This is a genomic window from Curtobacterium sp. ABR8 (assembly GCF_057812125.1).
Window position 1 is genome coordinate 1,238,764 of record NZ_CM173818.1, and the last position, 56,452, is coordinate 1,295,215.

Annotated in this window: 49 protein-coding genes, 2 tRNA genes and 1 riboswitch (2 of these 52 running past the window's edge); of the genes, 30 read left to right on the forward strand and 21 right to left on the reverse strand. The window is 71.6% G+C overall.

Annotated elements, in window-relative coordinates:
• The 8 genes from ACXKZB_RS06020 to ACXKZB_RS06055 form a co-directional block, all read left to right on the forward strand.
• Window positions 1–47: the final stretch of an ABC transporter permease gene (locus ACXKZB_RS06020; protein WP_456795722.1), read on the forward strand. It extends 766 nt beyond the left edge of the window; only the last 47 of its 813 coding nucleotides appear in the window; the start codon falls outside the window, past its left edge; it ends in the stop codon at window positions 45–47.
• Between the two features lie 50 nt (window positions 48–97).
• Window positions 98–1,204, forward strand: coding sequence for an ABC transporter ATP-binding protein (locus ACXKZB_RS06025; RefSeq protein ID WP_488825167.1), 1,107 nt, complete (start codon window positions 98–100; stop codon window positions 1,202–1,204).
• Entirely contained in the window at window positions 1,201–2,850 is a 1,650-nt protein-coding gene (locus tag ACXKZB_RS06030; protein ID WP_488825168.1) for an inositol monophosphatase family protein, read from the forward strand. The genes ACXKZB_RS06025 and ACXKZB_RS06030 overlap by 4 nt, the downstream gene beginning before the upstream one ends.
• Window positions 2,851–3,285: 435 nt before the next feature.
• On the forward strand, window positions 3,286–4,113 hold the full coding sequence (locus ACXKZB_RS06035) for a hypothetical protein (protein ID WP_488825169.1): 828 nt from the start codon (window positions 3,286–3,288) through the stop codon (window positions 4,111–4,113).
• Between the two features lie 58 nt (window positions 4,114–4,171).
• Window positions 4,172–5,173 carry an ATP-binding cassette domain-containing protein gene (locus ACXKZB_RS06040; RefSeq protein WP_488825171.1) on the forward strand — a complete coding sequence of 334 codons (1,002 nt, stop codon included), beginning with the start codon at window positions 4,172–4,174 and terminating at the stop codon, window positions 5,171–5,173.
• Window positions 5,170–6,018: an ABC transporter permease gene (locus tag ACXKZB_RS06045; RefSeq protein ID WP_123313395.1), complete on the forward strand. Its 849-nt coding sequence runs from the start codon at window positions 5,170–5,172 to the stop codon at window positions 6,016–6,018. Before ACXKZB_RS06040 ends, ACXKZB_RS06045 begins: the two co-directional genes overlap by 4 nt.
• A gap of 148 nt (window positions 6,019–6,166) precedes the next feature.
• Entirely contained in the window at window positions 6,167–8,068 is a 1,902-nt protein-coding gene (locus ACXKZB_RS06050; RefSeq protein WP_488825865.1) for an APC family permease, read from the forward strand.
• Complete coding sequence (locus ACXKZB_RS06055) at window positions 8,065–9,033, forward strand: DMT family transporter (protein WP_488825172.1); 969 nt, start codon at window positions 8,065–8,067, stop codon at window positions 9,031–9,033. Before ACXKZB_RS06050 ends, ACXKZB_RS06055 begins: the two co-directional genes overlap by 4 nt.
• 60 nt (window positions 9,034–9,093) lie before the next feature.
• On the opposite strand, the gene ACXKZB_RS06060 is transcribed toward ACXKZB_RS06055, so the two are convergent.
• Window positions 9,094–10,776 carry a long-chain-fatty-acid--CoA ligase gene (locus ACXKZB_RS06060; protein ID WP_488825174.1) on the reverse strand — a complete coding sequence of 561 codons (1,683 nt, stop codon included), beginning with the start codon at window positions 10,774–10,776 and terminating at the stop codon, window positions 9,094–9,096.
• A 106-nt stretch (window positions 10,777–10,882) separates the two neighbouring features.
• Here ACXKZB_RS06060 and ACXKZB_RS06065 point away from each other — a divergent pair, with 106 nt between their 5' ends.
• Window positions 10,883–11,806, forward strand: a complete 924-nt coding sequence (locus ACXKZB_RS06065; protein ID WP_123673206.1) for an oxygenase MpaB family protein — start codon at window positions 10,883–10,885, stop codon at window positions 11,804–11,806.
• Between the two features lie 95 nt (window positions 11,807–11,901).
• Here ACXKZB_RS06065 and ACXKZB_RS06070 read toward each other — a convergent pair whose 3' ends face one another.
• From ACXKZB_RS06070 to ACXKZB_RS06085, 4 genes are all read right to left on the reverse strand, one after another.
• A complete protein-coding gene (locus tag ACXKZB_RS06070) occupies window positions 11,902–12,933 on the reverse strand; it encodes an aldo/keto reductase (RefSeq protein WP_488825175.1) in 1,032 nt (343 codons plus the stop codon).
• Window positions 12,930–13,496 carry a TIGR03086 family metal-binding protein gene (locus ACXKZB_RS06075; protein WP_123313401.1) on the reverse strand — a complete coding sequence of 189 codons (567 nt, stop codon included), beginning with the start codon at window positions 13,494–13,496 and terminating at the stop codon, window positions 12,930–12,932. Before ACXKZB_RS06075 ends, ACXKZB_RS06070 begins: the two co-directional genes overlap by 4 nt.
• Before the next feature lie 622 nt (window positions 13,497–14,118).
• A complete protein-coding gene (locus tag ACXKZB_RS06080; RefSeq protein WP_354030912.1) occupies window positions 14,119–14,679 on the reverse strand; it encodes a YceI family protein in 561 nt (186 codons plus the stop codon).
• 109 nt (window positions 14,680–14,788) lie between these two features.
• A complete protein-coding gene (locus tag ACXKZB_RS06085; RefSeq protein WP_488825177.1) occupies window positions 14,789–15,721 on the reverse strand; it encodes a hypothetical protein in 933 nt (310 codons plus the stop codon).
• Between the two features lie 485 nt (window positions 15,722–16,206).
• Between ACXKZB_RS06085 and ACXKZB_RS06090 the strand changes: the two genes are divergently transcribed.
• From ACXKZB_RS06090 to ACXKZB_RS06125, 8 genes are all read left to right on the forward strand, one after another.
• A complete protein-coding gene (locus tag ACXKZB_RS06090; protein WP_488825178.1) occupies window positions 16,207–17,211 on the forward strand; it encodes an aldo/keto reductase family protein in 1,005 nt (334 codons plus the stop codon).
• Between the two features lie 293 nt (window positions 17,212–17,504).
• Window positions 17,505–17,975 (forward strand): GtrA family protein, encoded by a 471-nt coding sequence (locus tag ACXKZB_RS06095; protein WP_488825179.1) that lies wholly within the window; start codon window positions 17,505–17,507, stop codon window positions 17,973–17,975.
• A complete protein-coding gene (locus tag ACXKZB_RS06100; RefSeq protein ID WP_488825181.1) occupies window positions 17,972–19,552 on the forward strand; it encodes a glycosyltransferase in 1,581 nt (526 codons plus the stop codon). Before ACXKZB_RS06095 ends, ACXKZB_RS06100 begins: the two co-directional genes overlap by 4 nt.
• Window positions 19,549–21,537, forward strand: coding sequence for an ArnT family glycosyltransferase (locus ACXKZB_RS06105; protein WP_488825182.1), 1,989 nt, complete (start codon window positions 19,549–19,551; stop codon window positions 21,535–21,537). Before ACXKZB_RS06100 ends, ACXKZB_RS06105 begins: the two co-directional genes overlap by 4 nt.
• A 329-nt stretch (window positions 21,538–21,866) precedes the next feature.
• Complete coding sequence (locus ACXKZB_RS06110; RefSeq protein ID WP_488825184.1) at window positions 21,867–22,691, forward strand: DUF4397 domain-containing protein; 825 nt, start codon at window positions 21,867–21,869, stop codon at window positions 22,689–22,691.
• A gap of 101 nt (window positions 22,692–22,792) precedes the next feature.
• Window positions 22,793–23,947 carry a family 8 glycosyl hydrolase gene (locus ACXKZB_RS06115; RefSeq protein ID WP_488825185.1) on the forward strand — a complete coding sequence of 385 codons (1,155 nt, stop codon included), beginning with the start codon at window positions 22,793–22,795 and terminating at the stop codon, window positions 23,945–23,947.
• Window positions 23,944–24,642, forward strand: a complete 699-nt coding sequence (locus ACXKZB_RS06120; RefSeq protein ID WP_488825186.1) for a class F sortase — start codon at window positions 23,944–23,946, stop codon at window positions 24,640–24,642. The genes ACXKZB_RS06115 and ACXKZB_RS06120 overlap by 4 nt, the downstream gene beginning before the upstream one ends.
• Window positions 24,643–24,686: 44 nt before the next feature.
• Entirely contained in the window at window positions 24,687–25,481 is a 795-nt protein-coding gene (locus ACXKZB_RS06125; protein WP_222660123.1) for a polyprenol monophosphomannose synthase, read from the forward strand.
• A 122-nt stretch (window positions 25,482–25,603) separates the two neighbouring features.
• Here the strand turns inward: ACXKZB_RS06125 and treZ are convergent, their stop codons facing one another.
• From treZ to glgX, 3 genes are read right to left on the reverse strand one after another with little or no spacing between them, the layout of a single operon-like run.
• On the reverse strand, window positions 25,604–27,358 hold the full coding sequence (treZ, locus tag ACXKZB_RS06130; RefSeq protein ID WP_488825188.1) for a malto-oligosyltrehalose trehalohydrolase: 1,755 nt from the start codon (window positions 27,356–27,358) through the stop codon (window positions 25,604–25,606).
• Window positions 27,355–29,859: a malto-oligosyltrehalose synthase gene (gene treY / locus ACXKZB_RS06135; RefSeq protein WP_488825190.1), complete on the reverse strand. Its 2,505-nt coding sequence runs from the start codon at window positions 29,857–29,859 to the stop codon at window positions 27,355–27,357. Before treY ends, treZ begins: the two co-directional genes overlap by 4 nt.
• Window positions 29,856–32,090, reverse strand: a complete 2,235-nt coding sequence (gene glgX, locus ACXKZB_RS06140) for a glycogen debranching protein GlgX (protein ID WP_123313412.1) — start codon at window positions 32,088–32,090, stop codon at window positions 29,856–29,858. The genes treY and glgX overlap by 4 nt, the downstream gene beginning before the upstream one ends.
• 129 nt (window positions 32,091–32,219) lie before the next feature.
• On the opposite strand from glgX, the gene ACXKZB_RS06145 reads away from it, so the two are divergent.
• From ACXKZB_RS06145 to ACXKZB_RS06160, 4 genes are all read left to right on the forward strand, one after another.
• Window positions 32,220–32,540 (forward strand): hypothetical protein, encoded by a 321-nt coding sequence (locus ACXKZB_RS06145; protein ID WP_222660132.1) that lies wholly within the window; start codon window positions 32,220–32,222, stop codon window positions 32,538–32,540.
• A 98-nt stretch (window positions 32,541–32,638) separates the two neighbouring features.
• Window positions 32,639–32,750: riboswitch (TPP riboswitch) on the forward strand.
• Entirely contained in the window at window positions 32,746–33,384 is a 639-nt protein-coding gene (locus ACXKZB_RS06150; RefSeq protein ID WP_488825192.1) for an ECF transporter S component, read from the forward strand. (Overlaps the previous riboswitch by 5 nt.)
• Before the next feature lie 2 nt (window positions 33,385–33,386).
• Window positions 33,387–35,906 (forward strand): ATP-binding cassette domain-containing protein, encoded by a 2,520-nt coding sequence (locus ACXKZB_RS06155; RefSeq protein WP_488825193.1) that lies wholly within the window; start codon window positions 33,387–33,389, stop codon window positions 35,904–35,906.
• Complete coding sequence (locus ACXKZB_RS06160) at window positions 35,899–36,450, forward strand: nucleoside/nucleotide kinase family protein (RefSeq protein ID WP_488825194.1); 552 nt, start codon at window positions 35,899–35,901, stop codon at window positions 36,448–36,450. The genes ACXKZB_RS06155 and ACXKZB_RS06160 overlap by 8 nt, the downstream gene beginning before the upstream one ends.
• Here ACXKZB_RS06160 and ACXKZB_RS06165 read toward each other — a convergent pair.
• On the reverse strand, window positions 36,398–37,825 hold the full coding sequence (locus tag ACXKZB_RS06165) for an MFS transporter (RefSeq protein WP_488825196.1): 1,428 nt from the start codon (window positions 37,823–37,825) through the stop codon (window positions 36,398–36,400). The two genes, ACXKZB_RS06160 and ACXKZB_RS06165, sit on opposite strands and share 53 nt — an antisense overlap.
• A gap of 102 nt (window positions 37,826–37,927) precedes the next feature.
• Here ACXKZB_RS06165 and ACXKZB_RS06170 point away from each other — a divergent pair, with 102 nt between their 5' ends.
• Together ACXKZB_RS06170 and ACXKZB_RS06175 are read left to right on the forward strand one after the other, a co-directional pair.
• Window positions 37,928–39,364 carry an LLM class flavin-dependent oxidoreductase gene (locus ACXKZB_RS06170; protein ID WP_488825197.1) on the forward strand — a complete coding sequence of 479 codons (1,437 nt, stop codon included), beginning with the start codon at window positions 37,928–37,930 and terminating at the stop codon, window positions 39,362–39,364.
• Window positions 39,361–40,626 (forward strand): acyl-CoA dehydrogenase family protein, encoded by a 1,266-nt coding sequence (locus tag ACXKZB_RS06175; RefSeq protein ID WP_488825198.1) that lies wholly within the window; start codon window positions 39,361–39,363, stop codon window positions 40,624–40,626. Before ACXKZB_RS06170 ends, ACXKZB_RS06175 begins: the two co-directional genes overlap by 4 nt.
• A 10-nt stretch (window positions 40,627–40,636) precedes the next feature.
• Here ACXKZB_RS06175 and ACXKZB_RS06180 read toward each other — a convergent pair whose 3' ends face one another.
• The 6 genes from ACXKZB_RS06180 to ACXKZB_RS06205 all read right to left on the reverse strand — a co-directional run bounded on the left by ACXKZB_RS06180 (window position 40,637) and on the right by ACXKZB_RS06205 (window position 46,381).
• Window positions 40,637–40,981, reverse strand: coding sequence for a metallopeptidase family protein (locus ACXKZB_RS06180; protein ID WP_262140114.1), 345 nt, complete (start codon window positions 40,979–40,981; stop codon window positions 40,637–40,639).
• Window positions 40,981–43,089, reverse strand: a complete 2,109-nt coding sequence (locus ACXKZB_RS06185) for an acyltransferase family protein (RefSeq protein ID WP_488825200.1) — start codon at window positions 43,087–43,089, stop codon at window positions 40,981–40,983. The genes ACXKZB_RS06180 and ACXKZB_RS06185 overlap by 1 nt, the downstream gene beginning before the upstream one ends.
• Window positions 43,090–43,207: 118 nt before the next feature.
• A tRNA-His gene (locus ACXKZB_RS06190) sits at window positions 43,208–43,283 on the reverse strand.
• A 75-nt stretch (window positions 43,284–43,358) separates the two neighbouring features.
• Window positions 43,359–43,997, reverse strand: a complete 639-nt coding sequence (orn, locus tag ACXKZB_RS06195; protein ID WP_205464185.1) for an oligoribonuclease — start codon at window positions 43,995–43,997, stop codon at window positions 43,359–43,361.
• Window positions 43,998–44,666: 669 nt separating this feature from the next.
• Window positions 44,667–45,908 (reverse strand): MFS transporter, encoded by a 1,242-nt coding sequence (locus ACXKZB_RS06200; protein ID WP_123313420.1) that lies wholly within the window; start codon window positions 45,906–45,908, stop codon window positions 44,667–44,669.
• Entirely contained in the window at window positions 45,905–46,381 is a 477-nt protein-coding gene (locus ACXKZB_RS06205) for a MarR family winged helix-turn-helix transcriptional regulator (protein ID WP_488825201.1), read from the reverse strand. Before ACXKZB_RS06205 ends, ACXKZB_RS06200 begins: the two co-directional genes overlap by 4 nt.
• A gap of 71 nt (window positions 46,382–46,452) precedes the next feature.
• On the opposite strand from ACXKZB_RS06205, the gene ACXKZB_RS06210 reads away from it, so the two are divergent.
• The gene (locus ACXKZB_RS06210) at window positions 46,453–46,743 is read left to right on the forward strand and encodes an oligoribonuclease (RefSeq protein ID WP_123313422.1); all 291 of its coding nucleotides are present in this window, start codon (window positions 46,453–46,455) and stop codon (window positions 46,741–46,743) included.
• A 29-nt stretch (window positions 46,744–46,772) separates the two neighbouring features.
• Complete coding sequence (locus ACXKZB_RS06215; RefSeq protein ID WP_123313641.1) at window positions 46,773–47,033, forward strand: thioredoxin family protein; 261 nt, start codon at window positions 46,773–46,775, stop codon at window positions 47,031–47,033.
• Here the strand turns inward: ACXKZB_RS06215 and ACXKZB_RS06220 are convergent.
• From ACXKZB_RS06220 to ACXKZB_RS06230, 3 genes are read right to left on the reverse strand one after another with little or no spacing between them, the layout of a single operon-like run.
• On the reverse strand, window positions 46,977–48,503 hold the full coding sequence (locus ACXKZB_RS06220; RefSeq protein ID WP_488825202.1) for a DUF6716 putative glycosyltransferase: 1,527 nt from the start codon (window positions 48,501–48,503) through the stop codon (window positions 46,977–46,979). The two genes, ACXKZB_RS06215 and ACXKZB_RS06220, sit on opposite strands and share 57 nt — an antisense overlap.
• Entirely contained in the window at window positions 48,500–49,372 is an 873-nt protein-coding gene (locus ACXKZB_RS06225; protein ID WP_488825203.1) for an N-acetylneuraminate synthase family protein, read from the reverse strand. The genes ACXKZB_RS06220 and ACXKZB_RS06225 overlap by 4 nt, the downstream gene beginning before the upstream one ends.
• The gene (locus ACXKZB_RS06230) at window positions 49,369–50,148 is read right to left on the reverse strand and encodes an acylneuraminate cytidylyltransferase family protein (RefSeq protein WP_488825205.1); all 780 of its coding nucleotides are present in this window, start codon (window positions 50,146–50,148) and stop codon (window positions 49,369–49,371) included. Before ACXKZB_RS06230 ends, ACXKZB_RS06225 begins: the two co-directional genes overlap by 4 nt.
• A 112-nt stretch (window positions 50,149–50,260) precedes the next feature.
• Between ACXKZB_RS06230 and ACXKZB_RS06235 the strand changes: the two genes are divergently transcribed.
• A tRNA-Arg gene (locus tag ACXKZB_RS06235) sits at window positions 50,261–50,333 on the forward strand.
• Window positions 50,334–50,408: 75 nt separating this feature from the next.
• Here the strand turns inward: ACXKZB_RS06235 and ACXKZB_RS06240 are convergent.
• Together ACXKZB_RS06240 and ACXKZB_RS06245 are read right to left on the reverse strand one after the other, a co-directional pair.
• Window positions 50,409–51,737, reverse strand: coding sequence for a hypothetical protein (locus ACXKZB_RS06240; RefSeq protein WP_488825206.1), 1,329 nt, complete (start codon window positions 51,735–51,737; stop codon window positions 50,409–50,411).
• 89 nt (window positions 51,738–51,826) lie between these two features.
• Window positions 51,827–52,093: a hypothetical protein gene (locus ACXKZB_RS06245; protein WP_123313427.1), complete on the reverse strand. Its 267-nt coding sequence runs from the start codon at window positions 52,091–52,093 to the stop codon at window positions 51,827–51,829.
• Window positions 52,094–52,267: 174 nt separating this feature from the next.
• Between ACXKZB_RS06245 and msrA the strand changes: the two genes are divergently transcribed.
• From msrA to ACXKZB_RS06260, 3 genes are all read left to right on the forward strand, one after another.
• On the forward strand, window positions 52,268–52,795 hold the full coding sequence (msrA, locus tag ACXKZB_RS06250; protein WP_488825207.1) for a peptide-methionine (S)-S-oxide reductase MsrA: 528 nt from the start codon (window positions 52,268–52,270) through the stop codon (window positions 52,793–52,795).
• A 37-nt stretch (window positions 52,796–52,832) separates the two neighbouring features.
• On the forward strand, window positions 52,833–53,036 hold the full coding sequence (locus ACXKZB_RS06255; RefSeq protein WP_111086793.1) for a methyltransferase: 204 nt from the start codon (window positions 52,833–52,835) through the stop codon (window positions 53,034–53,036).
• Between the two features lie 123 nt (window positions 53,037–53,159).
• The gene (locus ACXKZB_RS06260; RefSeq protein WP_488825209.1) at window positions 53,160–53,855 is read left to right on the forward strand and encodes a single-stranded DNA-binding protein; all 696 of its coding nucleotides are present in this window, start codon (window positions 53,160–53,162) and stop codon (window positions 53,853–53,855) included.
• A 23-nt stretch (window positions 53,856–53,878) separates the two neighbouring features.
• On the opposite strand, the gene ACXKZB_RS06265 is transcribed toward ACXKZB_RS06260, so the two are convergent.
• Window positions 53,879–54,604: a hypothetical protein gene (locus ACXKZB_RS06265; protein WP_488825210.1), complete on the reverse strand. Its 726-nt coding sequence runs from the start codon at window positions 54,602–54,604 to the stop codon at window positions 53,879–53,881.
• Between the two features lie 190 nt (window positions 54,605–54,794).
• Between ACXKZB_RS06265 and ettA the strand changes: the two genes are divergently transcribed.
• Window positions 54,795–56,452, forward strand: partial view of an energy-dependent translational throttle protein EttA gene (ettA, locus tag ACXKZB_RS06270; RefSeq protein ID WP_488825211.1) — the 5' portion only. Its footprint extends 28 nt past the window's final position; only the first 1,658 of its 1,686 coding nucleotides appear in the window; the start codon lies at window positions 54,795–54,797; the stop codon falls past the right edge of the window.

Sequence of the window (56,452 nt, forward strand, 5' to 3'; positions counted from 1 at the left end):
AGCACATCATGGGCGGCCGCCTCGCGGACGGCTTCCAGATCCGGTGAAGCGACAGACCCCGGTGAAGCGACAGACCCCGGTGAAGCGACAGACCCCGATGACCCACACCAGCACGAAAGGCGACCAGATGACGGACCAGGCGCTCGTCGCGGAACGCGCACCGGGCCTCCCGGTCGACGGCAGCACGACCGACCGCAGCCGCACCGGCGGACTCACCGTCCGCGGGCTGCGCAAGACACTCGGCGGACGCGACGTGGTCGCGGGCATCGACCTCGACGTCGCGAAGGGCGAGCTCGTCTCGCTGCTCGGACCGTCCGGGTGCGGCAAGACGACCACGCTCCGCATGGTCGCCGGGTTCCTGCCCGCCGACGGCGGCGTCGTGTCGATGGGGGACCGCGACGTCACGTCGGCCGGCCCCGAGCGCCGACCGAGCGCGATGGTGTTCCAGAACTACGCGCTGTGGCCGCACATGACGGTGACGCAGAACGTCGCGTTCCCGCTGCGGACCCGACGGGTCCCGAAGCGGCAGGTGGCGGACCGGGTGCGGGACGCACTCGAACTCGTCGGCCTGAGCCACCACGCCGGCTCGAAGCCGACCGCGATCTCGGGCGGTGAGCAGCAGCGTGTCGCCCTGGCCCGGGCGATCGTGCAGGAGCCCGACGTCCTGCTCCTCGACGAGCCGCTGTCCAACCTCGACGCGAAGCTCCGCGTGAGCGTCCGCGACGAGATCCGCCGCATCCAGCAGCGCCTCGGCATCACGACCGTGATCGTCACGCACGACCAGGACGAAGCGCTCAGCATCTCCGACCGGATCGCCGTCATGCACGACGGACGCATCGAGCAGATCGCGACGCCGACCGAGCTGTACGCCCGCCCCGCCACCGGGTTCGTCGCGTCGTTCATCGGGTCGACGAGCGTCGTCTCCGGTCGGTTCCTCGCCGGCACGTCCGTCAGCCCGACCGCGGCCGACACCGTGCTGATCCGCCCCGAGCAAGTCGTCCTCACCGACGACGCACCGATCCGCGCCACCGTCGCCCGTGTCCTCATGCGCGGCCACTTCGCCGAGGTCGTGCTCACCACCGACGGTGCCGAGCTCCGCGCCTTCGTCACCGGAGCGCCCCCGGCGGTCGGCACCGAGACCGGGGTCCGGCTCGGTGCGGTGCTCGTCTACCGCGACGGTGCACTGCTCGAGGGCACCCGATGAGCGGCGCCGTGCCGGTCACCGACCGCGCCGTCCCCGCCGCGTCGGCAGCAGCGTCCGCTCCTGCGTCCGCCGCGCCGGCCGCCGGTCACGGGCCGGTCCCGTCCGACCCGACCGGGAGGCCCGGCTTGCGTCCGCCACGGCTGGTCGCCCACCGCGGTGCGCCGCGCGTCCGGCGGGAGAACACCCTGCCCGCCATCGCGGTCGCCGAGGCGCTCGGCGCCGAGGTCATCGAGGTGGACGTCCGTCGCACGGCCGACGACGTCGCCGTCCTGCTGCACGACGAGACCCTCGGGCGGATGTGGGGCGACGCCCGACGGGTGTCCGACGTCGCCTGGTGCGACGTCGCTCGGCTCGGCAACGGGCTCGACCGGATCCCGCGGCTCGACGCCGCGCTCGAACGGCTCGACGGCTGCCGCTCGGTGCTGCTGGTCGACCTGACCGACGCCGAGGACGCCCTGGTCGCTGCCCGCACCGTCGCGGGTTCCACCGCGTCCACCAGCGTGGCGTGGTGCGGTGCGCCGGCCGCCATGGCCGCGGTCCGTTCGGTCCTGCCCGACGCCGACGTGTGGCTCGCGTGGGAGTCGCTCGACCCGCCCGCCCCGGCCGACCTCGCGGCCCTGACCCCGTCGACCCTGAACCTCGACATCGCGTTCCTCACACCGCGGACGATCGAGGTCGCGCACGCCCTCGGGCTGCGGGTCGCCGTCTGGACCGTCGACGAGGCCGAACCGGCGCTGTGGGCGGCACGGCTCGGCGTCGACTCGATCACCACGAACGACGTCGGCGCGATCGGCGCGGCGCTGTCCTCGGCGGAGCGGGACGGCTGGCCGGAACGGGACCGCGAGCCGACCGAGACCGAGGTCGCCTCGCGCGCCCAGGCCCTGGCGCACCGCATCGCGCACGAGGTCATCGCGTTCACCCGCGAACACCCCGTCAGCGAGGTGCGGACCAAGGCGAACCCGGCCGACCTCGTCACCGACGTGGACCGCCTGGTCGAGCAGCACGTCCGCTCCCGCGTGCGGATGGTGTTCCCGACGCACGGGTTCACCGGCGAGGAGTACGGCGACGCGCCCGGTGACCGGCACCGCTGGTACCTGGACCCCGTCGACGGCACCACGAACCTGGCGAACGGGGTGCCGTGGACGTCGATGTCGCTCTGCCTGACCCGCGGAGGACGCCCGCTCGTCGGGGTCGTGGCCGACCCGTGGCGGGGCGAGGTCCTCGAGGCGCGGCGCGGGCGCGGTGCGACCCTGCGCGACCGGCCGCTGCGGCTGGACGACACCCCACGCCCGCTCGCCGGGGCGGTCGTCGGCACCGAACTCGACGGGCACCGGCCGTGGCCCGGGTTCGGGGTGTTCCTCGACGCCCTGGCCGACCGGTCGTGCACGCTGCGGGTGCAGGGCTCCGGCACGCTGACCATCGCGCAGGTCGCGGCTGGCCGGGGGATCGGCGGGTGCGTGTCGGCGTTCAACCCGGTCGACCACGGGGCCGCCGTGCTGCTCGTGCACGAGGCCGGCGGGATCGTGCTGACGCGCTCCGGCCCGGTCGAGGGCTTCCCGCCCGTGGGCGAGCCGTTCCTGGTGGCGCACCCCGGAGCGGCGGACGAGCTGCACGCGGTGTGGACGGCGGCGCTCGCCGCGGGGTGAGCCGGCGCGGCCGGCGCGGCCGGGCACGGCCGGCGCACGGTGCGGGGTCTGCGTTCTGGTGCGGGATTGGCCGCTGGGTGCGGTGCTGTAGGCGCGCACGGTGCTGCCAACCCGGCACGGGTCGTGCAGGTGCGCACGGTGCGGACTGGAGGCGCGGGTCGGGTCGGGTACGGGCCTCCCGTCGAGTGGGTGGTGCGCACGGTGCGGGGTTGGCGATCTGGCGCGGGGTTGGCTGCCGGGTGCGGTGCTGCAAGCGCGCACGGGGCTGGGAACCGCGCACGGGGTGCGCAGGTGCGCACGGTGCGGACTGAAGGCGCGGGGCGGCGCTCGGCTGACTCTGAGCGGGCGCTCAGTCAGTGGCCGACCCCGCTCCATAGGGTGGCAGTCCACGGCCGGTCCGACCGGATCGACCGTGCACCCGAAGGAGCATCGACCATGGGATTCCTCGACCGCCTGCTCGGACGTCCGGACCGCGACCGCACCGGTGGCGCGCAGCAGTACGACGCGCAGCAGAACCAGTGGGGGCAGCCGCAGCAGCAGGGCTACCGGTACGGCCAGCAGTCGTACCACCAGCCCGCTCCGACGGGGACGCCGGCCGGGCAGCAGCCGGGCGGGCAGTACGGCGTGCCGCAGTGGGGTGGTGCACCCGCACAGCAGCAGCAGCAGCAGGGGGCGACGACCGACGACGAGCGCGCGGTGGAGCGGTACCGCTACCTGCTCCGCACGGCACCGCCGGAGCGCATCGAAGAGGTGCACGCCGAGGCGTTCGCGAAGCTGACCGACGAGCAGCGCCGCATGGTCTACGACGAGTTCACCCGCACGGCACCTCCCGGCGAGGCCCCTCGTGGCGACGACCCCCGTTCGCTCGCGCAGTCGGCGACACGGTCCGAGATCCGCCAGCCGGGCTTCATGGAGCGGTCGCTCGGCGGTGTCGGCGGGGGCGCGGGACGCTTCGGTGGCCAGCGCGGCGGGCCGTCGTTCGGCAGCATGATCGGTGCCTCGATCCTCGGCACGGTGGCCGGCTACGTCATCGGTTCGGCGATCATGAGCGCCTTCCTGCCGGACCCGGGATCGTTCGATGGCGGTACTGACGCTGCGGGTGACGGCGGTTCAGAGGACACTGGTGCTGAATCCGGCGATGCCGGTGCGTCCGACGGTGGCGCGTCCGACGGCGGCGGGTTCGAGAGTGCGGGCTGGGGCGACAGCGGATCCGACTTCGGCGGTGGCTTCAGCGACTTCGGTGGCGGTGACTTCGACGTCTGAGTGACGTCCGTCGCTCCACCGGGCCCCGGGTACCCACCGTGTCCGACGAAGGAGCGACATGGCCATCATCGAAGCCTCCGGGCTGACCAAGACGTACAAGTCGAAGTCCGGGCCGGTGCACGCACTGGCCGGACTCGATCTGTCGGTGCCGCAGGGCACGGTGAAGGCACTGCTCGGGCCGAACGGGTCGGGCAAGACCACGACCGTCAAGGTCCTCACCACCCTCATCACGCCCGACTCCGGCACGGCGTCGATCGACGGCATCGACGTGATCGCCGACCCGCAGGCGACCCGGCGGTCGATCGGCGTGTCCGGGCAGTACGCCGCGGTCGACGAGAACCTGACCGGGTTCGAGAACCTCGAGATGATCGGACGGCTCTACCACCTGGGCCGGAAGACGTCCCGCGAGCGCGCTCGGGAGCTGATCGACGTGTTCGACCTCTCCGAAGCCGGGGACCGGCCGGTGAAGGGCTTCTCCGGTGGCATGCGGCGACGCATCGACCTCGCCGGCGCGCTCGTGATGAACCCGCGCGTGCTGTTCCTCGACGAGCCGACCACGGGCCTCGACCCCCGCAGTCGGCTCGCGCTCTGGGGGATCATCGAGAACCTGGTCGCCGAGGGCGCGACCGTCCTGCTCACCACCCAGTACCTGGAAGAGGCCGACCGGCTCGCCGACGACATCGCGGTGATCGACGACGGCCGGGTCATCGCCGAGGGCACCGCCGACCACCTCAAGGCGCAGGTCGGCGGGCACCGGGTCGTCGTGACCCTGGTGGACGGGACCGACGGCGACGCCGTGACGACCGTCCTGCGCCGCTACGGCGTCGGCGACGTCGAGGTGTCGGGCGACGGCCGCACCCACGCAATCGCGGTCGAGGCCGGGCCCGCCGCCCTGCAACGGGTGCTCGCCGACCTCGGTGACGCCGGCATCGAGCTCCACGACGCGGGCATGCGGCGACCGACCCTCGACGACGTGTTCCTGCGGCTCACCGGCCACGCCGCGACGGAGGACGAGGCCGACGGAGCAGCCGCCACCAAGCAGAAGGAGACGGCCCGATGACCGCCACGACCATCGCGCCGGGTCGGCAACTGCCCGTCGTCGTCACCTCGCCGATCGCCATCTGGTTCGAGGACGGCTGGACCGTCACCAAACGGAACCTCATCAAGCTCAAGCGGTCGCCGGACATGCTCGTGTTCGCGGTGCTGCAGCCGATCATGTTCGTCCTGCTGTTCAGCCAGGTCTACGGCGGCGCGATCGCGGTCGAGGGCACCGACTACACGCAGTTCCTGATGGCCGGGATCTTCGCCCAGACCGTCGTGTTCGGGGCCACGTTCTCGGGTTCGGCGATGGCGCAGGACCTGAAGGAGGGCCTGATCGACCGGTTCCGCACGCTGCCGATGTCGGCGTCCGCGGTGCTCGTCGGCCGGACCAACTCCGACCTCGTGCTCAACTCGATCTCGATGGCGATCATGATGCTCACCGGGCTGGCCGTCGGGTGGCGGGTGAACTCGTCGCCGCTCGAGTTCCTGGCCGGCATCGCCCTGCTGCTGCTGTTCAGCTACGCGTTCAGCTGGGTGATGGCGCTGCTCGGCATGAGCGTCAAGACGCCGGAGGTCATCAACAACGCCTCGTTCATGATCCTGTTCCCGCTGACGTTCATCTCGAACGCCTTCGTGCCGAGCGACACGCTGCCGCTGGTGCTGCGGGTGTTCGCGGAGTGGAACCCGGTGTCGTCGCTCGTGCAGGCGGCCCGCGAGCTGTTCGGCAACGTCGGGTCCGCGCCGGTGCCGGACATCTGGACGATGCAGCACCCGATCGTGACGGTGCTGATCGGGATCGCCGTGATGCTCGTCGTGTTCGTGCCGTGGGCGGTCAACAAGTACACGAGGATCAGCGCGAAGTAGCAGTCGTCCACAGGGGCCGTCCGGGTGCACGCGTGCGTCGCCCGGACGGCTTAGCATCGTCCACGTGACCGCGACAGACGCCGAGCGGGCCGCCCAGCGCGACGCCACGGAGCCACCCCTCGACCGCAGCACCCGACTGCGCCGCTGGATGCTGCAGGGCGCCCACCAGGGGGCGTCCCACCAGGGCCCGCACCAGGTCGAGGTCGAGAAGACCCACCCGTGGTGGCGGGTCATGTGCCTGACCGGTGTCGACTACTTCTCGACCCTCGGGTACCAGCCGGCGATCGCGGCGCTCGCCGCCGGCCTGCTGTCGCCGATCGCCACCATCGTGCTCGTGCTCGTCACGCTGCTCGGGGCGCTGCCCGTCTACCGCCGGGTCGCGAGTGACAGCTTCCGTGGTGCCGGATCGATCATGATGCTCGAGAAGCTCCTGCCGTGGTGGGCCGGCAAGCTCCTGGTGCTCGTGCTGCTCGGGTTCGCCGTCACCGACTTCATGATCACGATGACGCTGTCGGCGGCGGACGCCACGGCGCACATCGCCGAGAACCCGTACACGCCGCACTGGTTCACCGAGATCCCCGTCCCGCTCACCCTCGCGCTGCTGCTGTTGCTCGGCGTGGTGTTCCTCCGCGGGTTCAAGGAGGCGATCGGCATCGCCGTCGGACTCGTCGCGGTGTTCCTCGCGCTCAACGCCGTCGTCGTGGTGGTCTCGCTCTGGCACGTGTTCGAGCACCCGATGGTCGCCAGTGACTGGTGGTCCGGGCTCACGGCGCAGCACAGCAACCCCCTCGTCATGGTCGGCATCGCGCTCGTCGTGTTCCCGAAGCTCGCCCTCGGCCTGTCCGGGTTCGAGACCGGCGTCGCGGTGATGCCGCAGGTTCGCGGCGACGCGTCCGACGACACGAGTGCTCGGCCCGAGGGGCGGATCCGCGGCACGAAGCGGCTCCTGACCGTCGCGGCCGTCATCATGAGCTCGTTCCTGATCACCTCGTCGATCGCCACGACGTTCCTCATCCCGCAGCACGAGTTCCAGCCGGGCGGCGGTGCGAACGGCCGCGCCCTGGCCTTCCTGGCGCACCAGTACCTCGGCGGGGTGTTCGGGTCGATCTACGACTTCTCGACCGTCGCGATCCTGTGGTTCGCCGGCGCGAGCGCGATGGCCGGCCTGCTCAACCTGGTGCCGCGGTTCCTGCCCCGGTACGGCATGGCTCCGCAGTGGGCGCGCGCGACCCGGCCGCTCGTCATCATCTTCACGCTCATCGCCTTCCTGATCACGATCGTCTTCCGGGCGAACGTCGACGCGCAGGGCGGGGCGTACGCCACCGGCGTGCTCGTCCTGATCACGAGCGCCGCGGTCGCCGTCACCCTCTCGGCCCGCCGCAGGCAGCAGAAGAAGCGAACCATCGCGTTCGGCGTCATCTCGGTCGTGTTCGTCTACACGACGGTCGCGAACGTCATCGAGCGGCCGGACGGCGTCCGGATCGCAGCGATCTTCATCATCGCCATCGTCGTGGTGTCGCTCGTCTCGCGGGTGCGCCGCTCGTTCGAGCTCCGTGCGTCGTCGATCGAGCTGGACGCCACCGCCCGGCAGTTCGTCGAGGCCGACGCCGACCAGTTCAGCGCGGTGTGCATCATCGCGAACGAGCCGGGTGCCGGCACCGCCGAGGCGTACCGGGCGAAGGGGCGCGAAGAGCGGCGGGACTCCGGCATCCCGGCGCGCGTGCCGACGATGTTCCTCGAGGTCCTGCCCGCCGACTCGTCGGACTTCGAAGAGGACCTGCTGGTCGAGGGGCACGTCGTGCACGGGCACCGTGTGCTCCGGGTCCGGTCCGGCAACGTGCCGAACACCATCGCGTCGACCCTGCTCGCGATCCGCGACACCGCCGGGGTCGTCCCGAGCATCTACTTCGAGTGGAACGAGGGCAGCCCGATCCGGAACGCCCTGCGCTTCGTGTTCACCGGCGTCGGCGACGTCGCACCCGTCACGCGCGAGGTCCTGCGCGAAGCCGAGCCGGACGTGCACCGCCGCCCCTCCATCCACGTCTCGTGACGGCGTCCGCGGGCACCCGTCGTGTCCCGGCGCCCGCCGGCGGGCTCGCGGCGGTCGTCGTCGCCGCGGTGGTCTGGGGGACCACGGGCACCGCGACGCACTTCGCCCCGGGCGTCCCCGCCTTCGTCTTCGGCGCCGTCACCTTCGGGATCGGTGGCCTCGTGCTCGCCGCCGTCGCCGGCCGCGGCACGGTCCGTGCCGTCGTCGAACGCCGCACCCGGGGGTGGGCTCTGCTCGGCGCGACCGCGCTCGTCCTGTACGCGGTGGCGTTCTACGCCGCGCTCGCCGACGCGGGCGTCGCCCTCGGCACCACCATCGCCATCGGGTCGTCACCCGTGTTCGCGGGGCTCGTCGAATGGGCAGCGGACCGCAGGCCTGTCACCCGCAGGTGGGTCGTCGCCACGCTCGTGAGCGTGGCCGGCATGGTCGTCGTGACCCTGGCGCGATCCGAGCACGACGGTGGCGGTGGCGCGCTCGCGCTCGGGATCGCCGGTGCGCTGCTCGCCGGGCTCACCTACGCGCTGTACTCGTGGGCGGTCGCGCGGGGATTGCACGCGGCGGCCGGGGCGGTGTCGGTGCCGGGCGGCCCCGGCGTCGAGGCCGTCGCGGCGGGGCTGCCGAACGGCCGCGGGCTCGTCGGCGCCGTGTTCGGCATCGCCGCCGTGCCGCTCGTCGTGCTCGTCGTCGTCGCCGGGGCACCGTTCCTCGGCGACGGCGGCAACTGGCCGGTGTTCCTGTACCTGGCCCTGGTGCCGACGGTCCTCGGCCACTCGCTGTACGCCGTGGGGTTGCGGGCGGTCGGGGCCTCGGTCGCGACGCTGGTGTCGTTGCTCGAACCCGTGGTGGCCGCGGTGCTCGCCGTGCTCGTCGTCGGGGAGCACCTCGGCGCGCCAGGGTGGGTCGGCATCGCGCTCGTGGTGGCCGGGCTCGCCGTGCTGGCACTGCCGGCGCGACGCGGGCGCTGACGCACGTCGTGTCGCGGCGGTCGCTGCCGCACGTCGGGTCGCGGCGGTCGCCGACGCGCGTCAGTCGTCGGCGAGGATCTGGTCCCGCACCTTCCGCCGCAGCACCTTGCCGATCATCGAGCGCGGCAGGTCCTCGACCACGACGACACGGCGTGGCACCTTGTACGCCGCCAGCTGCTCGCGCGCCCACGTCCGGAGGGCCGCGGCGTCGAACGACGACGGGTCCTTCGGCACGACGGCGGCCACGACCTGCTCGTTGCCGCCCTGCGTGATGCCGACGACCGCGACCTCCTTGACGCTCGGGTGCTTCAGCAGGGCGTCCTCGACCTCGGACGGCGACACGTTGAAGCCACCCGTGATGATGAGCTCCTTGAGGCGGTCGACGATCCGGACGTAGCCGTCCGCGCCGATCGCCACGATGTCACCGGTGCGGAACCAGCCGTCGGGCGTGAAGACCTCGTCGGTGGCCTCGGCCTTGCCCCAGTAGCCGCGGAACACCTGCGGGCCACGGACCTGCAGTTCGCCGGGCTCGTCGACGCCGAGCACCGTGCCGTCGTCGGGGTCGACCACGCGGGCCTCGGTGGAGGACAACGGCAGACCGATCGACCCGAGGCGGCGCTCCGGGGACACCGGGTTCGCCATCAGCACGGGGGAGCACTCGGACAGCCCGTAGCCCTCGACCAGGTACCCGCCGGTCCGCGCTTCCCACGGTTCGACGATGTCCTGCGACAGCGGCATGGCGCCCGAGATGCCGATCTCGATGCCCTCGAGCGACACCTTCGCCGAGTCGGCCGCGTGCTGCAGCCGCGCGTAGATCGGCGGGACGGCCGGCAGGAACGTCGGCGGGTGCTTCTTGATCGCGGTGAGCACGAGTGCCGGGTCGAACGTCGGGAACAGCACGAGCCGCGAGGCCATGCTCATCGCGAAGGTCAGGCACAGCGTCAGGCCGTAGGCGTGGAACATCGGCAGCACCGCGTACACGACGTTGTCACCGCGTCGGATCTGCGGCACCCAGGCGCGGGCCTGCGCGGCGTTGGCCAGCAGGTTCCGGTGCGTCAGGACGGCGCCCTTCGGCGTGCCGGTCGTCCCGGACGTGTACTGGATCAGGGCGATGTCGTCGGTGGACGGCCGCGGGTGCCGCTTCGACAGCTTGCGGGTGCCGACCAGGTCGTCCCACTTGGTCGTGCCGCGCACCGCGGTGGTGAGCTTCGCGCGGGACTCGCGGGCCTTCGCCACCGGCAGCGCCAGGGCGAGCCGGGTGCTGCGGGGCATCGCGCGGGTCAGGTCGACCGACACGATCGCGTCGACCTTCACGTCGGCCGGGAAGTCCTGCAGTGTCGCGACGGACTTGTCCCAGGCGATCGCGACCTTGGCGCCGTGGTCCTCGAACTGGTGGCGGAGCTCGCGCGGTGTGTACAGCGGGTTGTGCTCGACCACGATCGCGCCGAGGCGCAGGACCGCGTAGAACGCCACGATGTGCTGCGGGCAGTTCGGCAGCACGATCGCCACCCGGTCGCCGGCACCGACGCCGAGCTTGCGGAGGCCGTTCGCCGCGCGGAGGACCTGCTCCTGCAGGTCCGCGTAGCTGGTGGTCCGCTTGAAGAACTCGAGCGCGACCTTGCCCGGGAACCGTCGTGCCGATTCCTCGACCAGGTCGATCAGGGAACCGTGCTGTTCTTCGATGTCGTGCGGGACCCCCGGGGCGTACGAGGCAAGCCAGGGACGAGGCGTGTCGATGCTCACGCGTCCCAACCTAGCGGGCCGCCCCCGCGCCCGCTGGGAGACGTCGGCCACGACCGGGGTGCACGACGCCGGGCGCGCTCCCAGGGGACGGACGGACGATGACGCCATGCCCTCCGTCTCCGATGCCTTCCGCTCCCGCCTCAACGACACGTTCACCGGTGGGGCGACGAGCAAGCCGGAGTGGATCGACGAACTCGAGGACGGGACCGACGCGGGCTTCTTCGGCCCGGGCTCCGCGACGTGGGCGGTGCACGGCGGCAAGCAGACGATCGTCGCCGGCGTCCGCGCGCTCCTCGTCCAGGCGCTGCACCCGGGTGCCCTCGCCGGAGTCGCCGACCACTCCCGCTACCGCGAGGACCCGTTCGGCCGACTCGCCGGCACCATCCGGTGGATCTACACGGTCTCGCACGGCGACACCGCGACCGCCCGCGGTGCGAGCGAGTGGGTGCTGCGCCTGCACGAGCGGGTGCGCGGCCAGTACGTCGACGGCCACGGCATCGCACGCGACTACGCGGCGAACGACCCCGACCTGGCCCGCTGGGTGCACCTCGCCTTCACCGACGCGTTCCTCCGGGCCGCGCAGCGCTGGGGCGGCCCGATCCCCGGCGGTGCCGACGCCTACGTCCGCGAGTGGGCGACCGCCGGCCGGCTCATGCGCGTCGAGGACGCCCCCGAGTCCGAGGCGGAGCTCCGCGCCCAGATGGACGGGTACCTCGACCGCGGCGAGCTCGCCGTCACCGCGCGCACCCGCGACGTCGTGAAGTTCATCAAGAACCCACCGCTCGCGCTCATGCTGCGACCCGGCTACCAGGCCCTGTTCCAGGGCGCCGTCTCGACGCTCGACCCCCGCCACCGGTCGATGCTCGGCCTGCGAGCACCCGCGATCGGACCCGTCGAACTGCCCGTCGGCCGGGCGACCGGACTCGTGCTCGACGGCATCGGCGGCGTGCTCGGCAACCAGACGGGCACCGAGCGCGCTGCGCTCGTGCGCATCGCGCGCCTCGAGCGCGAGCGCGGCGCCGTCGCCTGACACGACGGCGTGTCACGTGTCGTGGACGTGACCGGAGACGGACGGGAGGCCCGTGACCAGCTGGTCACGGGCCTCCCGTCCGCCTGGTGGGGGCGTCAGAAACCGGACGGCACCCGGGGCGTGTACGCGGACTCGAGTCGCGTCACCTCGTCGTCGGTCAGCGTGATCGCGGCGGCCGCGACCGCGTCGTCGATGTGGTGCTCCTTCGTCGCACCGACGATCGGCGCGCTCACCGCGGGCTTGCCCGCGACCCACGCCAGCGCGATCTGCGCCATGCTCACGCCGCGGTCGCGCGCGATGGACTCGACGGCTCCCACGATCGCGCGGTTCGCGTCCTCGTCCTGCCGGTAGAGCGTCTTGCCGAACTCGTCGGTGCTCGCGCGCGACCCGGAGCCGTCGGCGTCCCACGGGCGGGTGACCTTGCCGCGGGCGAGCGGGCTCCACGGGATCACGCCCACGCCGGTCGCGTGCGCGAACGGGTGCATCTCGCGCTCCTCCTCGCGCTCGAGCAGGTTGTACTGGTCCTGCATGGCGACGAACTTCGTCCAACCGTGCAGCTCGGCGGCGTGCTGCATCTGCGCGAACTGCCACGTCCACATGCTGCTCGCGCCGAGGTACCGGGCCTTGCCGGCCTTCACGACGTCGTGCAGGGCCTCCATCGTCTCCTCGACCGGCGTGACCGGGTCGAAACGATGGATCTGGTACAGGTCGACGTAGTCCGTGCCGAGCCGGGTCAGCGAGGCGTCGATCTCGTGCATGATCGCGGCGCGGGACAGCCCGGCGCCGTTCCGACCCGGACGCATCCGGTTGAAGACCTTCGTGAAGACCTGGACGTCCTCGCGCGGAGCGAGCTCCTTGAGGAGCGTGCCCGTGATCTCCTCGCTCGAGCCGTCGGAGTACACGTTCGCCGTGTCGAAGGTGGTGATGCCGGCGTCGAACGCGCGACGCACGAAGGGGCGGGCCTCGTCGATGCCGACGCTCCACGCGTGCGAGCCGCGGTCGGGGGCGCCGTAGGACATCATGCCGAGGACCACGGTGCTGATCTCGAGGCCAGAGGCGCCGAGGCGGGTGGTCTCCGCGGGTGCTGCGTTGCTCGGTGCTGCGTTGCTCGGTGCTGCGTTGGTCATGCGCTCACCTTGGCATCGCGGCCTGTGACGGCGAGCAGGCGGACCTGGAGCGGGGCGTCCTCGTCGACGTCGACCGGGGCGGCGTACAGACCGGTGGCGGCGAGGTCCTCGATCTGCGGCTCGAAGTACTCCCACACCGCCTGCACGAGCTCGTCCGGCAGCGACTCGTCCGTGCCGGTCGCCCGCGCCAGGTCCCACGTGTGGATCGTGATGTCGCTGGTCTGCTCGGTGAGGTACTGGCCAGCCGGCACGACATCGGTGCTGAGGTGCACGGGAGTGTCCTGCGGGGCGTTCCGCCAGGCATCGGTCGCGGCGGTCGCGAAGCGCTGCCACTCGGACACGAGGTCGTCGCCGATGGCCTCGAGGTCGGCTTCGGCCTGCGCGTAGTCGCATCCGGTGAGGAGCTTCGGGATCCATCGCTGCTCGTCGACCACGTGGGTGACGAGGTCACGGGTGGTCCACTCGGAGTCGGGCGTGGCGGCGTCCCAGTCCGTCACGGCGGCGACGCGGCGGCCGAACTCGGCTGCCGCGAGGGCCTGCATCGCGATCCAGTCGGTGGCCATGGTGGTGCTCCTGTTCGTCGGGCTGGCGTGCGGTGCTTGGTGCGTGTGTGCTGTCGCGGGTGCGTGTGCGTGTGTGCTGTCGCGGGTGCGTGTTTGTGGTGCGTGGTGCGCGGTGCGTGTCGCGTCGTGCGTGGTGTGCTAACTCCTGGGGCTCGGTGCGGATTCCCGCGCGTGCGGGGCGTACCCGTTCCCGCTGCCCAACGCTACGCCGCCGCCGGCTCCCGGGCGTCGCGCGCACGGGGCGTCGCCCGCTCGCCTGCTGCCGAGCGGGCGAAATGCCGGCGTCGTGCCCGTGCCTGCTGCCGAGCGGGCGAAATGCCGGCGTCGTGCCCGTGCCCACCGGGCGTTTGCGCCCGCTCACGCGAGGGAGAGCGCCCGGTACCCGACGTGCGCGCTGCACCCGACGTGCGCGCTGCACCCGACATGAGCGCTGACCGGCGACGACTGGGCGAGCGGGCGAAATGCCCGGGCTGAGCTCGAACGAAGGCGGGTATTTCGCCCGTTCGCGGTGGGACGCGGTGGGGACGACGAACGCCCCGACTCCGTGGGGAGCCGGGGCGTGTGTCTCGGGTTCGGGTCGTGCTGTTCGGTGCCCTCAGTCAGGCAACGAGGCCGAGGGGACTCAGGCCGCCTGGAGGACGAACTGGACGTCGAGGTTGATCGTCACGTCGTTGCCGAGCGTGAAGCCGCCGGCCTCGAGCGCTGCGTTCCAGTTCACACCGAACTCGGTGCGGTCGATCTTGGTGGTCGCCTCGGCGCCGAACTTGACCTGGCCGTAGCCGTCGGTCGTGAAGCCACCGAGCTCGGCCTTGAGGACGACCGGCTTGGTGACGCCACGCAGCGTCAGGTCGCCGGCGATGTGCAGGTCGTCGCCCTTGGCCTCGATGCCCGTCGAGCGGAAGGTGAGCTGCGGGTGCTCTTCGGTGAGGAAGAAGTCGCTCGTCTTGAGGTGCTGGTCGCGCTGCTCCTGGCCGGTGTTGATCGACGCGACGTCGATGTTCGCCTCGACGGTCGACTCGAGGGGGTTCTCGGCGGTGACGACGGTGGCGTCGAAGGTCTCGAACTTGCCCTTGACCTTGCTGATGGCGAGGTGGCGGACCGAGAAGGTGACCTCGGAGTGGGTGGGGTCGATCTTCCAGGTGCCGGTCTGGTAGCCGGGGATGGTCGTGGCGGTGAGCGTCATGGTGGTCCTTCTTCCGAACGAGAGTCTGTGGTGCGACGCGATCCATGCGCCTGCATCAACCTGATACTACGCCAGTGTGCACCCTTTTGGTTGAAGCGTCAACCATTGTTCACCGAAGTGTCGCAAGGCGGTGGTCGTGCGGGGCCCGGTACCCGACGTCCAGGAGGCGGCGTACGCGCTGCACGAAGCGATCGATCCCGCGGCCGACGTCGTCCGCGGTGGCGCGGACCAACCACCAATCGACGTCCTTCAAGCGCTCGCCACGGGTGAGGTCCTTCCGGAAGGTGGCCGGATCGGTGCGGTGCAGATCGCTCTCGTACTCGATCGCCACCCGAGCAGCGGGGTAGGCCAGGTCAACGCATGCGATCCATCTGCCGTCCACGACCACGTCGTGGTTCAGGGCGGGCTCCGGGAGTCCGCGGCGCACGAGCGCCAGCCGGGCCCTGGTCTCGCCCGGCGAACGTGAGCCGGGCCTGATCTCGGCGAGCGCGCGGCGGAGCTTGACGACGCCCCGGAGTCCGCGCCGCCGACTGACTGCCTGGACGAGTTCGTCGGCCGTCGCCCACCCGAGCCACCCGACGAGGGCGTCACCGGCGATGATCAGTTCGTCGAGCGTCAACATCGTGCCGAGGGCGACGAAGGTGTCCGCGGGGATGGTCAGCCGCACACCCCGATTCCGGGTCGCGCGGACCCTGCCGTGGTGGGCGCGGTGTCCGACGGCCCCACGGACTCGAAGCGCCTGGTCGACCCCGATCGTCGTGACGTGGAGCCGTGGTGTGCCCTCGAACCGGCGGGGGAGCGGGATACCGAGGATCGCGGCGGCAGTGACGTGGCTGAACACCTGGTCGGGGCGGAGTCGGGGAGCCAGTGCTCGGGCGCGTTCGTCGACCGTTCGCGGCGGAACCGCTGAGCGGATGCCGTGGAACGGGCGAACGAGGTCACGCGCATCGAGGCGGCCGCGGGACACCCCTCGGTGCAGTGCGTCACGGACGCGGAACGAGGCGTCCCGCAGCGCCAACGGGAGTCGGCGTCTGGCGGTCATCTCCACATCGTGCAGCCGAGCGGGCGCGGCTGAGGTGGGTCGTGCCTCCTGTGTGGACGGCCCGCGGTGCTGGTGCCCTTGTGGAGGAGTCGCGCCGCTGCCCGAGCGGGCGGAACACCAGGGTCCTGCTGCGTGGCGACCGCGGCATTTCGCCCGCTCGCGGGGGGGGGGGGGCACCGGCGCGAACCGCCGCGCTGCCCGCCGCCGGTCGGCGGAGCGGTCGTGACCGGGGGGCGTCACGATGTCGGCCCTCGGGGAGGGTGCCGCGGCCACCAGACCGGCGATGACGCGAGCGGGCGGATTGCCAGGGTGTCGCGGCCGGGCACCCCGGCATTTCGCCCGCTCGCGGAGATGGCCGCATGCGCGCGCCGCCCCGGACGCCGGACGCCGCCCGCGCGCCGCCCCGCACGCCGGGCGCGCGACCGCGCCCGGCAGGCACTCGCGGGGCCCCTCAGGTGTCGGCGGCCTCCAGTAGCGTCGGAGCCATGGAATTCAGGTACCTGGGCAACTCCGGACTCAAGATCTCCGAGATCACCTACGGCAACTGGCTGACGCACGGCTCGCAGGTCGAGAACGACGTCGCCTCCCAGTGCGTGCGGGCAGCGCTCGACGCCGGCATCACCACCTTCGACACCGCGGACACGTACGCCAACACCGCAGCCGAGACCGTCCTCGGCGAAGCACTCAAGGGCGAGCGGCGTGCGGGTCTCGAGGTCTTCACCAAGGTCTACTGGCCCACCGGCCCCAAGCAGCACAACGACGTCGGACTCTCCCGCAAGCACATCCTCGAGTCGATCGACGGCTCGCTGACCCGCCTGCAGACCGACTACGTCGACCTCTACCAGGCGCACCGGTACGACCACGAGACGCCGCTCGAAGAGACCATGCAGGCCTTCGCGGACGTCGTCCGCCAGGGCAAGGCGCTCTACATCGGGGTCAGCGAGTGGAACGCCGAGCAGATCCGCGCCGGCGCCGCGCTCGCGAAGGAGCTCGGGTTCCAGCTCATCTCGAACCAGCCGCAGTACTCGATGCTGTGGCGGGTCATCGAGGGTGAGGTCGTCCCCGCCTCGAAGCAGCTCGGCCTGTCGCAGATCGTCTGGTCGCCCATCGCGCAGGGCGTGCTGACCGGCAAGTACAAGCCGGGTCAGCCGCTGCCCGAGGGCTCGCGCGCCACGGACGAGAAGGGCGGTGCGGACATGATCAAGCGGTTCATGCGCGACGAGGTCCTCGAGGCCGTGCAGCGCCTGCAGCCCGTCGCCGACCAGGCCGGCCTCACCCTCGCGCAGCTCGCGATCGCGTGGACGCTGCAGAACGACAACGTCGCCAGCGCCATCGTCGGTGCCTCGCGTCCGGAGCAGGTCACGGACAACGTCAAGGCAGCGGGCGTCACGCTCGACGCCGACGCGCTCGCAGCCATCGACGATGCCCTGGGTGACCTCCCGGAGCGCGACGCGGCCAAGACCGTGTCCCCGGCGCAGCGTCCCGCCTGAGACGCGACCCACCATCGGACGGGAGGCCCGTGGCGACGCCGCCACGGGCCTCCCGTCCGTCGTGGACCCAGCCCACTACACGACGTACGGTGATCCTGCCGGTCCCAGTCCGCGGAACGCGCCTGACGGCGCGTCTGCGTGCCCCGTGTGAACAGCACGTGTCGTGGAACTGGCAGAGGCCTGGGTAAGCCTGTACCCCACCCAAACCGCAGTCCCGTTACCCCCGAATCGGGGGCATGACCCGAACTGATACCCCCGTTCTGGTGTCACCCGACACCGGTACGGTGCCGACCGTGCGACCCGGCACGGTCCGGCGCCTGCTCGCCACCGCGAGGCAACTCGCGTCGTTTGGCACGATCGGTGCCGTCTGCTTCGTCATCGACCTGGGGCTCTACAACCTGCTGCGCGCCACCGTCATGCCCGACGGTCCCATCGCCGCGAAGATCGTGTCGGCCGTCGTGTCGACCGCCGTGGCGTGGATCGGCAACCGCTTCATCACGTTCCGCGCCGAGCGCCAGACCGGCCGCCGCGAGACCGTGCGCGAGGGGCTGCTCTTCGCTGCCACGAACCTGGTCGGGCTCGGCATCGCCGCGGCCTGCCTGTTCGTCTCGCACTACGTCCTCGGGTTCACCTCGACCCTCGCCGACAACGTCGCCGGCAACGGCGTCGGCCTCGTGCTCGGAACCGCCTTCCGGTTCGCCGCGTACAAGGCCCTCGTCTTCCGTTCCACCGATGCTCGTCGCACGAAGGGGTTCGCCGCATGACCATCTCCGCCACGCTGCTGACGGCCGCAGGGCCGCTGCTCCAGCCGAACGAGGGGACCGCTCCGTCGAGCGTCCCGAACCGTGGGACCACCGATGTCCCGACCGGAGGCTCCGGCGCCGTCCAGCAGGCCGCATGGTCGCTGGGCGAGTGGATCGGCTACTCCGCCCTCATCGCCATCTCCGTGCTCCTGACGATCGTCGCGCTCACCACGTTGTGGTGGATGCTGCACGCCTGGCGCTCGCGGGACGCACTGAAGTCGACGAGCTTCAGCCAGACCCCGCGCCCGGCCGCGCACCGCTTCACCCTGCTGGTGCCCGGGCGGCACGAGCAGGAGGTCATGGGCCAGACGCTCGACATGCTCGCGAAGCAGGACCACCCGGACTTCGAGATCATCGCGATCGTCGGCGAGGACGACCCGGAGACGGACGCCGTCGTGCGCGCCGCCGCCGCGCGCCACCCCGAGCTGATCCGCGTGGTCGTCGACGACACGCTGCCGAAGAACAAGCCGAAGGCGATGAACCTGGCGCTCCAGTACGCGACCGGTGACGTCGTCGGCGTGTTCGACGCCGAGGACGAGGTCTACCCGCACCTGCTGACCCTGGTGGACTCGCGGTTCCAGGAGACCGGCGCCGACGTGGTGCAGGGCGGCGTGCAGCTGATGAACTTCAGGTCCAGCTGGTGGTCGCTCCGGAACGTCCTGGAGTACTACTTCTGGTTCCGTTCGCGCCTGCACTTCCACGCCGGCTCGAAGTTCATCCCGCTCGGCGGGAACACCGTCTTCGTGACGAAGGAACGCCTCGACTGGTCGAACGGCTGGGACGCGCACTGCCTCGCCGAGGACTGCGAACTCGGCGTCCGTCTGTCCGCCGACGGCGCGAAGGTCGTGGTCGCCTACAGCCCCGAGGCCGTCACCCGCGAGGAGACCCCGCCGACCTTCGCCTCCCTGCTCAAGCAGCGGACGCGCTGGAACCAGGGCTTCCTGCAGGTGCTCGGCAAGGGGGAGTGGAAGAAGCTGCCCTCGTTCCGCCAGCGCTTCTTCGCGCGCTACATGCTGACCATGCCGTTCATCCAGGCGGCCACCGGTCTGCTCATCCCGCTGAGCGTCCTGATGATCCTGTTCGTCAAGGTGCCGACGGCGATCGCGCTGGTGTCGTTCATCCCGGTGGCACCGACGCTCATGCTGCTGGCCGTCGAGGTCGTGGGCCTCAACGAGTTCGGTCGCATCTACAAGGAGAAGGTCCGCTTCCGGGACTACGTGAAGCTCGTGCTCGGTCTCGTGCCGTACCAGGTCTTCCTCGCCGCAGCGGCCGTCCGAGCCGTCGTCCGCCACGCCAAGGGGCAGAACGGCTGGGAGAAGACGGAGCACACGGGCCAGCACCGGAACGCCGAGCAGCCGGCCGAGGTCGTCGGCTTCGCGTCGGACCTGAGCAACGCCGGCGTCACGGACGGTTCGTCGGCCGCGGCGGGCTCCGCCGCTGGTTCCGCATCCGCCGGATCCGCATCCGCCGGATCCGCATCCGCCGGTTCCGCTTCCGAACGTGAGCTCGCCGGCACGACCACCGGAGGGACCCGATGAGCGCCAGCATCACCAACACCACCGGCATCCCGATCCGCGGCGCCGTCGCCGGGGACCACACCGGCATCAGCGCCTGGTTCCGCCGACACGCTGCGAGCCTGACCTGGCTGCTGCCGGTCGTCGCGATCACCGTCATCGTGCAGGCCTGGAACATGTCCGGCACCCCGCAGCGGATCGACGACGAGGGCACGTACACCGCGCAGGCCTGGGCGATCATGCACCTCGGCGAGATCACGCACTACACCTACTGGTACGACCACCCGCCGCTCGGCTGGATCCAGATCGCTGGCTACACCGGTCTGACCGGAGCGTTCGCGCGCTACCCGTTCGCCGTCGAGGCCGGCCGCGAGGCGATGGTCTTCTTCTCCGCCGTCTCGAGCATCCTGCTGTTCGTCCTGGCCCGCCGCCTCGGTGCCGGCCGGACCACCGCAGCCGCAGCCGGTCTCGTCTTCGCGCTGTCGCCGCTCGCCCTGCAGTACCACCGCACGGTCTACATCGACAACGTCGCGACGCCGTGGCTGCTCGCCGCGTTCGTCCTCGTGCTCAGCCGTCGCCAGCAGCTCGCCGGATTCGCCGGAGCAGCTGCGTGCCTCGGCATCGCGGTGCTCTCCAAGGAGACGTACCTGCTCGCCCTGCCGTTCCTCATCTGGATGGCGGTCCGCCGTGCCGACAGGAGCACCCGCCGGTACACGCTGAGCGTCGCCGGGGCCGTCCTCGTCATCATCGGCGGCGGGTACCTGCTGCTCGCCGCGGTCAAGGGCGAGTTGTTGCCGAGCAGCGGTCGGGTCAGCCTGTTCGAGGGCATCACCTACCAGCTCGGCTCGCGCTCGGCATCGGGTTCGCTGTTCGACCCGGGCAGCCTGGCCAACGCCGCCGCGTCGCAGTGGTGGGCGCTCGACCCGGTGTTCATCGTGCTCGGCTCGGCTGCAGCGGTCGTGGGGCTCTTCCTGCGCCGGGTCCGTCCGATCGCCGCGATGCTCGTCTTCCTGCTCGCGATGATGTTCCGCCCGAACGGGTACCTGCCGGTGCCGTACGTCATCATGCTCATCCCGTTCGCCGCCCTGCTGGTCGCGTACACGGCCGAGCGTGCCGTCCTGTCGATCGCCGGTCGGGTCCGTACCCGTACCCGCCTCGGCACCGGGACCCGTCGTGGTCTCGGCATCACCTGGGCCGTCACCACCGCGGTCGCACTCGTCGTGGCGGTGCCGCTCTGGGGAACACAGCTGCGCGGCTTCGTCCTGGGCAACCTCGACCTGCCGATGCAGCAGGCCGAGCAGTGGGTCGGGGACAACGTCCCGAAGTCCTCCCGACTGCTGGTGGACGACGCCATGTGGGTCGACCTCGTCGAGGACGGCTTCGCCCGGAACAACGTGGTCTGGTACTACAAGCTCGACACCGACGGAGCCGTGGAGCGCCAGTCGCCCAACGGGTGGAAGGACTCGGACTACGTCATCACGACGGACTCCATGCGGACCGGCGGCAACTCGTCGTCCGACGTCCGCCAGGCGATCGAGAACTCGACGGCCGTCGCGACCTTCGGCTCCGGCGACCAGCAGGTCGAGGTCCGACGCATCCACGCCGAGGGATCGACGGCCGCGCAGACCGCGATCACCCGGGCCAGCGACCTGCGGAAGACCATGGGCACCGAGCTGGCGTCGAACCCGGCGCTCCGGGCCGACGACGGCACCAAGTCGCAGTTCCGCGCGGGTCAGGTCGACTCGCGGGCGATGATCGCGCTCGGCCAGGTGCTCGCCGACCAGGACGTCCGCGTCGACCGGTTCACGCCGCTCACGGGCGAGACCGGCCAGCCGTTCCGCACCGCCGTCCTGCACACCAGTGACGTCGCCTCGGCCGAGCGCGTGGCCGCGACCCTCGATGCGATGTCCGAGTCGTTCCGGCCGGCATCGGTCGAGCGTGAGGGCGAGCGGCTCACCGTCACCTACACCCCGGCGGACCCGACGACGACCGCGACGAGCGCCTCGTGACACCCGCGGCCGATGCTCGGGCCGCGCAGCGGTTCGCCGAGCGGGCGAAACACCCGGGTGCGCCGCGCGCTGACCCCGGCATTTCGCCCGCTCGCGCGGCGGCACGTGGGGGCGCTCGAGGGGCGGGTCGCGCCACCTCCACCGGCGGGTTCGCCGAGCGGGCGAAACACCCGGGTGCCCCGCGCGCGGACCTCGGCATTTCGCCCGCTCGCGGGGAGGCCCCGAGCGACACCCCAGCCGCTCGCGGGGAGGCCCAGAGCGACACCCGCGCCGCCCGCAACACCCCGGAGCCGAACACGACCAGCACCACGACCCGAAGGAGCACGACCATGACCGCACACACCCAGCGACGCCGCACCGTCGTCGTCGGCGCACTCGCAGCGACCCTCGTCGCCGCGACCGTCGGACTCGCAGCACCCCAGACCGCCACCGCCGCCACCGCCACCGACGAGGGCTGGCTCCGCGTCGGCCACCTCTCGCCCGACACCAAGAGCGTCGACGTCGAGCTGTCCAGCCTGTCCGGCGGCAAGACGGTCTTCGAACTCGACGACGTCACCTACGGCCAGGTCAGCAAGTACCAGGAACTCCCGGTCGGCACCTACGTGCTGTCGATGCGGGCTTCCGACGCTCCGGACTCCACGCCGGTGATCTCCACCGACGTGCAGGTCGACAAGGGCGACGCGAGCACGGTCGTCGCCTACGGCAAGAACACCGACCTCAAGACGACGGCGTTCACCGACGACCTGCAGCAGCCGGGCGACGGCAAGGCGAAGCTCCGGCTGGTCCAGGCCGCCACCACGGCGAAGCAGGTCGACGTGAGCACCTCCGAGGGCACCGCCATCGCCGAGGGCGCGGAGTTCGGCACCGCCACCAAGTACGCCACCGTCGACTCCGGCAAGTGGACGCTCGACGTCTCCGGCAGCGGCCAGCAGGGCACCGCCAGCGTCGACCTCGCCGGCAACACCGTCTCCACCCTGTTCGTCCTCGACGACAGCAAGGGTGACCTGACGGTCGTACCGGTGACGGACGCAGCGGCCACCGCCGCGACCCCGACCGGCGGCGTGCAGACGGGTGGCGGCGGCGCAGCCGCCGACCGCCCGATGACGGAGGCCGTCCACGCGGCCGTCGCGGCGCTCCGCTCGCTGTACCGCTGACGCCCTGGCCGGGAGGCCCGGATCACGTGCGCCGACACGCTCACGTGATCCGGCCCTCCCGGTCAGAGCCCCGCTCACCATCCACGGAAAGGCAGGCCAGCATGACCCGCAGGACCTGGATACCCATCACCGCCGCGGCGGCGGTGGTCGTCGCCGTCGGCGTCGCGCTCATCGCAGTTCGGCCGTGGGGGCAGGACACCGAAGCCGAGAACGGTTCGGCCGCCACCCCGACCTCGACCAGCGCGCCCGACGCGGCGCGCTCTCCGAAGGAGCTCCGCACCGAGTTCCTGGACCGGTACGTGCAGGACGGCCGCGTCGTCCGCACCGACCAGGGCGACGACACCGTCAGCGAAGGGCAGGCCTACGGGCTGCTCATCGCGTTCGCGAACGGCGACCGTGACCGGTTCGACGACATCTGGAAGTGGACGAAGACGCACATGCTGACCGACGACGACCTGCTCGCCTGGCGTTGGACGCCGGACGACGGTGTCGCCGACGAGCAGCCGGCGAGCGACGCCGACCTCGACGCCGCGCGGGCCCTGGTGCTCGCCGGAGACGCGTGGGGCGAGGACCGCTACACGGCAGCCGGCAAGCGCATCGCCTCGGCGATCCTGGAACACGAGACCGCGACGACGGACCTCGGCACGATCCTGCTGCCCGGGCCGTGGGCGGACTCCGAGCCCTACCGGTACAACGCCTCGTACGCGTCGCCGGCCGCCTTCGCGGTGCTGGCGAAGGCCACGGGCGACGACCGGTGGGCCGCGCTGAACCGCGGTTCCCGAGCGGTGACGACCGCCGTGCTCGACGAGTCACAGCTGCCGAGCGACTGGTCGCAGGTGCACGCCGACGGCACCGTCGACCCGATGCCCGCGACCGGCGGGGACCAGCGCGTGCTCTACGGCTACGACGCGATGCGCACGCCCGTGCGCTACGCCGAGGCCTGCTCCGCCGACGACCGTGCCCTCGCCGCTTCGCTCGCCCCGCCCCTGCGCCGGACGACGCAGCTCGCGGCCCAGCTCGACCTCGGCGGGACCGCCGTGACCGAGGACACGAACGCGTTGGCGTACACCGCCAGGGCCGCGGCGGAGCACGCAGCCGGGTCAGCCGGTGCGGCTGCCGACGACCTGGAGCGGGCAGACCGCACGGCGGCCACCACGCCGACCTACTACGGGGACGCCTGGGCCGCCCTCGGTGCGACCATGCTCACCTCGGACGTGCTCGGCGGCTGTGCGACGACGGCCGGAGGGGCATCGTGACCGGCCGACGGTCCGCCGGGCGCGGTCCGGCGGTCCGGCGCCGTGGTGTGGTGATCGGGGCCGTCCTGGCCGCGGTCGTCCTGGGCGGCGGCGTCACGGGTGTGGCCCTCGCATCGACCGTCGGCAGCGACGGGTCGGGTGGGCGCGCCGGCTCGGCGCCGTCGAGTCCGGCGTCGGGGTCTGCTCCTGCGTCTGCCGGTTCGGGCACCGAGGGGTTCCAGGACCCGGCGGCGCCCGCCGCCCGTTCCTCGGCGACCCCCGTCAGCGTCTCGATCCCCGCGATCGGCGTGCAGTCGGACCTCGAGGACCTGCACCGCGGCTCCGCCGGTGAGCTCGACCCGCCCGTCGACTGGGACAGCGCGGGCTGGTTCAGCGACGGCATCGTCCCCGGCGAGGTCGGCCCGGCCGTCATCGCCGGCCACGTCGACAGCCCGACGAGCGCCGCGGTGTTCTTCCGCCTCGACGAGCTGGTCGCCGGTGACGAGATCCACGTCGCGATGTCCGACGGCACCACCCGCACCTTCACCGTCGACCGCTCGGAACGCGCCGCCAAGTCGGCGTTCCCGACGAGCGACGTCTACGGCACCACCCCGACAGCCCAACTCCGACTGATCACCTGCGACGGCGTGTTCGACACCGCCACCGGGCACTACACGGACAATCTGATCGTGTTCGCAGACCTCTCGTCGGACTGACCCACGACCGACCGATACATTCGATGTGGAGCACGAGGAGCACCATGAGCGAGACCCTGGTCATCATCCCGACCTACGACGAGGCGGAGAACGTCCGTCCCATCGTCGAGCGCACGCTCGCCGCCACCGACGACAGCGTCCACGTGCTCGTCGTCGACGACAACTCGCCCGACGGCACCGGTGAGATCGCCGACGCGATCGCGAGCGAGACCGACCGGGTGCACGTGATGCACCGCACGGTCAAGGACGGCCTTGGCGGCGCGTACCTGTCCGGCTTCGCGTGGGGCCTCGAGCACGGGTACGCCAAGCTCGTCGAGATGGACGCCGACGGCTCGCACCACCCCGAGTACCTGCCGTGGATGCTCGAGCTCGCCGACACGAACGACCTGGTGCTCGGGTCACGCTGGATCAAGGGCGGGAAGGTGGAGAACTGGCCCTGGTACCGCGAACTGCTGTCCCGCGGCGGCAACCTCTACACCCGTCTGGCCCTCGGGATCGCGGTCCGCGACGCCACGGGCGGCTTCCGGGTCTTCACCTCGCGGGCGTTCGAGCGGATCGACCTGGCCGGCGTCGCGTCGAAGGGCTACTGCTTCCAGGTCGACCTGTGCTGGCGTGCCCTCGAAGCCGGTCTGCGCGTCGTCGAGACCCCGATCACGTTCACCGAGCGGGAGTTCGGTGTCTCGAAGATGAGCGGCAACATCGTGCGTGAGAGCCTCGCCCTCGTGACGAAGTGGGGCATCGACCGCCGCATCCGCGAGACCCGTTCCCTGGTCAAGGACCACCGGAAGCTGCCGTCCGTGCGGAAGAACGCACACGCGGTCGCCGACCACGCCGCCTGATCCGCGGCGTCGACGCTCGGCGTCGGTACCGCGAAAGCGACAGTGTCCCGCGAACCGTTCGCGGGACACTGTCGCTTTCGCGGATCGGACGCCCGTGGGCAGCCCGGACGCCAGCGCATCGACTAGCGCAGCACCACCACGCCCCGCCCGCGGAACCGCACGCAGTCCGTCGCGACATCGGCCGCACCGAAGCGGTAGAGCTCCTCGCCGGTGGCTCCCGGCACGGGCACCTCGGCAGCGTCGTCGAGGAAGTTCACCACGACGTGCACCGGAGCGACGTCGGGCCCGAGCAGCCCGCGTGTGAGTACCAGCCACCGCCGGTCCTCACTGAACCGCACGGCGTTCGCCTCGTACCGGTGGTCGACGAAGGCCTGGTCGGTCCGCCGCAGGGCGACGAGCACCCGGTAGGCACGCAGGATCGCCGCGCCCCGCTCGGAACTGACGTCGGCCCAGTCGAGCTTGGAGTTCGTGAACGTCGTCGGGTCCTGCGGGTCCGGCACGGCGGACTCGTCCCACCCGTGCTCGGCGAACTCGGCGATGCGTCCCTCGGCGGTGGCCGTACCGAGCTCGGGCTCCGGGTGCGAGGTGAAGAACTGCCACGGCGTCGTCGCGGCGAACTCCTCGCCCATGAACAGCATGGGCGTGAAGGGCCCGAGCAGGGTCAGCGCCGCCGCGATGACGAGACCCTCGTCGTCGAGCGTCGCCGCCAGACGGTCGCCCGCCGCGCGGTTGCCGATCTGGTCGTGGTTCTGGTTCGTGACGACCAGGGCCGTCGCCGGCGAGGTGCCGCGGTCGATCGGCTGCCCGTGCCGCCGGCCACGGAACGACGACCACGTGCCGTCGTGGAAGAACCCGTGGTCGAGCACCTTCGCGAGCGCCGACAGCGGTGCGAAGTCGGCGTAGTAGCCGTTCGTCTCACCCGTCAGCGCGACGTGCACGGCGTGGTGGAAGTCGTCGGACCACTGCCCGGAGAGTCCGTACCCGGCGGCTTCACGCGGGCGGAACATCACGGGGTCGTTGAGGTCCGACTCGGCGATCAGGGACAGCGGACGACCGACGAAGGCGCCGTACGCGTCCGTCTCGTCGGCCATCTCGGCCAGCACGTGCGGTCGGGTGGTGTCGCGGATCGCGTGCACGGCGTCGAGCCGGAGCCCGTCGACGTGGTGGTCGCGGAACCACATGCGCACGTTGTCGAGGACGTACCGACGGACCTCGGGGTGCTCCACGTTCACCGAGTCGCCCCACGTGTTCGCGAGGCCCTGCACCAGGTACGGCCCGTACAGCGGCAGGTAGTTGCCGCTCGGACCGAGGTGGTTGTAGACGACGTCCTGGATGACGCCGAGACCGAGCGAGTGCGCGGTGTCGACGAAGCGGTCGTATGCGTCCGGGCCGCCGTACGGCGCGTGCACCGCGAACCACGCGACGCCGTCGTAGCCCCAGTTCCACTCGCCGTTCACACCGTTGACGGGCAGCAGTTCGACGAACTCGACTCCGAGCTCGACCAGGTGGTCGAGCTTCCGCGCGGCTGCGTCGAGGGTGCCCTCCGGCGTGAACGTGCCGACGTGCATCTCGTAGATGACGGCACCGCGGGCCGGGCGTCCGGTCCACGACTCGTCGGTCCACGCGAAGCGCGCCGGGTCGACCACTGCCGAGGTGCCGTGCACGCCGTCCGGTTGGAAGCGACTGCGGGGGTCGGGTCGGACCGCGTCGTCGTCGCCGAGGCGGAACCCGTAGCGGGCACCGACGACCGGCATGATCGCGTCGGTCGACCACCAGTCGTCGTCCCCCCGGGTCAGCGGGTACTCGACGTCGTCGACGACCAGCCGGACGCGGTCCGGCTCGGGCGCCCAGACGGCGTAGCGGTCGGGTGCGGTCATGCGTGACCCTCCAGGATGTCGATCTCGGCTTGTGCGTCGGACTCGGTGGTCGCCGGGGCGGTTCCGGCGGTCGACCGGGAGGCCCGTCCCGCGTCGGACGCGTCGGTCACCGTGTCGGCGTGGCCGGGTTCCCCGACCGTGGCGGCCGGGACGAGCAGCGCGACCGGGTACGTGGTGAGCAGGTCCGCGAGCGCGATGCCCCGGCTGGCCGGGAACGACCTGCCGGTGAGCAGGTCGACCCGATCGACGGGGACGGCGTGCACGAGGGTGTCGCCCCAGCCGCCGACCCGTTCGAGGCCGATCGGCAGTCGCGTGGCGACCGTCACGGCTCCACCACGGTCGAACGCGACGACGTGGTCCGCCGCGCTGCCCGTCGCCTCGAGCGCGAGGTACCGCGTGAAGAGCTCGGGGTGGTCGCGGCGGAGCCGGAGCGCACGCGCGGTCACGAGGAGCTTCGCAGCGCCGTCGATCCCGATCGCGGGCAGGTCCTCGGGGCCGTCGTCGTCCGGGCCGTCGATCTCGGCGAGGACGTGGCGCCGTTCGGCGTAGTCCACCGCACGGCGGTTGTCGGGGTCGACGAGGGAACGGTCCCAGAACTCGGTGCCCTGGTAGACGTCGGGGACGCCGGGCGCCGTGAGCTGCACGAGCTTCTGCGCGAGCCCGTTCGACCACCCGGCCGCGTCGATCCGCTCGTCGAGGGCATCGAGCACGGCCACCACCGCGGGCTCGTCGAACGCCGCGTCGACGAGCGCGTGCATGCGCTCCTCGAACGCCGTGTCCGGCTCGGTCCAGGTCGTGCTGTCGCCGGCTTCGCGCGACGCCTTCTCGGCGTAGGCGTGCAGCCGCTCGCGACTCGCGGGCCGGGCACCGACGATGGCCTGCCAGAGCAGGTCCGCGAACACGCGGTCCTCGAGCGGGACGAGGGACTGCAACCGGTCGAGGGTATCGGCCCACTCGCTGCCGAGCTCGGCCAGGACCGCGATGCGTGCCCGGGTGTCCTCGCTGCGCTTCGTGTCGTGGGTGGTGAGCGTCGTCATGGTGTGCGGCCAGCTGCCGAGCCGGTCGCGCTGCGCCTGGTGGAAGTCGGCCACGGACACCGCGAACACGCTCGGGTCGCCCCCGACCTCGCTCAGGGACGTCAGGCGGGACGTGCGGTAGAACGCCGTGTCCTCGACGCCCTTGGCCATCACCATGCCGCTCGTCTGCTGCAGGCGGACGGCGGCGGCGTTCTCCGGGTCGACGAGCGCCGGGGCGATGCGGTCGATGACGTCGTCGAGGTCCGGGCGGGCCTCGGCGGCACGTTCGAGCGCGGCGATGAGGTGGTGCGCGCCTTCGGGCAGGTAGGTGCGGTACACGTCGAACGACGCCACGACCTCGGCGAGGGCGTCCACGAGTCGTTCGTGCGTGATCGCGTCCGCCCCGGCGGCGACCGGAGCGAGGAGGCGGGCGAGCCGCTCGACCTCGCTGCCGAGGATCCCGTCGGCGATGCCGCGGCGGGTGTCGTGCGTGAGCTGCTGCCAGTCGGCCGGTTCCGCTCCGGACGCGGCCGTCAGTGACGGTTCGCCCGCGGGGTCGACGAGCACGCGGTCCAGGACGCCCAGGGCGTCGTACCCGGTGGTGCCGTCGACGGGCCACGAGCTCGGCAGTTCCTCGCCGGGCTCGAGGATCTTCTCGACGAGGGTGTACGCGCCGCCGGTCAGCTCGGCGAGGTCCTGCAGGTACCCGGCGGGGTCGTACAGCCCGTCCGGGTGGTCGATGCGTAGGCCGTCGACGAGACCGTCGCGGAACCAGGCGCCGATGACGCCGTGCGAGGCCGCGAAGACCTCGGGTTCCTCGACTCGGATGGCCGCGAGCGTGTTCACCGCGAAGAACCGGCGGTAGTTGAGCTCGTGGTCGGCGCGCTTCCAGTGCACGAACGCGTAGTGCTGCAGCGCGTGCACGGCCTCGACCGAATCGCCCGGGTGGGCGGTGCCGGGCGCGGTCGGGTACGCGGTCTCACCGACCCGCAGCACCGGGCGTTCCGGGTCGGACGTGTCGAGCGACACGGCGTCGAGCAGCCGGTCGTCGAGGACCGGCACCCGGACCTTGCCGTCGCCGGCGTCCCAGTCGACGTCGAACGCCCACGCGACGGGGGAGCCCTGGCCGAGTTCGAGCAGGGACCACCACCACGGGTTGACCTCCGGGGTGGCGACCCCGACGTGGTTCGGGACGACGTCGACCAGCACGCCGAGCCCGACGGCGTGCGCGGCCTCGGCGAGGACCCGGAGGGCCTCGTCACCGCCGCGGTCGGTGTCGACGTGCGTGTGGTCGACGACGTCGTAGCCGTGGTCCGAGCCGGGTTCCGACTGCAGGACGGGCGACAGGTACAGCCAGTCGGCGCCGAGGTCGTGCACGTAGTCGACGAGGTCGCGTGCTGCGGCCAGGTCGAAGTCCGCGGAGACCTGCAGCCGGTACGTCGAGACGGGGACGCGACGCCCGGTTCCCGGTGCGCCGGCGCTCATCGTGCGGTACCGCTCGGCGCGGTGGAGCCGGCGGGGTTCGCCGGGGTGACGGCGTCCTGCGGGGACCGGAGCTCCGGATCGCCCTCGTGGTGCTGGACCTCGACCGGCGCGGCGGAGACCTCGTGGTTCGGCTCGGCGCGGAGGACGATCATCGACCGGGCGGGGACGTCGAGCGGCGTGCCGGCGTCGATGACCTCGTCGCGGGCGCCGGGCTCGGCGGTGTCGATGCGGACCGTCCACCCCGGTGCGTACTCCTCGGGCGGCAGGGTGAAGGTCACGACGTCGTCGTGGGCGTTGAAGTACGTGATGAACGCCACGTCGGTGACACGCTCACCGCGGGAGTCGCGCCCACGGATCCCGTCGCCGTTCAGGTACATGCCGACGCTCTTGCCGAAGCCGGAGTCCCAGTCCTCCGGCGACATGGCCTCGCCCTCGGGGGTGAGCCACACCACGTCGGGCAGCGGCTCGTCCTGGCCGCGGCGGACCGGGCGCCCGTTGAAGTACCGGGTGCGGCGGAACGTCGGGTGGTCGTGGCGGAGCTTCACGACGTCGGCCGTGAACTGGACGAGGTCGTCGTCCGCGGTCTCCCAGTCGATCCAGCTGAGCTCGGAGTCCTGCGCGTAGACGTTGTTGTTGCCGGACTGCGAACGGCCGAGCTCGTCACCGTGGGCGATCATCGGCACGCCCTGGCTGAGGAGCAGCGTCGCCAGGAAGTTCCGGCGCCGCTGCAGCCGCAGGGCGTTCACTGCCTCGTCGTCGGTCGGACCCTCGGCGCCGGAGTTCCAGGACCGGTTGTGGCTCTCGCCGTCGTTGTTGTCCTCGCCGTTGGCCTCGTTGTGCTTCTCGTTGTAGGCGACGAGGTCGTACAGCGTGAAGCCGTCGTGCGCGGTGATGAAGTTGATGCTCGCCTTGGGCGTGCGGCCGTCGTGCTCGTAGAGGTCGGCCGAGCCGGAGATGCGGGAGGCGAACTCGCCGAGCGTGGACGACTCACCACGCCAGAAGTCACGCACGGTGTCGCGGTACTTGCCGTTCCACTCCGACCACTGGGGCGGGAAGTTGCCGACCTGGTAGCCGCCGGGGCCGACGTCCCAGGGCTCGGCGATGAGCTTGACCTGCGACACGATCGGGTCCTGCTGCACGAGCTCGAAGAACGCGGACAGCCGGTCGACCTCGTAGAACTCGCGGGCGAGCGCCGAGGCGAGGTCGAAGCGGAAGCCGTCGACGTGCATCTCGGTCACCCAGTAGCGCAGCGAGTCGAGGATGAGCTGCAGCGAGTGCGGGTGCCCGACGTTGAGCGAGTTCCCGGTGCCCGTGTAGTCCATGTAGAACTTCTTGTCGTCGTCGACCAGGCGGTAGTACGCCGCGTTGTCGATGCCCCGGAACGACAGCGTCGGTCCGAGGTGGTTGCCCTCGGCGGTGTGGTTGTAGACGACGTCGAGCACGACCTCGATGCCGGCGCGGTGGAGTTCCCGCACCATGGTCTTGAACTCCTGCACCTGCTGCCCCTGGTCGCCCGAGGACGAGTACGAGGAGTGCGGCGCGAAGAAGCCGATGGTGTTGTAGCCCCAGTAGTTCGACAGCCCCTTGTCCTGCAGGGTGGAGTCGTTCACGAACTGGTGCACGGGCATGAGCTCGAGCGTCGTGATGCCGAGTCGCTGCAGGTGCTCGATGACCGCGGGGTGGGAGACGCCGGCGTAGGTGCCGCGCTGCTCCTCCGGCACGTCGGGGTGGGTCTCGGTGAGGCCCTTGACGTGTGCTTCGTAGATCACCGTCTCGCCGTAGGGCGTGCGCGGTGCGCGGTCGCCCTGCCAGTCGAAGAACGGGTTGATCACGACGCCCTTCATCATGTGCGCCGCGGAGTCGTCGTCGTTCGTCGAGTCCGGGTCGCCGAACGTGTACGCGAAGAGCGACTGGTCCCAGTCGATCTCGCCGCTCGTCGCCTTGGCGTAGGGGTCGAGCAGGAGCTTCGACGGGTTGCAGCGTGCACCGCTGTCGGGGTCGTACGGGCCGTGGACACGGAAGCCGTACTCCTGCCCGGGGCCGATGTTCGGCAGGTAGGCGTGCCAGACGTAGGCGTCGACCTCGACGAGGGGGATGCACTCTTCGTTGCCGTCGGTGTCGAACAGACAGAGTTCGACGCGCTCGGCGACCTCGCTGAAGAGCGCGAAGTTCGTGCCGCTTCCGTCGTAGGTCGCCCCGAGCGGGTACGGGTTGCCGGGCCAGGTGTGCAAACGGTCCTCCAGGTGATGGTCGCGCCAACATATCGGTGACGCCCGTCCGCGTCCGCAGACAAGCCCCAGCTGTGCACCCTTGCGCGCGTGGCCCGCCCTGTGGAGGAACGGACGAGTAGCGTCGCGCGCATGGCCAACATCGTCACGCAGATCGCAGACAAGGTACGCCCGATCGGCGTCTCCACGAACTACGGGGACCCCGTCGAGGTCGGAGACCAGACCCTCATCCCGGTGTCCCTCGGCTGGTTCGGCTTCGGGGGCGGCGGGGACGACGAGAACGGCGGCGGTGGTGGCGGCGGCGCGTCGATCCCGGTCGGCGCGTACGTCCGTCGCCCCGGCAAGGACCTCGAGTTCGAGCCGAACCTCATCTCGCTCGTCGCCGTCAGCATCCCGCTCGTCTGGGTGACCGGCACCGTGCTCCGGAAACTGGTGCGCGTCCTGAAGAAGTAGCGACGATCGGACGGGAGGCCCGTGGCGGACCCGCCACGGGCCTCCCGTCCGATCCGTGGTCGTGACCCGTCATGTGGTCGCGACCACGTCTAGACTGCTGGGACACACACGGGAGTCCGGGACCGCCGGGCTGAGAGGGAGCGAGTGGCGCTCCGACCGTCGAACCTGATCCGGATCATGCCGGCGCAGGGAGGAGTCCAGCACCATGTCTTCTGGCACGTCATCAACCGTCCACACCGCCCCGCGGCGATCGCTGCGCTGGCGGGTCGTCGACATCGTCGTCGCGAGCGTGCTCGCGGTGGCACTCGGCGTCGTCTTCCGGCTGTGGGAGTTCGGCTACGAACCCATCAGCGCCGTCATGGACCTCGTCCTGCCAGGCACGAAAGCGCTGTTCGGCGGGGTCTGGCTGCTCGCCGGCCCGCTCGTCGCCATCGTCGTCCGCAAACCCGGCGCCGCGCTCTACGGTGAGATGGTCGCCGCGTCCGTCGAAGCGCTCTTCGGCACCCAGTGGGGCTGGCTGACGCTCGAGGCCGGGCTCGTCCAGGGCCTCGGAGCCGAGATCGTCCTCGCACTCTTCCTGTACCGCGTGTACCGGCTGCCGGTCGTCGTCCTGGCGGGCGCCGCGGCCGGCCTCGCGCTCGGCATCAACGACACCGTGCTGTGGTACCCCGGCCTCGACGCCGCGTTCAAGATCGTCTACGTCGTCTGCGCGATCATCTCGGGCGCGGTCATCGCGGGTGCCGGTTCGTGGTTGGTCGTCCGCGCACTCGCCCGCACCGGCGTGCTGTCCTCGTTCGCGGCGGGTCGCGAGCACAGTCGGCGTCGGCCGCGCGAACTGGTGTGACGGTGTCCGCTCCGTCGTCGACGTCCCCGGACGCCGTCGGCGTGCGCGCCGCACGCATCGCGTTCCGCGACTGGGGGTGGCGCTACCCCGAACGCGCCGAGTGGGCCGTCCGCGGTGTCGACCTGAGCGTCGAGCCGGGGGAGCGGGTCGCGATCGTCGGACCGTCCGGCTCCGGCAAGTCGACGCTGCTCCGAGCGGTCGCCGCCGTCCTGCCCGACGAACCCGACGCCACCGACGACACGGCTGCCTCCGCGCAGGGCTCGGTCCTGGTCGACGGTGCCGACCCCCGCGCGGTCCGCGGGCGTGTCGGCCTCGTCATGCAGGACCCCGAAGCGCACACCGTGATGTCGCGGATCGGTGACGACGTGGCGTTCGGCTGTGAGAACCTCGGCGTCTCGCGCGAGGAAACCTGGGCGCGGGTGCGGTCCGCCCTCGAGGTCGTCGGGCTCGACCTGCCCCTCGACCGTTCCACCGCGATGCTGTCCGGCGGCCAGCGGCAACGGCTGGCGCTCGCCGGGGTGCTCGCGATGCGTCCGGGAGCCCTCGTGCTCGACGAACCCTGCGCGAACCTCGACCCGGCCGGCGTGCTCCAGGTGCACGACGCCGTCCGGGCGCTGCTCGACGAGACCGGGGCGACCCTGCTCGTGGTGGAGCACCGGATCGGCACCTGGCTCGACCTGGTCGACCGGCTCGTGCTGCTCGCACCCGGCGGCGGAGTCGTCGCGGACGGCGCCCCGGCCGAGGTCCTCGCACGGCACGGCGCCGCGCTCACCGCGGCCGGGGTGTGGGTGCCCGGCGCCGAGCCCGGACGTGGTGCGGCCCGCGGGCGGCTTCGTGCGGCTGCGCGAGCGGGCGAAATGCCCGGGTCGGCCGCCGAGGGCACCGCGGCATTTCGCCCGCTCGGCGCGGGGGCGAGCGCCGGGGCGGGGGCGGGCGCGGCGCTGCTCGAGGCCCGGGACCTCGGGACCGCCCGCGGCAAGCGGCAGCGGGTGGGCAGCGGGATCGACCTCGAGCTCCGAGCCGGTCAGGTCGTGGCGGTCACGGGACCGAACGGCATCGGCAAGTCGACGCTCGGCCTCACGCTCGCGGGGCTCCTGCCTCCGGCAGCGGGGGAGCTCTCGGCGACGACGGAACTCGCCGCCGGCCTCGACCCCGCTCCGCACACCTGGTCGAGCCGCGAGCTGTCCGCCCGCATCGGCACCGTCTTCCAGGACCCCGAGCACCAGTTCGTCGGCCGCTCCGTCCGCGAGGAGGTCGAGGCCGGCTCCAGAGCGCTCGGCACGCCGGACGCCGCGGACCGGGCGGACGCGCTCCTCGGCGAGTTCGGCCTCGCCCACCTCGCCGACGCCAACCCCTTCACGCTGTCCGGCGGCGAGCAGCGACGGCTCGCCATCGCCGCGGTGGTCGCCGCACGGCCGCCCGTCGTCGTGCTCGACGAACCGACCTCCGGGCAGGACCGCGCGACGTGGGACGCCGTCGTCCGGCACCTCGGAGTGCTCGCCGACGCCGGCACCACCATCGTCGCCGTCACGCACGACCGCGACCTGATCCGCGCACTCGACGCCGACGAGGTCGTGCTCGCGGCGGACGGCGCCCAGCGTGTGGACGGCGACCAAGGGCGCGTGGAACGCGACCACGGGGGCGCGACGCCGACCACCCCGGAGACGGGGCCGACGACGACGGGCCGAACCGCGCCTCCAGAGCGACCAGACGCGACGACCGCGCCCGCGACCGACCTGCCCCGCGCGACCGCGACCGCCCCCGCGCCCGACCACCACCGCGGCGTCCGAGCCGTCCAACCGGTCGCCGCACTCGTCGGCGTCCTCGCACTCGGCGTGTGCCTCGTGCTGAGCCTGGACGTCGTGTCCGCAGCCGTCGCCCTCGCCATCGAGCTCGCCCTGCTGCCGCTCCTGCGGCTGCCGGTGCGGACCCTGCTGCTGCGGGTGTCCCCGGTCCTGGTGGCCGTGCCGCTCACGGCGGTGAGCATCGCGCTGTACGGACGACCCTCCGGGCGGGAGTGGTTCGACTTCGGCTTCGCCCACGTCACCGACGGGTCGCTGACGCTGGCGCTGGCGACGGCACTGCGCGTGCTCGCCGTGGGGCTGCCCGCGGTCGCGTTGTTCGTGCGCGTCGACCCGACCGACCTGGCCGACGGGCTCGCGCAGGTCCTGCGACTGCCCGCGCGGTTCGTGCTCGGAGCGCTCGCGGCCATCCGGATGATGACGCTGCTCGTGGACGACTGGCGGCAGCTCGCGATGGCGCGGCGCGCTCGGGGGCTGGCCGACACCGGGCGGCTGCGACGTGGGGCATCGATGGCGTTCGCGCTGCTGGTCCTGGCACTGCGACGAGCGACGACGTTGGCGGTGGCGATGGAGTCGCGTGGGTTCGGGGCTCCCGGACGACGGACGTGGGCGCGGGTCGCGCGGTTCGCGGGGCCGGAGTGGGCGATGGTCGCGGTGCTCGTCGGGATCGGCGTGGTGTCGATCGCGGTCGCGGTGGCAGCGGGGACCTGGCGTGTCTGATGCGACGGAGGCGGCGGGCGGCGACGGTCTCGCCGCGGGTGTCGCCGCAGCCGCTGCCGGCGCCGCGGCGGCGTCGGGAGGGCGCCTCGTGGTGCTCGTCGACGGCCGCTCGGGCACCGGCAAGACGACCCTCGGCGACCAGCTCGCCCGGCTGCTGGGAGCGCAGGTCGTGCACCTCGACGACGTCTACCCGGGGTGGGACGGACTCCGGGCGGCGGCCGACGCCGTGGTCCGTGACGTGCTCGGCGCACCCAGCGGGTACCGCCGGTGGGACTGGGCGACCGACGGTCCTGCGGAGTGGACCGCCGTCGACCCCGACCTGCCGATCGTGATCGAGGGCTGCGGGGCGGTGTCCCGGGCGTCGGTGGCACTCGCCTCGCTGGCGGTGTGGCTCGAGGCCGACGACGCGGTCCGGTGGGACCGGGCGATCGGCCGCGACGGCGACACCTTCGCGCGCGAGTGGGACCGGTGGGCGGCGCAGGAGCAGGACTTCATCGCCGCCGAGGACCCGGCGTCCCTGGCCGACGTGGTGCTGCGGACGTAGCGCTCTCGCCCGAGCCTCGGGCCGTGCCGCCGCCCGCACCCGCACCCGCCCGCGCCCGCGCAGCGGGGTCCACCGCGAACACCGCCGCCACGATGGTCAGCACCGCGTACACCCCGAGGTACCCGCACAGGATCCACGGCGAGCCCCCACCGAGCTCCACGAACACCGCGGCCAGCAGCGGTGTCAGTCCCACCGAGAAGATCGACCCGATCTGGTACCCGAGCGACATCCCCGAGTACCGCCGCCCGGTCGGGAACTGCTCCGCGAACCAGGCTGCCTGCGGCCCGTAGATGCTGTCGTGGAACACGCACATCCCGATGAGCGCCACGAGCGGCAGCAGCACGAGCGGCCCGGCGTCGAGGAACGCGAAGAACGGCCAGATGAGCACCGCGATGCCCACGGCCGACCAGATCGTGAGCACGCGGCGACCCACTCGGTCGGACAGCCAGCCCCAGAACGGCGTCGACACGAGCGACACCGCCGAAATCACGAGCACGGCCTGCAACCCAGCATCGGAGCCGGACGGTCCCCGCACGGCCGCGAGGTAGGTCAGCGAGTACGTCGTCAGGATCGAGTACAGCGCGGGCTGCACCAGGCGCAGTCCGGCCGTCACCAGGATCGCGCGCGGGTGGTGCCGGATCGCCTGCCAGACCGGGAACCGCTCGACCCCGCCGGAGGCCCGCAGCTCCTGGAACACCGGAGCGTCCTGCACGCCGAGCCGGATCACCAGGCCGACCGCCACGATCACCGCGGAGAACAGGAACGGCAGCCGCCACCCCCAGGCCAGGAACGCCTCGTTGCCGAGCAGCGAGCGCACCAGGGTGAACACGCCGGTCGCGAGCAGCATCCCGCCCGCCGACCCCATCTGCGTGAACGCCCCGAACAGCCCGCGGTGCCGCTCGGGCGCGTGCTCGACGGACAGGAGCGCCGACCCGCCCCACTCCGCGCCGGCCGCGACGCCCTGCAGCAGCCGCAGGAACACCAGCGCGACCACGGCACCGACACCGATGGTCGCTGCCGACGGCACGACACCGATCAGCGTCGACGCGATGCCCATCAGCACCAGGGACGCGACGAGCAGCTTCTTGCGTCCGATGCGGTCGCCCAGGTGTCCGGCGATCACCCCGCCGAGCGGCCGCGCGACGAAGCCGACCCCGTAGGTCGCGAACGACGCGATCACGCCGACGGCGGGCGTCACCGACGGGAAGAACGTCGGCGCGAACACCAGGGCGGATGCCGTCGCGTACAGGTAGAAGTCGTAGTACTCGACCGTCGTGCCGACGAACGAGGCCAGGGCGACGCGACGGCGGGTCGCGGTGGTCGACGGTGCGGCGGAACGGCCGGGAGGCGCGGTGACGGTACTCGGGGTCGGCATGCCTCAGGAGCATGGTCGCCTCCAGGGCTGTGGGGAACACCGCGCGTAACGGAAGGTCACGTCGCTGTCGTCGGGCGGTGCCCGCCGACCACGATGGGACGCATGAGCGATGCACCGAACCGTCCGCTGCGCTTCGCGGCCTTCGTCATGAACACGACGTCGCACATCCAGCACGGCCTGTGGCGGCACCCGGACGCCCGCCAGGCCGACTTCGACGACGTGACGCTCTGGACCGACCTGGCGAAGACCCTCGAGCGCGGCAAGTTCGACGCGATGTTCTTCGCGGACGTCGTCGGTACCTACGGTCCCGGCCGCGGCGACTACTCGACCAACCTGCGCGAGGGACTGCAGATCCCCTCGAACGACCCCTCGGTGCTGCTCTCCGCGCTCGCCGTGTCGACCGAGCACCTCGGCCTGGCGTTCACCTCGAGCGTCATCCAGGCGCACCCGTTCGACTTCGCCCGCAAGGTCTCCACGCTCGACCACATCACGCGGGGCCGCATCGGCTGGAACGTCGTCACGAGTGCGCTCGACAGCGCAGCCCGCAACTTCGGCGCCGACCGGCTCGAGGAGCACGACGAGCGCTACGTCTGGGCCGAGGAGTACCTCGAGGTCTGCGCGAAGCTCTGGGAGGGTTCGTGGGAGGACGGCGCCGTGCTGAAGGACCCGGTCCGTGGCTACGCCGACCCCGACAAGGTGCACCGCATCGACCACCACGGCACCCGCTACGACGTGCAGGGCCCGCACCTGAGCGCGCCCAGCCCGCAGCGCACGCCGGTGCTCTTCCAGGCCGGCTCCTCGCCCGCCGGTCGGGCCTTCGCGGCACGGAACGCCGAGGCCCAGTTCATCCTGACCTCGAACCGCGACGCCACCGAGCAGCTCATCCGCGAGACCCGCGACCTCGCCCAGGCAGCCGGGCGCCGGCGGGAGGACATCGCGTTCTTCCTCGGCCTGACGTTCGTCACGGGCTCGACCGAAGCCGAGGCGAAGGCGAAGGAAGCGGAAATCGACGAGTACCTGGCCGCCGACGGGTTCCTGGTGCACTCGAACCTCGGCTTCGACCCGGACACCGGCGAGGCCCTCGACCCGGACACCCCGCTGTCCGAGGTCCGCACCCACGCCGGGCAGTCGCACCTGCAGTGGCTCCGCGAGGCCGCCGGCGACCGCGAACCCACGATCGCCGACCTGGCACGGCTGTCCGCGAAGCTCCGCGCCCGGGTCGTCGGCACGCCGGAGCAGATCGCCGACGAGCTCGCCGACTGGCAGCGGGTCGGCGTCGACGGGGTGAACGTCATCAACTGGACGCTGCCCGGTTCGTACGAGGAGTTCGTCGACCACATCGCCCCGACCCTGCAGGAGCGTGGCCTGATGCAGTCCGAGTACCGCGCGGGCACCCTGCGCGAGAAGCTCTTCGGGCACGCGCAGCTGCCGGACTCGCACCCCGCCCGGCAGTGGCGCGGCGCGTTCTCCGGTGGCGCGAGCGGCGCGACCGCGGCCCACCTGGACGACGCACCCCGTGCGGTGGAGGTGCCCGCATGACGGACGCGACGACGACCGACGGGCGCACGCCGGGCCTCCCGGCCGACCGCCTGGCCACGCTGCGGGCGCGCTTCGCACCGGTGTTCGCGACCATCCGAGACGGTGCGGTCGAGCGTGAGCTCGCCTCCGGTGCTCCCGGCGACCGGCCGCTGCCGCACACCGAGGTGCGCGCGCTGGCCGACGCGGGGTTCGGACGGTTGCGCGTGCCGGAGCACCGGGGCGGCTTCGGCGTGACCCTGGTCGAGCTCGTGCAGCTGGTGGCGGACCTGGCGGCGGCGGACTCGAACATCGCGCACCTGTGGCGGGGACACTTCGGGTACACCGAGCTCGTGCTGCTCCGGCCGAACTCCGAATCGCGCGACGAGTGGCTCGACCGGATCGTCGACGGAGCGATCATCGGGAACGCGACCTCGGAGCGGACCGGCACGACCCTGGCCGACATCTCGACGACGGTGACGCCGGCCGGTGGTTCCCTCCGCCTCGACGGTCGGAAGTTCTACTCGACCGGCACGCTCTACGCGGACTGGATCTACCTGGCGGCGGACCGCGACGGGGAACGCGTGACGTTCGCCGTCGACGCCACCGCACCCGGCGTGACGAGCGTCGACGACTGGGACGGCTTCGGGCAGCGGCTGACCGCGTCCGGCACCACCGTGTTCGACGGGGTGTCGGTCGACCCCGCTGTGGTGTCGGCGTACCGGGACGCCCCGCTCTCGCACATCCAGGCCTTCTACCAGCTGTACCTGCTGGCGGTCCTCGCAGGGATCGGGCAGGCGGTGTCCGACGACGCCGTGGCGTTCGTCCGACCACGGACCCGCACGTACATCCACGCGAACGCGGCCACGCCGGGGGAGGACCCGCAGGTCCTGGCGGTCCTCGGTCGGCTGTCGAGCGGGGCCTTCACCGCCCGGTCGCTCGTCGCCGCCGCCGCGGGACTGCTCGACGGGGTCGTCGCCACGAACGAACCCGGGGTCGGCGTGGACCGCGTGCTGCTCGACGCGGCCGAGAACGCCGTGTACCAGGCACAGGTCGAGATCGGGCCGCGGGTGCTGCGGTCGGCGTCCGAGCTGTTCGAGGTCGGCGGGGCCTCGGCGGCCGACCGCACCCGCGCACTGGACCGGCACTGGCGGAACGCGCGCGTGGTGGCGTCGCACAACCCGGCGGTCTACAAGGAGCGGCTCGTGGGGGAGTACGCGCTGCACGGGCGGGGGCCGGTGGATGCGTGGGAGAAGTACCACGAGGTGGGGCCGACGCGGTTCTGACGGGCGTCCGCTACGCCCAGCCGAGCTCGTGCAGGCGCTCGTCGTCGATGCCGTAGAAGTGCCCGATCTCGTGGACGAGCGTGGTGTGCACTTCGTCCTTGAGTTCCTCGAGGGTGTCGCACTCGGCCAGGTGCTGCTTGCGGAACACCACGATCCGGTCGGGCAACTCGCCGAAGCCGTACTGCCCGCGCTCGGTCGCCGCGATGCCGTCGTACACGCCGAACAGCTCCTCGCCGTTCTCCGGTTCGTCCTCGACGACGAACACCACGTTGTCGAGCCCGTCGACCATCTCGTCGGGAAGCAGGTCGAGTTCGTCGGTCACGAGCTGCTCGAAGTCGTCGGCGGACATCTCCATCACGGGGTCGATCGTGCCACACCCGGCAGGATGCCCTGCTGACGGAGCAGCTCGAGCAGCGCCGGTGCCGACGCGTGCGATGCCTCGGGCGTGACGTGCACGGGATCGAAGCGTGTCAGGACGTCGCCGATGAGCAGCGGGCAGGACCCGAAGGCGCACCAGAGCGGGGTCGTGTCGAGCACCTCGGTGCCTTCGACGCCACGCAGCGCCGAGGTGAGCGCGCGCATCTGCGAGCGGGCGACGCCGTCGCTGGTCAGGCAGTCCTGAGGGCCCTTGGTGCCTGCGGTGCAACTCGTGGGGGCGTAGCCCGGCGGCGTCGCCGGCACCACGACGACGCGGCCGACGTGGACGCGGGCCGCCTCGATCATCTCGCGGATGCCGTCCTGGTAGGCGTCCTGGTCGATCGACTCCAGACTCGGGTCGTTCTCGTCCCAGAACCGGTTGGTGACGACGAGGACGTCCGGACTGGTCCGCTCGAGTTCGGCGAGCACCTCGGCGTTGTGCGTGGCGCACGTCGCGGCGTCTGATCGGAGCGCGGTCGTCGAGAAGGGGCAGCCGATCTCTGCGGCGTTGCGGACCCGGACGCCGGCCTCGGAGACATCGGCGAGGGCACGCCACCCCGGCGCCGAGAACGCCCCCGTCGAGTCGCCGGCGAGCACGATGTCGGTACTGGTCTCCGCCTCCGGGCCCCACGTGCAGCCCGCGGCACGCCAGTCCGCGCCGATCCGCGAGCACCCGATGGTCGACGCCCAGTCCGAGGTGGTGGTGAGCGAGTCCGCGTAGCCGGCAGCGCTGATGGCGTCGGCGCTCGGCGTGAGGGTGTCCGGCCACGCACGCGCGGCCAGACCTGCGGCGACGGCATCGGCACGCGCCCGGAGCGCGGGGAAGGCGTCGTCGTCCTCGGCCGGACCTGCATCGGCCGCCGCGGCAGGCACCGCGGGGAGCGGCTTCAGTCGTTCCGCGGTGCCGGACACGGTGATCAGCGTCAGCACGGTCAGGACGGTGAGTCCGCCGAGCTGGAGCCGCAGACGGTTCTCACGCAGCGTCGACACGAGTCCGCGGTGTCGGAAGGCGGTCTCGACGGTCGCGTAGCTGGCGATCGCGGCCAGCAGGGACAGCGCCACGATCGCGGGCATCGGCAGCGAAGTGAACAGGGGCAGCAGGACGATGAACGGCCAGTGCCAGAGGTAGAGGGAGTAGCTGATCGCGCCGAGCCCGACGAGGGGTCGCCACCGGAGCGGAGCCGCGGCTCGAACACCTCGGGGTCGTCCGGTGCCCGCGATCAGGACCAGGGCGGTGCCGATCGTCGGGACGACGGCGAGCGGAGCCGGGACGCCGATCGACTCACGTCCCATGACGATCGACCCGATGATCGCGACGGAGCCGATGACCACCAGGACCTCGGCGAGCAACGGGCGCAGTGCGCGTCCTCGCCGGACCAGCAGGGCCACCACGACGCCGAGGCCGAGTTCCCAGGCGCGGGTCGCCGTCGAGAAGTACGCCGCCCCGGGATCGCGGGTGACCGCGAGGAAGGCCCACGCCAGTGAACAGATGGACAGTACGGCGACCACCACGGTCGTCAGGCCGGCGCGTCCGACCTCGGCGCTGCGCCCGGTGCCGGCCGAGCGCCCGAGCAGGAGCAGCATCAGGACGGGGAGGACCAGGTAGAACTGTTCCTCGACCCCGAGGGACCAGAAGTGCTGGAACGGCGACGCCGAGGTCGTCGCGGCGAAGTAGTCGGTCCCCTCGGATGCGAGCCGCCAGTTCTGCACCGCGAGCGCGGACCAGAGGGCGTCCGTCGCGACCGACCCGAAGCGTGTCGCGGGCAACAGTACCCACGCTGCCGCGGTGGTCGCGACGAGCACGAGCATCGCGGCCGGTGCGAGGCGACGCACCCGTCGGACCGCGAAGGCGCGCAGGTCGATCCGACCGCTCCGTGCCCGCTCACGCAGCAACCCGGCCGTGATGACGAAGCCGGAGAGCACGAAGAAGACGTCGACACCGAGGAACCCGCCGCTCGGCCAGTGGAAGGCGTGGTCGAGGACGACTGCGGCCACCGCGATGCCGCGGAGCCCCTGGACGTCGGAGCGGAGGGTTCGGGTGTGCATCGGAACAGGATATCCATTGCGTGATATTCCCTGCAAGTATTTCAGATGACATCGAGGAGTGCCAAGACGACGAAGGCCCCGATCCAGCGGACCGGGGCCTTCGTCTGTTCTTGAACACTGGGGTGAATAACGGGTCTCGAACCCGCGACCTCCTAGACCACAACCAGGCGCTCTACCAACTGAGCTATATCCACCATGCACACACCGGCGGACCGGCGCGACCACTCAATAGTAGTACATGCTGCGGGCGGTGCCGACCACCCGTGTCGTCACTCGGCCGCGGGCTGTGCCAGGCGCGGTTCCCACTTCTCCACGACCTCGGCCTGGACGGCGCGGACATCGTCGGTGGTCGGGCCGGGCTCGGCGACGAAGCCGGCACGGCGGTAGTACTCGAGCTCCCGGATCGACTCGAGGATGTCCGCGAGCGCGCGGTGCCCGCCGTGCTTCTCCGGCGAGTTGAAGTACACGCGCGGGAACCAGCGGCGGCAGAGCTCCTTGATGCTCGACACGTCGACGCTGCGGTAGTGCAGGTGACCGTCGACGCGGGGCATGTACTTGGACAGGAACGCCCGGTCGGTGCCGATGGTGTTGCCGGCCAGGGGAGCGGTGCCCTCTGCCGGGACGTGCTCGAGGATGTACTCGAGCACCTGGTACTCGGCGTCCGCCAAGCTCACGCCGTTCGGGATCTCCTCGATGAGCCCCGACGTGACATGCATGTTCGTCACGAACTCGTTCATGTTGTCGAGCGCGGACTGGTCCGGCTTGATGACGATGTCGAATCCGGGGTGCACGGGCTCGAGGTCGAAGTCGGTGATGACCACGGCCACCTCGACGAGTTCGTCGACCTCGAGGTCGAGGCCGGTCATCTCGCAGTCGATCCAGACGAGGCGGTCATTCGCGGTTGCCATGTGCACGATCCTATTCCCGGCCCGCGTGCGCCCCGTGCGCGGCGGCGCAGCGGCGTCCGCCGAGCGCGCGAGCGGGCGAAATGCCGCGGTCGCGTGGCGGGCGACCCGGGTGTTCCGCCCGCTCGGCAGGCCGCTCGATGCGGGGCACACGGGGCGGAGGCGCGTGGGGCGGTGGTGGTGACGGCCTGGAGGCCCGGTGCCGGTCCGTCGGGCGGGCGCCGGGCCTCCAGGCTGGTCGCGCCCCGTGCACCCACCGCGAGCGGGCGAAATGCCGCAGTCGCGTCGCGGGCGACCCGGGTGTTTCGCCCGCTCGCGGGGAAGCGGGACCAGAAGGCAGGGCGGGCGCGCGGACCCAGCCCCACGGCGACCGCGAGCGGGCGAAATGCCAGGCTTGCGCCGCGCGGCACGCGGGTGTTTCGCCCGCTCGACGAGCGCGTGGCGCGTAGACGCGCGGATGTGCCGAGGGCTCGCGCCGCGGTTGCGGTGACGGCCTGGAGGCCCGGAGCCGGTCCGCCGGGCGGGCGCCGGGCCTCCAGGCTGGTCGCGATCAGGGCGCCCACCGCGAGGGGGCGAAATGCCCGGGCCGCGTTGCCGGGCACCCGGGTGTTTCGCCCGCTCGCAGGGCTCGCGGGGCTCGCGGGGCTGGAAGGGGAAGGAAGGGCCGCGCGGCTAGGACATCTCTCCGGCGCCGATGGCCTCGGCCTCGACGCGCTCCGGCTCGGCACCGTCGTCCACGCGGCGCAGGACCTTCGTGGTGCAGAGGACGACGACGAACGCGACGGCGACCGACGCTCCGGCGAACACGTACGCGGCCGAGGGAGCGAACGCGTCGGCGAGCAGGGTCGCGACCGGCGGGGCGATGGCTCCGCCGATGAAGCGGACGGCCGAGTAGGCGCTCGAGGCGACCGAGCGGGGCAGGTCCGTGGCCTCCATGACGCACTCGGTGAGCACCGTGTTCAGGACACCGAGGACGAGTCCACCGACGATGACGCAGATGATGAGGCCGACCTGCGAGTCCACGACGACGGCCGCGGCGAACAGGTCGAGCGCCAGCAAGGGCAACGCGATCTTCAGCACGGTCGTCCGGCGGAGACGGGCGGTGAGCATCGGTGCGACCCAGACGGACGTGATCGCGAGACCGAGCCCCCACCCGAAGAACGTGAAGCCGATGCCGAGCGCGCCGAACCCGAGCGGGAAGGGCGTGTAGGCGAGCAGGACGAAGAAGCCGATGTTGTAGAACAGCGCGGTCGCGGCGAGTGCGGCGAGCGCGGGACGGCCGAGGGCGCGGAACGGTGCCGAGAGCTTCGTCGGGGTGGGCTTCTCGAGGCTGCCGGTCTTCAGCAGGGCGACGATGGCGATGAACGCGACGGCCATCAGGGTGGTGACGCCGAAGAACGGACCGCGCCAGCTGACCGATCCGAGCAGGCCGCCGACGAGCGGACCGACGGCGATGCCGAGACCGAGTGCTGCCTCGTAGAGGATGATCGCCGAGGCGGTGCCGCCCGATGCCGCACCGACGATGGTGGCCAGCGCGGTGGAGATGAAGAGTGCGTTGCCGAGGCCCCAGCCGGCGCGGAAGTCGATGATGCTCCACACGCTGTTCGACGTGGCGGCGAGGACCGAGAACACGACGATGAGCGCCAGACCGATGAGCAGGGTGCGCTTCGCGCCGATGCGGCTCGAGACCCAGCTGGTGAAGAACATCGCGACGCCGGTGACCGCCAGGTAGCTCGTGAACAGCAGTTCGGTCTGCGCCGGGGTCGCCTTGAGCGACGCAGCGATCGCGGGGAGGATCGGGTCGACGAGACCGATGCCCATGAACGCGACGACGCAGGCGAACGCGATCGCCCAGACCGCCGACGACTGCTTGAGGATGGAGCCGGACTGGCCGGCAGGTGCGTGGGCGTTCACGCGGTGGTCTCCGTTCTGGTCGGTGCCGTCCCGGTGGACGACGTCGTGGGGGTGGTGTTCGTGCGCTGTGCGATCAGGACGGCCGCGTGGTGCAGAACGTCCCAGTCGTCGTCGGTGAGGTCGGCGAACAGCGGGCCGACCGTGTCGGTGAGCGTGGCGCGCCAGGCGGTGAGTCGTGCGCGGCCCGCGTCGGTGATCTCGATGAGCTGCCCGCGGGAGTCGTCGGGGTCGACGCTGCGCGAGACCAGGCCGTCGGCGAGCATGCCGGTGACGAGCCGGGTCATCGTGGGCTGCGCCACGCGCGAGGCGACCGCGAGCTCACCCAGTCGGAGCGGCTCGTCGGACTCGAGGATGCCGAGCGTGCGCCAGACCGCGGCCGACGTGGTGTTGCCCGTCGACTGCACGGCGCTGCGGATCAGGCGGTTGACGGAGACGAGGAGCGTCTCGATCGTCTGCGCACGCGTTGTTTCCATAGTTGAACTATATAGCCATGCTATGCAATGCGCAACATGCCGCAACAGGCACCGCCTGGTAGAAGGGACGCATGAGCGACATCACCATCCACGAAGGCGACGAGTACACCGCGATCTTCCACGGCGGCCCCTTCGACGGCACGACCGACACCCGCACCGCGACGAGCGACGCGTTGGACGACGAGGTCACGGTGTTCGCCGACGTCGAGGGCCTGCAGACGGCCTTCACCTACCGCGCGACCAAGTCGCGTCAGGTCCTCGACCAGATCTCCGTCGAGTTCACCTACGAGCCGGGTGAGTCCGACCCGGTGGACGACCTGGCCGACCGCGGCGACCGCAGCGGCGAGTTCGACCGGGAGTAGAACCCCGCGCCGCCGTGTTGCAGAGTCACATGCAGCTCGACCTCTGGACGTCCGCCTTCTGTGCGCCGTGCGCCGCCGCCCGCCGGGTGTCGGCCGAGGCGTCGGCACTCGTCCCCGGGCTCGCCGTGACCGAACGTGACGTGGCGTCGTACCCCGACGACGCGGAGGACCTCGGCATCCGTTCCACGCCCACGATCATCGTGCGGCGGGAGGACGGAGCCGAGGTCTTCCGTTCACCCGGGGTCCCCACCCGAGACCAACTGCTGCTGGCGATCGCCAAGGCCCTCTGAACGGCCGCCCGCCGCGCGCTGCGACGTCGGCGCCGCCACCACGACCGGCTCCGGCGGGTCGACCAGCGCCCTCGCCTTCCGGGCCAGCCGCTTCACCGTGCGGATCGGGGCCCCGATCGCGAGTGCGAGCCAGCCGAGCGCCGAGCGGTCTGCACCGCCGAGGGCGTTCTTCCGCTCCCAGGCCCGGCGCAGCACTCCTCCCCGGCTGCGGCGTGCGGGTGCGCGGTCGACGAGCGTCCCGGCGTCCCGCCGTGCCATGAGCTCGGTCAGCCGCTGCTGCCAGTCGTCCTCCGAGGCCGGGTGGAAGTAGTTGTCCCGCATCCAGCTCGGTCGGACCGTGCCGAACCGGCCGTCCACCAGGTCGACCGAGTCGCCCTCGAGGCCGCTGGACACGAACACCTCGTTGATCAGGTGCCGTCCGATGCCGAAGTCCGTGAGCGTCAGTGCGGGCACACCACGGGCGGCCGCTTCGAGCACCGCCGTCGAGCTGATCGTCACGAGGGCCACGGCACGGTCGAGGTGCTCGGCCATCGGCCCGCTCTCGACCACCAGGTTCGCCGGGGCGTCTGCCGGCACGAGGTCGGGGTAGGGGTGTTCCTCGCGGTGCGTCTGGTGCTCGCCGGCGGCCGCGCGGGTCTTGATCACGACGCGCCACTCCGGGTGCTGCCGTGCGGTCGCGACGAGCCAGTGCACCACGAGGGCGCGGTCGGCGCGCTCCAGCGGGACACTCGGCTGGGCGGCGAAGACGACGGAGTCACGGACGGGCGCGCTCGCGCCGGCGGTCGCGCTGGCGCTCGCGCCGGCGGTCGCGCTCCGCGCGAAGGGCAGCGTGGCGAGCGCGAAGTGCGGCTGCACCCCGCCCTCGCGCGCCATCTCGTCGTACGCCCGGACCTCACGGTGGCTGTGCAGCACGAACAGGTCGGCTCGGGCGCGGAAGAAGATGCCCTTCCACTTCGCCGGGAACGAGATCCCCGGCAGTCCCGACACCAGCACCGGCCGGTCCGGGATCCGCCGGTGCACCTCGTCGATGACGAGTTCGGCGACGGGGCCGATCAACGACACGAGGACGGCGTCCGGCGGGTCGACGCGGAGCTCCTCGACGACGGCGTCGACGTCCTTCGGTGCCGGCGGATCGTGGCGCAGGTGGGCGAGCCGCCGGTCCAGTCCGCGGAACGCCGACCGCAGCTGTTCCGGACTCGCAGACCGCGGGGTCGCCACGGTGCGCAGCTCCAGGTCCCAGTCGGCCGGGGCCGTCGCCAGCAGGTGCGCGCCCCACTTCGCGAACGAGTCGGTGTCGACCAGGCCGACCACGCGTCGGACGCGTGGTGACGCGTCGGACGGGAGGCGCGCCTCCCGTCCGCTGCTCGGCGCACCTCCGTCAGCCGGCGCGTCCAGGGCGCGGGTCCCGTCGACCGGGCCGCGCACGTGTGCGCCGCTCGCGTGTGCGCCGCTCACGTGCGCTCCGCTCACGCGCCGACGCGACGCAGCTTCGCGAGCGGTGCCTGCTCGCCGGGGAAGATCTTCTTGACGCCGTCGCCGAGTGCCGTCTCGATGATGCGGATGTCCCGCGCCAGGGTCTTCAGGCCGTGCGGCTCGAGCGAGGCTGCGTGGTCCGAGCCCCACATCGTGCGGTCGAGCGTGATGTGTCGTTCGACCGCGGTCGCGCCGAGGGCCACGGCGGCGATCGAGATCTGCAGGCCCGGTTCGTGGCCGGAGTACCCGACCGGCACGCCCGAGTAGCGGTGGGCGAGGGTGTCGATCATGCGGAGGTTCGCCTCCTCGGCGGGGAGCGGGTACGTCGAGGTGGCGTGCATGAGCACGAGGCGGTCGGTGCCGAGGGCGTCGACGGCGGCGTCGATCTGCTCGAGGGTCGACATGCCCGTCGACAGGATGACGGGCTTGCCGGTCGCGGCGACGGCGGCGAGCATCCCGAGGTCGGTCACCGATGCCGAGGCGATCTTGTACGCGACGACGTTGAGGTCCTCGAGGAAGTCCACGGACGGCTCGTCCCACGGCGACGCGAACCAGTCGAGACCACGGAGGGTCGCGTGGTCGCCGATCTCGATGTACTGGTCGCGGTCGAACTCGACGCGGTAGCGGTACTCCAGGTAGGTCATCTCGCCCCACGGGGTGCTGCGGGGCGTGTTCTTCATGTGCTCCGGGGTGGCGATGGCCGGGGTGCGCTTCTGGAACTTCACGGCCTGCAGCCCGGCGTCGGCTGCGACGTCGATGAGTTGCTTGGCGATGTCGACGTCCCCGTTGTGGTTGAGGCCGATCTCGCCGATGAGGTACGCGGGGTGGCCAGCGCCGATCGTGGACGTGCCGATGGTGACGGTCATGGTGCTCCGTTCAGTGCGGGGGCTGCCCGCGTCGGGGATGGGTCGTGGTCCGGGGTCTGGGGAGCGACGGCGCCGGCCGTGGCGTCGACCGCGACTTCGGACCTGGCTTCGGCCGCCATCAGGTCCGTCTCGTCGTCGATGTCGATCGCGCCGGCGGGGTCGACGGCGATGAGTTCGACGCGGCCGTGGAAGCGGTGCCCGTGCTGCCGGAAGCCATCGGTCCGCATGACGTACGAGGCGCCGGTCTCGCGGTACTCGGCCGCGCGGTCCTGGCGACGCGGACGGGTGGCGGCGTCGTGGTTCACGGCGACGGCGGAACCATCCGCGGTGACGCGCCACAGGAACGCGTGCGAGGGCGTCGCGGCGAACACGACGTCGGCGTGCCCCTCCGAGACGCGCCGGATCGCGGTGTCGAGGTCGTCCGGGTCGATGAACGGCGAGGTCGCCTGCAGGAACACCAGGACCTCGGGCAGCCCGGTGCCGGCCGCCTCGAGTTCGTCGAGCACGTGGAGCAGTGCGGACTCCGACGACGCCTCGTCGCCCGCGAGGTCGGCCGGCCGTCGGACCACGTCGGCACCTGCTGCTCGTGCCTCCGCCGCGATGGCGTCGCCGTCGGTCGTGACGATCACGGCGTCGATCAGTGCCGCGCTCCGCGCCGACTCCACGGCCCGGCGGACGAGCGACCGGCCGGCGACCGTCCGCAGGTTCTTGCCCGGGATGCCCTTCGAGCCGGCGCGCGCGGGGACGACGGCGAGGACGGTGGGAGAGGAGTGCATCTCCCGGACGGTACGAAGTGCGGGTGTCCCGGAGGCGAACTGCGAGCAGACGCGGGCCGAACCGTTCCGGAACCGCTCGACCGGCGGGTCCCGGTTAGAATCGACGTCGCTCGCCTCCGTAGCTCAGTGGATAGAGCAGGTGGTTTCTACCCACCGTGCCGCGGGTTCGATTCCTGCCGGGGGCACGACGCGAACGGGCCGCCATCCGATCGGATGGCGGCCCGTTGCTCGTTCGTGCGGGTGCTGGGTGTCCTGCCCCGCTACTCGTCGTCGTCCGCTGCGCGGCGGCGGAGTTCGGCGGCACTGATCGGCTGCGTGTACGGCGCCTCGGACGTCTCGTTCGCGTCGGTCGGTTCCGCGGGGGCCTGGGTGATGCGGGTCGGGATGGACGTCGTGTTCGTCGTGCCCGGGGTCTCGACCTTCGGGGCCGGGGCGGAAGCCGGGGCAGCCGGGGACGACGGAGCAGCCGGTGACGCCTGGGCCGTCGGGACGTCGTTGGCGGGGGTCCGGTTGACGTGTGCGTCGGCCGAGGTCGGCGTCGGCGTCGCCACTGCGGACGATGCGGGACGGTCGGTGCTGCGGGCCGGGGTCACCCGGTCGGAGTCGCCGAACGCCTTGGTGACGGCGTCGTCGTCCACGACCTCGGTGTCGTCGGTCCCGCGGCTCGGGGTCGAGCGTGCGGGTGACGTGGGGCTGCCGAGTGCCGGGCGTACCGGGGGCGCGGTGTCGTCGCCGTAGACGCGGGTGGTGTTCTCGCCGTAGGACCGGGTGGCGTTGGCGTCCGACCCACCGCGGTTCACCGAGAACCCGGGTCCTGCGGCGGGAGCTGCGGGAGTTGCGGCGGCGGAGGCAGCGGGCGCTGCGGGGGCTGCACCGCCGGAGGTCGACCCGGCGTTGGCCGGGGTCGCCGGTGCGGAGGCGGGAGCTCCTGCTGATCGCTGCGCCGGACGCAGGGACGTCGTCGTCGGCGTGGGGCGCTCGACGGGAGCCGCCGGGGCGGGAGCCGCCGGGGTCGGGCTCTGCGGTCGGGCGGTGCCGTTCTGGTCGGCGTTCCAGTCCTGCTGGCGCTTGATCAGGTCGGCGTCGGGGTCGGGGGACTCGAACTTCCAGCGCTCGAGGTCGGCCTTGAAGAGCTTGCGGGCGCGGCCCGGGCGGGCCTGCCACTCGAGCAGGCGGTCGCGGAACTCGGCGAGCGACTGGTCGGCCTGGAAGCTGAAGGTCGACGAGTTCTTCTTGATGTCGGCGATCTCGTGCTGCGCCCAGCTGGCGGCGAGGGGCGCACCCTGCACGGGGAGCAGCCGGAGCCGGATGTCGGCGTCCTCTGCCAGGTGGTCCGCGTACCCGCGTTCGTCGTGCCCGAGCGAACCCCAGGCAGCGGCCTTGCGCGCCGCGGAGATGATCGCCGCGACGGCGGCGTTCTTCGACTCACGCTCCTGCAGGGCGACGACCCGCTTGGTCGCACCCCGTCCGATGAGCGCCGCGATCACGCCGGCGACGACGATGGCGACGAAGGGGATCACGGCACCCGAGATCACCCGCCACCCGTCGTCGGACGCAGTCCAGTCGGTCAGGTCGTTCCACCAGTCCATGCGCGCACCATACTCACGAAACGGTCAGGCCCCGGGGAGGACGAACGGTGTTCCGCAGATCCGACCCCAGATGATTCCAATCTGGAACATCATGACCAGCGGAGGCAGTCCACGGCGTCGTCGGCGGACCACACGTTCGGCAGTTCGACGAACCGACGCTCGGCGGCGACGTAGCGACGAGCGCGGTAGGCGGTGTCACCGGCGACGTCGATGCGGTCCACGTACCCGACGATCTCGCCGTTGGCCCGGGTCACACGGCTCAGGTCGTCGCGGACGTCGAGGATGCGGTAGTCGCCGCGCGACCGGGAGAGCGGGACGGAGCGGATCCGCAGTGCGGGTTCGGTCGTGGTCTGCATCGTGGCCTCCTGGTCGGTGTGGCCCCGACGCTACGGGCCACCACCGACACGCCGGGGCTCTTCCGATGCATCGTGGACGGTGGGACGGACGCAGCGCACTGTGGAGGGGGTGTCCCCTGTGCGGGCCGTCCGCTCTCCGATCCGCTGCCGGACTCCGGGAGGTAGGTTGTGGCCATGACCACGTTCGTGCTCGCAGGTGGATGTTTCTGGTGTCTCGACGCCGTGTACCGCACGCTCCAGGGGGTGCAGGACGTGGAGTCCGGCTACATCGGCGGTCGGGTGGAGAACCCCTCGTACGAGCTGGTGTGCACCGGGTCGACCGGTCACGCCGAGGCCGTCGCGGTCACGTTCGACGAGACGGTGATCCCGGCCGACGTGATCCTCGACGTCTTCTTCACGCTGCACGACCCGCGGCAGCTGAACCGGCAGGGCGCCGACGTCGGCACGCAGTACCGGTCGGCGATGTTCCCGGCGGACGACGCGCAGCGCGTGCTGTTCGAGCAGGCGATCGCGCGCGCGTCCGCGATCTGGGACGGCGGCATCGTGACCACGATCGAACCGCTCACGACGTTCTACCCGGCGGAGGAGTACCACCAGGACTTCTTCGCGAAGAACCCCGGCCAGGGCTACTGCCTCGCAGTGGCGCTGCCCAAGGTGAACAAGGTCCGCAAGGCCTACAGTCAGTACATCCTGGCGTCCTGATCCTCGGGCGTCGGGGCCACGAGGAGGTGGTCGAACGATGACGAACAACACCGGGACCTGGGTCGCGATCGGTCCGGCAGGTGCGGTGGGCAGCATCCACCGTGCCGCGGACGGCTTCCAGGTCGAGCTCTACGGACGAGGGCGCACCGGCGGGCTCTACCCGTCGCTCGAGTCGGCGAAGGGCGCGGTCCACGCCGCGCTCGGGCCGCTCGCGGCGCGGCCCGAGTTCCGAGCGCACTAGCGGTCCGGGGCCGGACAGGAGGCCCGGGGGACTCGTCCTCCACAGGTCGCCTGATCGGGTCCACACGCCACAGATCGAGCCCGGGGCTGCTTCGGCAGCCCCGGGCTCGATGACGATCGACGCATGAACGACATCATCACCGTCTGCGGAATCGTCGCCACGGAACCCCGTCACCTCGTCACCGAGACCGGCATCGCCATCACGAGCCTGCGGCTCGCCTCACCGTCACGCCGATGGGACCGGGCCAGCGCCGCCTGGGTCAACGGTGCGACCAACTGGTACACCGTCACCGCGTTCCGCTCCCTCGCGTCGAACGTGTTCAAGTCCCTGAAGAAGGGCGACCGCATCGTCGTGTCCGGCCGTGTCCGGATCCGCACCTGGGAGCGCGACGGTCGCGGTGGCACGTCCGTCGAGATCGACGCCGACGGCATCGGGCACGACCTGGCGTGGGGCATCAGCAACTGGGTCCGGGTGCCGCGGCAGGTGAACGACACGACGTCCGGGCACGGCGGGGTGCGGGGCGTCGACCCCCGGACCGGCGAGGTGCACGGCGGTGGCCTGGTCGCTGCTCCGGCGCTCGACGGCCCGCGGCACGAGCACGACACCGAGCACGAGGCCGGTGCCGATGCCGGTGCCGACCGCGAGGACGAGGACGGGGTCGAGCCAGGGACCGATCAGGGGAACGACTCCGGAATCGACCACGGACTCGACGACGCCGACCCGGTCGGGCCGTCGGAGCGCATGCTCGAACAGGACGGTGCCGCGTTCGACCCCGAGTCACCGGACGACGACGGACCCCTCGCCAGGGTCGCGGCGTGAACCCGGTCAGACGCGCCGGACGGTCACCACTTCTGCGCGATCATCGCGATGCCGGACACCTGCTCGGTGTCCCAGTTCCCACCGCGCGGCAGCCCGGCGACCCGGCCGTCGATCTTGAAGCTCGCGCCCTGGATCCGTGGCTTGTTCGTCTGCGTCGCCTTCAGCCCGTGGAACGAGAAGCTCGTGTCCCACTTGCCGTTCAGCCCGATCTGGCCCTTGCGGTTGCCGACGGTGATGCGTGTGTTCTGCACGGTCGAGTGCACGACGTCACCGTTCAGGCGGGCGTTCGCCTCGGCGTTGAAGAACAGCCGGCCGTCCAGGTTGAGCTTGAGGGTGCCGATCGTCTTGTGGTTCACGATCATCGTCGCGACGTCGTTCTTGTACCAGCGCATCCCGATCGGCGTGAGCTTGTTCGTCGCCGGACCGAGGTAGCCGTAGGTGAACTTGCCGTTCTGCACGCGCTCCCAGATGTAGCGCGGCTTGCCCTTGCTCTCGGGCGACCCCTTGTCCGACTGGATGCCGAACGAGTAGGCGTTGTTGTGGGCGTCGTGGACGTTGATGTAGGACGAGTACCCCGTGCCGGACCCGCTGGCGCTGATGCTCGCCGTGTAGAGCAGGTAGGGGTCGCCCTTCGGGACGGCTCCGGCGGCCGAAGCCGGCGCGGCCGGAGCGACGAGGGCGACGGTGAGCGCGATCGCTCCGACGAAGGGGAGCGCGAGTCGGCGCAGTCGTGTGGCGTGCCTGGTCATGGTTGTCATCCCGTCCGTGATCCTGAGCCGGTCCGCGTCGTGGTGAGCGACGGGCCCCGAGGTGGTTGGCGAGGACAACCTACGTCGTCGCCACGGATCCCGACAGACCCCCGTCCGGCCGGGTGCGCGAAGCGGCGATCCGGTTCCGGGCGCGCGACGCACCGGCGGTGTCACTACACTTGGGGCCGATATGGCTGAGTACATCTACCAGATGGTCCGCGCCCGCAAGGCGGTCGGCGACAAGCTGATCCTCGACGACGTCACGATGTCGTTCCTCCCCGGCGCCAAGATCGGCGTCGTGGGACCGAACGGTGCCGGCAAGTCGACGATCCTGAAGATCATGGCCGGTCTCGACCAGCCGTCGAACGGTGAGGCGAAGCTCACGCCGGGCTTCACCGTCGGCATCCTCATGCAGGAGCCGGAGCTCGACGAGACGAAGACCGTGCTGGAGAACGTCCAGGAAGGCGTCGGCGAGATCCACGCGAAGCTCGCCCGCTTCAACGAGATCTCCGCGCTGATGGCCGAGCCCGACGCCGACTTCGACGCGCTCCTCGCCGAGATGGGCACGCTGCAGGAGGAGATCGACGCCGCCGACGCGTGGGACCTCGACTCGCAGCTCGAGCAGGCCATGGCCGCGCTCCAGTGCCCCCCGGGGGACGAACTCGTCACGCACCTCTCCGGCGGTGAGAAGCGTCGCGTCGCGCTCTGCAAGCTCCTGCTCCAGAAGCCCGACCTGCTCCTGCTCGACGAGCCCACCAACCACCTGGACGCCGAGAGCGTGCAGTGGCTCGAACAGCACCTGCAGCAGTACCACGGTGCCGTCCTCGCCGTGACCCACGACCGGTACTTCCTGGACCACGTGGCCCAGTGGATCGCCGAGGTCGACCGTGGTCGCCTCTACCCGTACGAGGGCAACTACTCGACGTACCTCGAGAAGAAGCGTGCGCGCCTCGAGGTGCAGGGCAAGAAGGACGCGAAGCTCGCGAAGCGCCTGTCCTCGGAGCTCGACTGGGTGCGCAGCAACACCAAGGGCCGTCAGGCGAAGTCGAAGGCCCGTCTCGCCCGGTACGAAGAGATGGTCACCGAGGCCGAGCGCACCCGCAAGCTCGACTTCGAGGAGATCGTGATCCCCGTGGGCCCGCGTCTGGGCTCGCAGGTCATCGACGCCGAGAAGCTGCACAAGCAGTTCGGTGAGCGCGTCATCATCGGCGACCTGTCCTTCACGCTGCCCCGCAACGGCATCGTCGGCGTCATCGGCCCGAACGGTGTCGGCAAGACGACGCTGTTCAAGACGATCGTCGGCCTCGAGCCCCTCGACGGCGGCACGCTGAAGATCGGCGACACGGTCGACATCTCCTACGTCGACCAGAGCCGTGGCGGCATCGACCCGAACAAGAACCTGTGGGAGGTCGTGTCCGACGGCCTCGACTACATCCAGGTCGGCAAGACCGAGATCCCGTCCCGTGCGTACGTCTCGCAGTTCGGGTTCAAGGGCCCGGACCAGCAGAAGCGGGCCGGCATCCTGTCGGGTGGTGAGCGCAACCGTCTGAACCTCGCGCTGACCCTCAAGCAGGGCGGCAACCTGCTGCTCCTCGACGAGCCGACGAACGACCTGGACGTCGAGACCCTCGGCAGCCTCGAGAACGCCCTGCTCGAGTACCCCGGTTGCGCCGTGGTCATCACCCACGACCGGTGGTTCCTCGACCGCATCGCGACGCACATCCTGGCGTGGGAAGGCCTCAACGAGGACGGCATGCCGAACTGGTACTGGTTCGAGGGCAACTTCGAGGCGTACGAGGAGAACAAGATCGAGCGCCTCGGTGCCGACGCCGCGAAGCCCGGTCGCGC

Coding starts and splice junctions, on each gene's coding strand:
- ACXKZB_RS06025 (WP_488825167.1), top strand. CDS start 98: ATGACCCACACCAGCACGAAAGGCGACCAGATGACGGACCAGGCGCTC.
- ACXKZB_RS06030 (WP_488825168.1), top strand. CDS start 1,201: ATGAGCGGCGCCGTGCCGGTCACCGACCGCGCCGTCCCCGCCGCGTCG.
- ACXKZB_RS06035 (WP_488825169.1), top strand. CDS start 3,286: ATGGGATTCCTCGACCGCCTGCTCGGACGTCCGGACCGCGACCGCACC.
- ACXKZB_RS06040 (WP_488825171.1), top strand. CDS start 4,172: ATGGCCATCATCGAAGCCTCCGGGCTGACCAAGACGTACAAGTCGAAG.
- ACXKZB_RS06045 (WP_123313395.1), top strand. CDS start 5,170: ATGACCGCCACGACCATCGCGCCGGGTCGGCAACTGCCCGTCGTCGTC.
- ACXKZB_RS06050 (WP_488825865.1), top strand. CDS start 6,167: ATGCTGCAGGGCGCCCACCAGGGGGCGTCCCACCAGGGCCCGCACCAG.
- ACXKZB_RS06065 (WP_123673206.1), top strand. CDS start 10,883: ATGCCCTCCGTCTCCGATGCCTTCCGCTCCCGCCTCAACGACACGTTC.
- ACXKZB_RS06070 (WP_488825175.1), bottom strand. CDS start 12,933: ATGACCAACGCAGCACCGAGCAACGCAGCACCGAGCAACGCAGCACCC.
- ACXKZB_RS06075 (WP_123313401.1), bottom strand. CDS start 13,496: ATGGCCACCGACTGGATCGCGATGCAGGCCCTCGCGGCAGCCGAGTTC.
- ACXKZB_RS06080 (WP_354030912.1), bottom strand. CDS start 14,679: ATGACGCTCACCGCCACGACCATCCCCGGCTACCAGACCGGCACCTGG.
- ACXKZB_RS06085 (WP_488825177.1), bottom strand. CDS start 15,721: ATGACCGCCAGACGCCGACTCCCGTTGGCGCTGCGGGACGCCTCGTTC.
- ACXKZB_RS06090 (WP_488825178.1), top strand. CDS start 16,207: ATGGAATTCAGGTACCTGGGCAACTCCGGACTCAAGATCTCCGAGATC.
- ACXKZB_RS06100 (WP_488825181.1), top strand. CDS start 17,972: ATGACCATCTCCGCCACGCTGCTGACGGCCGCAGGGCCGCTGCTCCAG.
- ACXKZB_RS06105 (WP_488825182.1), top strand. CDS start 19,549: ATGAGCGCCAGCATCACCAACACCACCGGCATCCCGATCCGCGGCGCC.
- ACXKZB_RS06110 (WP_488825184.1), top strand. CDS start 21,867: ATGACCGCACACACCCAGCGACGCCGCACCGTCGTCGTCGGCGCACTC.
- ACXKZB_RS06115 (WP_488825185.1), top strand. CDS start 22,793: ATGACCCGCAGGACCTGGATACCCATCACCGCCGCGGCGGCGGTGGTC.
- ACXKZB_RS06125 (WP_222660123.1), top strand. CDS start 24,687: ATGAGCGAGACCCTGGTCATCATCCCGACCTACGACGAGGCGGAGAAC.
- treZ (WP_488825188.1), bottom strand. CDS start 27,358: ATGACCGCACCCGACCGCTACGCCGTCTGGGCGCCCGAGCCGGACCGC.
- treY (WP_488825190.1), bottom strand. CDS start 29,859: ATGAGCGCCGGCGCACCGGGAACCGGGCGTCGCGTCCCCGTCTCGACG.
- ACXKZB_RS06145 (WP_222660132.1), top strand. CDS start 32,220: ATGGCCAACATCGTCACGCAGATCGCAGACAAGGTACGCCCGATCGGC.
- ACXKZB_RS06150 (WP_488825192.1), top strand. CDS start 32,746: ATGTCTTCTGGCACGTCATCAACCGTCCACACCGCCCCGCGGCGATCG.
- ACXKZB_RS06165 (WP_488825196.1), bottom strand. CDS start 37,825: ATGCCGACCCCGAGTACCGTCACCGCGCCTCCCGGCCGTTCCGCCGCA.
- ACXKZB_RS06170 (WP_488825197.1), top strand. CDS start 37,928: ATGAGCGATGCACCGAACCGTCCGCTGCGCTTCGCGGCCTTCGTCATG.
- ACXKZB_RS06175 (WP_488825198.1), top strand. CDS start 39,361: ATGACGGACGCGACGACGACCGACGGGCGCACGCCGGGCCTCCCGGCC.
- ACXKZB_RS06180 (WP_262140114.1), bottom strand. CDS start 40,981: ATGGAGATGTCCGCCGACGACTTCGAGCAGCTCGTGACCGACGAACTC.
- ACXKZB_RS06185 (WP_488825200.1), bottom strand. CDS start 43,089: ATGCACACCCGAACCCTCCGCTCCGACGTCCAGGGGCTCCGCGGCATC.
- orn (WP_205464185.1), bottom strand. CDS start 43,997: ATGGCAACCGCGAATGACCGCCTCGTCTGGATCGACTGCGAGATGACC.
- ACXKZB_RS06205 (WP_488825201.1), bottom strand. CDS start 46,381: ATGGAAACAACGCGTGCGCAGACGATCGAGACGCTCCTCGTCTCCGTC.
- ACXKZB_RS06210 (WP_123313422.1), top strand. CDS start 46,453: ATGAGCGACATCACCATCCACGAAGGCGACGAGTACACCGCGATCTTC.
- ACXKZB_RS06215 (WP_123313641.1), top strand. CDS start 46,773: ATGCAGCTCGACCTCTGGACGTCCGCCTTCTGTGCGCCGTGCGCCGCC.
- ACXKZB_RS06225 (WP_488825203.1), bottom strand. CDS start 49,372: ATGACCGTCACCATCGGCACGTCCACGATCGGCGCTGGCCACCCCGCG.
- ACXKZB_RS06230 (WP_488825205.1), bottom strand. CDS start 50,148: ATGCACTCCTCTCCCACCGTCCTCGCCGTCGTCCCCGCGCGCGCCGGC.
- ACXKZB_RS06240 (WP_488825206.1), bottom strand. CDS start 51,737: ATGGACTGGTGGAACGACCTGACCGACTGGACTGCGTCCGACGACGGG.
- ACXKZB_RS06245 (WP_123313427.1), bottom strand. CDS start 52,093: ATGCAGACCACGACCGAACCCGCACTGCGGATCCGCTCCGTCCCGCTC.
- msrA (WP_488825207.1), top strand. CDS start 52,268: ATGACCACGTTCGTGCTCGCAGGTGGATGTTTCTGGTGTCTCGACGCC.
- ACXKZB_RS06255 (WP_111086793.1), top strand. CDS start 52,833: ATGACGAACAACACCGGGACCTGGGTCGCGATCGGTCCGGCAGGTGCG.
- ACXKZB_RS06260 (WP_488825209.1), top strand. CDS start 53,160: ATGAACGACATCATCACCGTCTGCGGAATCGTCGCCACGGAACCCCGT.
- ACXKZB_RS06265 (WP_488825210.1), bottom strand. CDS start 54,604: ATGACCAGGCACGCCACACGACTGCGCCGACTCGCGCTCCCCTTCGTC.